This window comes from Amycolatopsis minnesotensis (genome assembly GCF_039529815.1).
Lineage (GTDB): Bacteria > Actinomycetota > Actinomycetes > Mycobacteriales > Pseudonocardiaceae > Amycolatopsis > Amycolatopsis minnesotensis.
This window is the reverse complement of sequence record NZ_BAAANN010000056.1, coordinates 1-40,531: the sequence shown is the minus strand read 5'-3', so window position 1 is coordinate 40,531 and position 40,531 is coordinate 1. Positions and strand designations below refer to the sequence as shown.

Genomic DNA, 40,531 nt, shown 5'->3' with positions numbered 1-40,531 from the left:
ACTCCGGACCCATCTTCGCCCGCGTCCGAATCCACGACGGCTTCTTCTCGATCGGCGTCTCACTGTTACGAACCTCGAGCCGCAACAACTTCCGACCCTCGGGAGCCGCTCTGTTCGATGCCGCCTCAGCGGGAGGGCGTGCTTCGGCGGTCATCGCTGGAGCCCCGGGTAGAGCGGGTGCTTCTTGGCGAGCAGTTCGACTCGGGCGGCCAGTGCTACCTTTGCCGCGTCGCTGAAGTCACTGGAATCGGGGCAAAGTGCTTTCGCGATGATGTCGGCGACCTCGGTGAAGTCCTCTTCGCCGAAGCCGCGGGTGGCCAGCGCGGGCGTGCCGATGCGCAGCCCGGAGGTGACCATCGGCGGCCGCGGGTCGAACGGCACCGCGTTGCGGTTGACCGTGATGCCGACCGAGTGCAGCCGGTCCTCCGCCTGCTGGCCGTCCAAAGTGGAGTTGACCAGATCGACGAGCACCAGGTGCACGTCGGTGCCGCCGGTGAGCACGCGAACGCCAGCGTCGGCGCAGTCCTGCTTGGACAGTCGCTCGGCGAGGATCTTGGACCCGGCGAGCACGCGCTGCTGGCGCTCGCGGAACTCCTCGCTCGCGGCGACCTTCAGCGCGACCGCCTTCGCCGCGATCACGTGCTCCAGCGGACCGCCCTGCTGGCCGGGGAAGACCGCGGAGTTGATCTTCTTGGCGAGTTCGGCGCGCGAGAGGATGATGCCGCCGCGCGGGCCGCCGAGGGTCTTGTGCGTGGTGGTGGTGACGATGTCGGCGTGCGGCACCGGGCTCGGGTGCAGCCCGGCCGCGACGAGCCCGGCGAAGTGCGCCATGTCCACCATCAGCTTCGCGTCGACGGAGTCGGCGATGCGGCGGAACTCGGCGAAGTCGAGCTGGCGCGGGTAGGCGGACCAGCCCGCGATGATCAGCTTCGGCTTGTGCTCGGTGGCGAGCCGCTCGATCTCGGCGAGGTCGACGATCCCGGTTTCCTTGTCGACGTGGTAGGCGACCACGTTGTACAGCTTGCCGGAGAAGTTGATCTTCATCCCGTGCGTGAGGTGGCCACCGTGCGCGAGGTCGAGGCCGAGGATGGTGTCGCCGGGCTTGAGCACGGCGACCATCGCGGCCGCGTTCGCCTGCGCGCCGGAATGCGGCTGCACGTTCGCGTGCTCGGCGCCGAACAGCGCCTTCGCACGGTCGATCGCGAGCTGCTCGATGACGTCGACGTGCTCGCAGCCGCCGTAGTAGCGGCGGCCGGGGTAGCCCTCCGCGTACTTGTTGGTCAGCACCGAGCCCTGCGCTTCGAGCACGCTGACCGGCGCGAAGTTCTCCGAGGCGATCATTTCCAAAGTGGACTGCTGGCGGTGCAGCTCCGCCGAGACCGCCTGCGCGACCTCGGGGTCCACAGCGGACAGTGTGGATTCGAACGAGCTCATGGCTCAGGCCTCCTGGGTGAGCGCGGTGTAGGCGGCGGCGTCCAGCAGCTCCGGCAGCTCGGTGGCCCGCACGGTGAACAGCCAGCCGCTGTCGTACGGGTCGTCGTTGATCACCTCGGGGTTCTCGGTCGCGGCCTCGTTCACCGAGACGACCTCACCGGTCACCGGGGCGAACAGTTCGCTGACCGATTTCGTCGACTCGATCTCGCCGCAGCTCTCGCCGGCGGTGATCGTGGCACCTGTCTCGGGAAGCTGCACGAACACGATGTCGCCGAGCGATTCGGCGGCGAAGGCGGTGATGCCGACCGTGACGGTGTCGTCCTCGGTCCTGCGGATCCACTCGTGCTCGGCGGTGTACTGCAGGTCCTGGGGGTAGCTCATGAACGTACCTCTCGGGGAAAGAGCGAGTGGGGTCAGGAACGCTTGTAGAACGGCAATGCGACGACTTCGACGGGTTCGACCTTGCCGCGGACGTCCACCGAAAGCGCGGTGCCGGGTTCGCTGTGCGCGCGGTCCACATAGGCCATCGCGATCGGGTAGCCCAGCGTCGGCGACAGCGCGCCGCTGGTGACTTCGCCGATGGCGGTGCCGTCGGCCGGGCCGGTCTCGGGCACCTCGGCGAGCAGCCGGTACCCGTGCCGGGGCGCACGGCGCCCGGTGCCGCGCAGGCCGACGAGCACGCGCGCGGGTTCGATGTCGGTGCGCCCGGACAACGCGACCCTGCCCACGAAGTCACCGGGCTTTTCGAACTTCACGACGCGGCCGAAACCGGCGTCGAACGGGGTGAGCGCGGTGGATAACTCGTTGCCGTACAACGGCATTCCGGCTTCGAGGCGCAGCGTGTCGCGGCAGGCGAGCCCGGCGGGGAGCAGCCCGTGCGGTTCACCGGCCTCGGTCAGCACCTGCCAGACCCCCGGCGCCTCGGCCGCTGGCACGTACAGCTCGAACCCGTCTTCGCCGGTGTACCCGGTGCGGGCGAGGAGGATCTCGACACCGGACACCGCGGACGGCACGCTCGCGTAGTACTTCAGCTCGTCGAGCTTCGCGCCGGTGACCTCGGCGACGATCTCGGCGGATTTCGGGCCCTGCACGGCGATCAGCGCGACCTCGTCCGACCGGTTCGTCACCGTGGCGTCGAACCCGGCGACGCGTTCGGAAAGTGCCGCGTCGACCACCGCGGCGTTGCCCGCGTTGGCCACCACGAGGAACTTCTCGTCCGCGAGCCGGTAGACCACGAGATCGTCCAGCACGCCGCCGTCGGCGTCGCAGATCATCGTGTAGCGCGCCCTGCCGACCTTGACGCCGGAGAGGTTGCCGACGAACGAGTAGTCGAGCATGGCCGCGGCCTGCGGCCCGGTCACTTCGATCTCGGCCATGTGGGACAGGTCGAACAGGCCGGCGGTCCCGCGCACCGCGCGGTGCTCGGCGAGCTCGCTGGAGTACCGCACCGGCATCTTCCAGCCCGCGAAGTCGGTGAACAGCGCGCCGAGTCCACTGTGGACGTCGTTGAGGGGGGACAGCTTCGTCATCGGGGTTTCCGCTCCGGTCAGTTCTCGTAGGCGTTCAGCGGCGGGCAGGAGCAGACCAGGTTCCGGTCACCGTGCGCGCCGTCGATCCGCCGGACCGGTGGCCAGTACTTCGCCTTCGGCGACACCCCGGCGGGGTAGACCGCGAGCGCCCGGTCGTAGGGCAGGTCCCAGTCGCCCGCGATGGCCTGCGCGGTGTGCGGGGCGTTGCGCAGCGGGCTCTTCGCCAGTTCCCACTCCCCCGCGGCGACGGCGTCGATCTCGTGCCGGATCGCGATCATCGCGTCGCAGAACCGGTCGATCTCGGTCACGTCCTCGCTCTCGGTCGGCTCGACCATCAGCGTGCCGGCCACCGGGAAGGACATCGTCGGGGCGTGGAACCCGTAGTCGATGAGGCGCTTGGCCACGTCGTCGACGGTGACGCCGGTTTCCTTGGTGAGCGCGCGCAGATCGAGGATGCACTCGTGCGCGACGAGCCCGCCGCGGCCGGTGTAGAGCACCGGGTAGTGCGGGCCGAGGCGCGAGGCGACGTAGTTCGCGGCGAGCACCGCGACCTTCGTGGCGTCGGTCAGGCCGCGCGCGCCCATCATCCGCACGTAGGCCCACGAGATCGGCAGGATCGACGCCGACCCGTACGGAGCACCGGAAATCGGCCCGACCCCGGTTTCCGGCCCGGCACTCCCGAGCATCGGGTGGTTCGGCAGGTACGGCGCGAGGTGCGCGCGCACCGCGACCGGGCCGACACCGGGACCGCCGCCACCGTGCGGGATGCAGAACGTCTTGTGCAGGTTCAGATGCGACACGTCGCCGCCGAACTCGCCCGGCTTCGCCAGGCCAAGCAACGCGTTCAGATTCGCACCGTCCACATAGACCTGTCCGCCGGCCTCGTGCACGATCCGCGAGATCTCGCTGATGTCGTTCTCGTAGACACCGTGCGTGGACGGGTAGGTGACCATGATCGCGGCGAGGGTGTCGCGGTGGGAGTCCACTTTGGCCTTGAGGTCGTCGAGGTCGACGTCCCCGGCACCGGTGCAGGCCACCACGACCACGCGCATCCCGGCCAGCACCGCGGACGCGGCGTTCGTCCCGTGCGCCGAGGACGGGATCAGGCACACGTCGCGTTCCGGCCGGCCGTTCGCCTTGTGGTAGGCGCTGATCGCGAGCAGCCCCGCGAACTCGCCCTGGCTGCCCGCGTTGGGCTGCAGCGACACCTTGTCGTAGCCGGTGACCTCGGCGAGCCAGCCGGAAAGCTGGTCGACGAGCTCGCGGTAGCCCGCCGCGTCCTCGGCAGGCGCGAACGGGTGAATCCCGGCGAACTCCGGCCAGCTGATCGGCTCCATCTCGGTGGTCGCGTTCAGCTTCATGGTGCACGAGCCGAGCGGGATCATGCCCCGGTCCAGCGCGTAGTCCTGATCGGACAGTCGCCGGAGGTAGCGCAGCATGGCGGTCTCGGACCGGTGGCGGTGGAAGACCTCGTGGGTCAGGTAGCCGCTTTCGCGCACGATGCTCTCCGGCAGTGCGCTGCCTTCCGCCTTCGCGTGTGCTTCCAGTTCGAACGCCACCAGCACGCGGTGCAGGGTGTCCACTGTGGTCACCTCGTCGCAGGCGACGCGCACGTGGTCGGCGTCGGCGAAGCCGAGGTTGACGCCGAGCCTGCGCGCGTCGGCGACGACCCGCTCCGCCCTGCCGGGCACCCGCGCGAGCACGGTGTCGAAGAACGACTCGTGCACGACCTCGATACCGCCTTCGCGCAGTGCGGCGGCGAGCCCGGTGGCGTGCTCGTGCACGCGGGTCGCGATCGCCTTCAGGCCGTCGGGACCGTGGTAGACGGCGTACATCGCGGCGAGCACCGCGGGCAGCACCTGCGCGGTGCAGATGTTCGAAGTCGCCTTCTCCCGGCGGATGTGCTGCTCGCGGGTCTGCAGCGCGAGGCGGTAGGCGGGCACGCCGTCGGCGTCGACCGAAACCCCGACGAGCCTGCCGGGAAGCGAGCGCTCCAGTCCGGATCGGACGGACAGGTACCCGGCGTGCGGGCCGCCGTAGCCGAGCGGCACGCCGAAGCGCTGCGTGACCCCGGCGGCGATGTCGGCGCCGAACTCGCCCGGCGCGGTGACCACGGTGAGCGCGAGCAGGTCCGCGGCGACCGCGTACAGCGCGCCCGCGGCCTTCGCCACCTCGGAAATCCCCTGGTAGAAGCCGTGCCCGCGCAGCACGCCGGAGGCACCGGGGTACTGCACGACGACGCCGAAGAACTCGTCCGGCAGGCCGGTCAGCAGATCCCTGACCTCGACCTCGATGCCGACGGCCTCGGCACGCGTGCGGACCACCGCGATGGTCTGCGGCAGGCACTCGGCGTCCAGCACGACCTTCGACGACTTCGCCTTCGACGCGCGGCGCATCAGCAGCACCGCCTCGGCGACCGCGGTCGGCTCGTCGAGCAGCGACGCGTTCGCGGTGGTCAGCCCGGTCAGGTCGGCGACCATGGTCTGGAAGTTCAGCAGCGCTTCGAGCCTGCCCTGCGAGATCTCCGGCTGGTACGGCGTGTACGCGGTGTACCAGGCCGGGCTCTCCAGCACGTTGCGGCGGATCACCGACGGGGTCACCGTGTCGGCGTACCCGAGACCGATCATCTGCGTCATCGGGCGGTTACGGGCGGCGAGCGCGCGCAGCTCGGCGATGGCTTCCAGCTCGGACGCGGCCGGGGGCAGATCGAGTTCGCCGTGCGCGCGGATGGCCGTCGGCACCGCCGCGTCGACCAGCGCGTCGAGGCTGCCGTACCCGACCTCGGCCAGCATCTTGGCCTGCTCGGCCTCGGCGGGACCGATGTGCCGGGAAGCAAAGGGAGTACTGCTCATGTTGGGAGCTCCTCGGTCGGTGCGCACACGGGGCGACCCGTCCGCGCTGGGAACTCCCCCTCTGTCATGGCACCTGAGAGTTTCACCCTCGCCGGAGCGGGGGCTTTCACCTTGGGTGAGACGCGCGTGCGCCTGCTTTCCAGAGTGGCCTGGCCTGAAGCGGTAGTTGTACCTGAGAGATTGGTGGGGAGTTTGCTCCTTCGGTGCCCCGTCCGCCAAGGCGGCGGGGGCTCTCCCGCTCCGGCTCGTTCAGCCCGATCTTCAGTTGTCCATCGTGAGTACCGTACGTGCTCGCCGCTGTCCTCGTCCAGCCGAGGCGGCTCACCTCACGCGCGGCCCCGTGCCAGGTCGATGAGCCTGTCCAGCACCCTGCCGCCGTCGGCGCGCATGGCGTTGTGCTCGTACTCGTTCGTCAGCCACGGGCGCAGGCCGCGGACGAGGGAAACGGTCTCCATCGAGTACTCGGCCTCTACGTAGGCGTCCTCGGCGAAGATCGCCGCGGCGGCGGGCACCTCGTTCTCGGCGAGCCGCTCGGCGTCGTACAGCTTCGGCCACTCGTGCTGGGCGAGCAGCTCCGCCGCCTCCCGCCAGGGTGCGAGCGCGCCGTACTCGGTGAACATCCACGGGTAGACGTGCTCGCCGGTGAACCCCTCCGGCGGCAGCTCGGGCAAGGTGCGCTCGGCCGACCAGCGCGTCGCCTGCCCGTCGGCGTAGCTCGACTCGTGGACGACCGCGTACAGCGGGTTGCGGCTGAACGGCTCGGCCGCTTCGACGTCGTGGAGGAACGCGCGCGACCCCTTCGGCAGCTCGACCAGGTAGTGCAGGCGTTCGGCGCCGTCGCTCATGCCGAGGCCGTGCCCGAGCTGGCGGAAGCGGCGCGAGGTCAGTCGATCGCCGCAGGGCAGGCGGACGTCCTCGTTCTCCAGCCACGAGTGGATCTCCAGCACGCGGTCGCGGTCCGCCGGGTAGCGCTCGTAGTAGCGGCGCGTGCGCTCGACGACGCGCTCGTAGGTCTTGCGGTAGATGTCGTCGATGTCACCGCCGACGGGCGGCACGCCCCCGGTGAAGAACGCTTCCCGCAGCCCTTCGGGAGCCAGCGAAAGGTAGCTCAGCACGCAGAACCCGCCGAACGACTGCCCGGTCACGCTCCACTTGTCGCCGCCGAGCGCCTCGCGGACCAGCTCGGCGTCCCGCACGATCGAGTCCGCGCGGAAGTGCTTGAGGTAGTCGGCCTGCTGCTCGGGCGTCTCCCCCACCGGGTCGCCCACCGGCGTCGACCGGCCGGTGCCGCGCTGGTCCAGCATGAGCACCCGGTACTCCTTCAGCGCGCGTTCGAGCCACGCCGGGCCGGACGGGTGCCGTGTCGGGCGCGGCGCCTCGTGACCTGGCCCGCCCTGGAGGTAGACCAGGTAGGGCTTGTCCGTGCCGGCGGTGTCGCCTGGGTCCGCGACCTCGCGCGCGAACACGGTGATCAGCTCACCGCCGGGATCGGCGTGGTCGAGCGGGACCGTGACCTCGTGCTCGGTCAGTGCGAGACCGTGCGTGCGTACCTGGGTGCTGACGATGTTCGTGGCGGGCATGGCTCGATCATGTCAGCGCCGGGCCGCCACGGGCACCCGACTTCCGTCGAGTCCTGGTTATCCGGATTTCATCGGCCGCCCCTACCGTTGCGCGCATGAAGCGAAGGACAGCCCGCAGGGCCCTGTGGATCTCCGGTGCCGCGCTGGCCGTCACCGTGGCCGTGGCCGGTAGCACGCTCGCCGCCGCGGAACCGGCCGAGGGCACGATCGTCAACGCCGATGCGGGCGACGCGCTCGCCGGGCGGTACATCGTCACGCTGAAAAACGGCGCCGACACTGACCGGGTCGCGGCCGCCTACGACGCGAACGTCGAAAAGCGTTACCAGGCAACGATTCACGGCTTCTCCGCGCGGATGGACCCGACACACGCGAAGCGCATGGCCGCCGATCCCGACGTGGCCTCGATCGAGGCCGTGCGCTCGATGCGGATCGACGATCCCGCGCCTTCCAGCACCCCCTCGTCGGTGCCGAGCTGGGGCCTGGACCGCATCAACCAGCGCGATCTCCCGCTCGACGGCGACGCCACGCGGGCGCCCGGCGCCGGCGCGGGCGTCACCGCGTACGTGCTGGACACCGGCGTCCGGCTGACCCACGACGAGTTCGAAGGCCGCGCGGTGTCGGGGTGGGACTTCGTCGACAACGACCCCGACGCGAGCGACGCCTGCGGGCACGGCACCCACGTCGCGGGCACCGTGGCGGGAAAGACCTTCGGCGTGGCACCGAAGGCGAACATCGTCGCGGTGCGCGTGCAGCCCTGCGGCACCACCGTGACCCCGAGCGACTCGGTGCTGGCCGGTGTGGACTGGGTAACGGCCAACGCGAAGCACCCCGCCGTGGTGAACATGAGCCTCGGCTACCCGGGCAGCTCCCCCGCGTTGGAGGACGCCATCCGCCGCTCGATCGCCTCCGGCATCACCTACTCGATCGCCGCGGGCAACTTCTTCGTGCCCGCGTGCTCGTTCACCCCGTCCAACGTCCGCGAGGCGATCGTGGTCGCCAACTCCAACCAGAAGGACGACCGCGCGGCGGAAAGCCAGTGGGGTGACTGCGTCGACCTGTTCGCACCGGGCACCGACATCGTGTCGTCCACCTTCGCCGACGACCACAGCAGCGGCGCGATGAGCGGCACGTCGATGTCGGCGCCGCACGTGGCCGGCGCCGCGGCGGTGTACCTGTCCCGCAACCCCGGCGCTTCACCGGAGGACGTGCGCCGCGCGCTGGTGGACACCGCGACGCGGGACAAGATCGGCTACGCGATGCCCGGCACCCCGAACCTGCTGCTCTACACCGGCCCCTGACGGCTGCTTTTGTCCCGAAGTCCCGGTAGAGGCCAAGGTGAGGCGCACCTTCGGGGAATCTGATGCCGAGAAGGTGCCCTTTCAGGGACGTGCGTGCCGCGGATGCGGCCTTCACGAACATGCCCGGCTCCAGGCCACCTGCCCTCAAAGCGCCCTTGAGGGAATCTGACGCCGCGAAGGGCACCTTCATGGCATCAGCATCACCACGCTCCGCACCACGAAGGGCGAGATCGCGGCGTCAGATTCCCCGAAGGCGACCTTCAGGGCCCCAGCCCGGCGGCTCCACGCTTCCGCCACCCAACCCGCCGAAATCAACGCGCGCATCATCACCCCCGGCCTTCGGGGCATGGGCATCAGGGCGCTTACAGCGGAGTGACGTAGGCGCTGGAAATGCCACCGTCCACGAGGAACTGGGACGCGGTGATGAACGAAGCGTCGTCGCTGGCCAGGAAAGCGACGGCGGCGGCGATCTCCTCCGGCTCGGCGAACCGCCCCACCGGGACGTGCACCAGCCGCCGAGCCGCGCGCTCCGGGTCCTTCGCGAACAGCTCCTTCAACAGCGGCGTGTTCACCGGGCCCGGACAGAGCGCGTTGATCCGGATGTTCTCGCGCGCGAACTCCACACCGAGTTCCCGCGTCATCGCCAGCACGCCGCCTTTCGAAGCGCTGTAAGAGATCTGCGAGGTCGCCGCGCCCATCACGGCCACGAACGACGCGGTGTTCACGATCGAACCCTTGCCCTGGCGCCGCATGTGCGGCAGCGCGTACTTGCAGCACAGGTACACCGAGGTCAGGTTCACCTGCTGCACCCGCTGCCACGCGTCGATCCCGGTCTCCAGGATCGAGCCGTCGTCGGCGGGCGAGATGCCCGCGTTGTTGAACGCGACATCGACGCTGCCGAAGGCGTCGACGGTGCGCTGGAACAACGCCTCGACCTCGGTCTCGTTCGTGACGTCCGTGTGCTCGTAGGCGCCGCCGACCTCGTCGGCCGCCGCCTTGCCCGCGGTGTCGTCGACGTCGGCGATGACGATCTTCGCGCCTTCCTCCGCGAGCCTGCGCGCCGTGGCGAGGCCGATGCCGCTGGCGCCGCCGGTGATCACCGCGACCCGGTTTTCGAAGCGCTGCATGCTATTCCTCCGTGCTGATGAAGACGTTCTTGGTTTCGGTGAAGGCGTCGACGGCGTCCGGGCCGAGTTCGCGGCCGAGCCCGGACTGCTTGAATCCGCCGAACGGGGTCCAGTAGCGGACCGAGGAGTGCGAGTTGACCGACAGGTTGCCCGCTTCGACGCCGCGGGACACGCGCAGCGCGCGCCCGACGTCGCGGGTCCAGATCGACCCGGAAAGCCCGTACTCGGTGTGGTTGGCCTTCGCGATCGCGTCGGCCTCGTCGTCGAAGGGGACGACCGCGACGACCGGGCCGAAGATCTCGTCGGCGGCCAGCGGGTCGGCGAGGTCCGGCGGGGTGACCACGGTCGGCGGGAACCAGAAGCCCGGCCCGTCCGGCGCGCTGCCCCGGAACGCGACCGGCGCGCCGTCCGGCAGGTAGGACGCGACCTTTTCCTTGTGCCGCGCGGAAATCAGCGGTCCCATCTCGGTGCCCTCCGCAGCGGGGTCGCCCACCACGACCCCGGCCACCGCGGGTTCGAGCAGCGCCATGAACCGCTCGTGCGCGCTGCGCTGCACCAGGATCAGCGAGCGGGCGCAGCAGTCCTGCCCCGCGTTGTCGAACACGCCGTAGGGCGCGGTCGCGGCGGCCTTCTCCAGATCGGAGTCGGCGAAGACGATGTTCGCGTTCTTGCCACCGAGTTCCAGCGTCACGCGCTTCACCTGGTCCGCGCAGCCTGCCATGATCCGCCTGCCGACCTCGGTGGACCCGGTGAACACCACCTTCCGCACGCGCGGGTGGGTCACGAACCGCTCCCCCACCACCGATCCCTTGCCCGGCAGCACCTGGAACACGTCTTCGGGGACACCGGCCTCCAGCGCCAGCTCGCCGAGCCGGATCGCGGTGAGCGGGGTCAGCTCGGCGGGCTTGAGCACCACCGTGTTGCCCGCCGCGAGCGCGGGCGCCAAGCCCCAGCCCGCGATCGGCATCGGGAAGTTCCACGGCACGATCACGCCGACCACGCCGAGCGGCTCCTGGAACGTGACGTTCAGCCCGCCCGGCACGGGGATCTGCTTGCCGTTGAGCCGTTCCGGCGCGGCCGAGTAGTAATTGAGCACATCACGGACGTTGCCCGCCTCCCAGCGCGCGTTGCCGATCGTGTGCCCGGAGTTGGCCACTTCGAGGCGCGCCAGGTTCTCCAGATCGGCGTCCACCGCGTCGGCGAACCGCCGCAGCAGGCGCGCCCTGTCCCCGGGTGCCATCGCGCGCCACGCGGGGAAGACCGCGTGCGCTCTCGCGATCGCCGCGTCGGTCTCCTCGGCGGAGGTCCCCTCGACCCCGGTCACCACCTCTTCGGTGGCCGGGTTGATGACGTCGACCATGCTCAAGCGCCTTTCTCTCGCCGCTCCTTCGCCGCGGCCACGAGCGCGGCGAAGAGGCGGACGTCGTCGATGTCCTGTTCCGGGTGCCACTGCACCCCGAGCGCGAAGCCGGGGCCGGGCAGTTCGACCGCCTCGACCGTGCCGTCCTCCGCCCAGCCCACCGCGCGCAGGCCGTCGCCGAGCGCGGCGACGGCCTGGTGGTGGTAGCAGCGCCCCTCGGTCTCCCCGCCGAGGATCGACGCCGCGAGGCTGCCCTCGGCGAGGGTGATCGTGGTGGTGCCGAACGTCGCGCGCGCGGGTTGGTGCGCGAGATCTCCCGTGGCGTCCGGCAAGTGCTGTGTCAGTGTCCCGCCGAGCGCGACGTTGAGCACCTCCATGCCGCGGCAGACGCCGAGCACCGGCAGGCCGGTGGCCAGCGCGCGGTCGAGCAGCCCGAACTCGAAGGCGTCCCGGTCCGGCCTGGTGTAGGTGGTCTCGTGCGGAACCTGGCCGTACCTCGCCGGTTCCACGTCCGCGCCGCCGACCAGCACCAGACCGTCCACAACGGACAGCAGCCGGTCGTGGGCGCCCGAAACCGGCGGCAGCAGCACGGGAATCCCGCCCGCGCGCACCACGCCGTCGAGGTAGACCCGGTGCAGCAGCGCGGCTTCGGTCTCCCACACCGCGAACGAGCTTGGTTCGAGGTAGGTGGTCAGGCCGATGACCGGTTCAGAGCCGTTCGAAGCCACGGATCCGCTCCCAATCGGTGACGGCGGCGTCGAAGGCGGCCAGCTCGACCCGCGCCGCGTTGAGGTAGTGGGCCACCACGTCCTCGCCGAAGGCGGCGCGCGCGAGTTCGCTTCCTTCGAGCAGCGCGGCGGCCTCGCGCAGGGTCGTCGGCACGGTCGGCTTGCCGGACTCGTAGGCGTTGCCGGTCAGCTCCGGCTCCAGCGGCAGCTCGTGCTCGATGCCGTGCAGCCCGGCGGCGATCAGCGCGGCGACCGCGAGGTAGGGGTTCACGTCGCCGCCGGGCACCCGGTTCTCCACCCGCAGCGACGGGCCGTGACCCACCACGCGCAGCGCGCACGTGCGGTTGTCGGTGCCCCAGGCGACCGCGGTCGGCGCGAAGCTGCCCGGCACGAAACGCTTGTAGGAGTTGATGTTCGGCGCCAGGAAGTAGGTGAACTCCCGCAGGCAGGCGAGCTGGCCCGCGATGAAGTGCTCCATCAGCTCCGAGAACCCGCCCGGCCGGTCACCCGCGAGCACGGCCTCGCCGTCGGCGGAGCGCAGGCTGACGTGGATGTGGCAGGAGTTGCCCTCGCGTTCGTCGTACTTCGCCATGAACGTGAGGCTCTTGCCGTCCTGCGCGGCGATCTCCTTCGCGCCGGTCTTGTAGATCCCGTGGTTGTCGCAGGTGGCCAGCGCGTCGGTGTAGCGGAACGCGATCTCCTGCTGCCCGAGGTTGCACTCGCCCTTCGCGGACTCGACGTACATCCCGGCGCCGGTCATCGCGTTGCGGATGCGGCGGAGCAGCGGCTCCACGCGCGCGGTGCCCAGCAGCGAGTAGTCCACGTTGTACTGGTTCGACCCGGTGAGGCCGTGGTAGCCGCGGCGCCACGCGTCCTCGTAGGTGTCGTCGAAGAGGATGAACTCCAGCTCGGTGCCGACGAACGCGGCGAGGCCCCGTTCGGCGAGCCGGTCGAGCTGGCGGCGCAGGATCTGTCTCGGCGACGCGCTCACCTCGCCGCCTTCGACCCATTCGACGTCGCACAGCACCAGCACGGTGCCCTCGTGCCACGGCACGTGCCGCAGGGTGGACAGGTCGGGCCGGAGCACGAAGTCCCCGTAACCGCGCTCCCACGACGACATCGCGAAACCGTCGACGGTGTTCATGTCGACGTCGACCGCGAGCAGGTAGTTGCACGCCTCGGTGGCGTGCGGCACGACCTCGTTGAGGAAGTACTCGGCCGCGCACCGCTTGCCCTGGAGCCTGCCCTGCATGTCCGTCATGGCGACGAGGACGGTGTCGACCGCGCCCGCCGCGACGAGTTCGCGCAGCCGGTCGAGGGTGAGCATGCCGGTGTTGCCTGCCATCGCGGAACCTTCCCTGGGCTTACCCGAAGTCTTAAGGATCAAAGCAGATCCATTGAAGGCGGGTCAACCGGAAGCCGAACCGGCGGGATCGGGCTATCGTCACCGGGGTGACCTCCGGCGACGCGGTCGACGTCTGGATGCAACAGCCCACCGAGCGCTTCCTCGCGCAGCCGTGGCTGGAAAGCCTGCTGCGCTGGACCTCGATGACCCGCGCGGTGCCGAGGGTAGAGGACACCCTCGCCGCGATGGACGAAGCGGGAGTCGGTGTCGGGCTGCTGTCGGCGTGGCACGGCCCCCAGGGCTCGCTGATCTCGAACGAGGAGGTCGCCGCGCTCGTCGAGCGGTACCCCGGCCGGTTCGCCGGGGTGGTCGCCGTCGATCTCGCCGACCCGGTGGCCGCGGTCAAGGAGATCCGCTGGTACGTCCGCGAGCTGGGGTTCGTCGCGGTCAGGGTGGTGCCGTGGCTGTGGAACCTGCCGCCGAACGACCGCCGCTACTACCCGCTCTACGTCGCGTGCGTCGAGGAGGACGTGCCGTTCTGCACCCAGATCGGGCACACCGGGCCGCTGTGCCCGTCCGAGCCCGGCCGCCCCATCCCCTACCTCGACGAGGTCCTGCTCGACTTCCCCGAACTGGTCGTGGTCGGCGGCCACGTCGGCTACCCGTGGATGGCGGAAGTCCTTTCGCTGGCGAGGAAGTACCCGAACTTCCACATCGACACCTCGGCGTACGCGGTGCACCGGCTGCCGCCCGAACTGGTCGAGTTCATGCGCGGCCGCGGGCGGTCCCGGGTGCTGTTCGGCAGCAACTACCCGATGGTGACGCCGGGCCGGTGCCTCGACCGCCTCCCCGAACTCGGGCTCGACGTCGAGGCGACCGAACTGTTCCTCGGCGGCAACGCACGGCGGGTCTTCGACCTCCGCGCCTGATCTTCCGGTGGGCGCGGCAACGCGCACGTTCACCGACGGGCTATTCCCTCCCCTGCCCGCACGTGCTTTTCTGGACGTTCCACGTGCGAGGGGAGCACGCGATGACCACACTGGGCTTCGGCCTGCTGATCGGTGCCCTGTGGGCGCTGGTCGTGTGCTGCCGCCGCCAGGTGACGCGCATGGCACCGGAACGGCCGCGGGACAACCCCGGGCTGCGCTATCACCTGTGCGCCTACGGCGTGCTCTACCTGATCCCGATCACCACCGCGGCTTCCCTCTACTGGCTGCTGTCGGTGTACCTCGAACTGTTCGGCGGCAGCGCGGACATCGGCTGGCTGACCGGCCTGCAGCACTTCTTCGAGGCCGTCTCGAAGTTCTTCTCGGACAACCTCAAGCTGAGCGAGTTCGCCGTGTTCGCCGTGCTCATCGGCGTGTACCTGCTGACCTGCCTGCTGCTGGCACGGCGGCGCGGCACGCCGTCGGCAGGGCGCGGGTGGCGGTTCCGGGTGTCCTCGGCGCTGGGCCGCGGCACCGAGTGGTACAGCCGGTACAGCGGTCCCGCCGCGGCCGGGCTGGCCACCCTCGCGGCGTTCACCCTGTTCGGCATGCAGGCGGGCGCCCCGACCACGAACCTGCACCTGCGGCTCAAGGTCGCCCAGGACGGGTACGCCGAGGTCACCAGGGCGGTGGAAGCGGACCTCTCGCACCGCGTCGCGACCAATCTCTACGGCAAGGTCTACGCCGCGTTCCCCAAGCCGTACCAGGACGCGCTGGACAAGCAGGGGAGCCTCGGCGGAACGGTCGACAGCGTCCGGGAACGGGCCGCCACCGCGAAATCCGTGCACGGCGTCAGCGAGCCGTCGGTCGAGAAGACGGTGGCGGAGGAGACCGCGAAAACCCAGCGCACCAGCAACCTCGCCACCGACCTGCGGGTCGGCACCACCGGGCGCGCGGACACGCCGGAAGCGACGCAGGAGCAGCTCGACGCCGCCAGGGAGGCGCTGTCCAGGCAGCAGCAGCCGGGGATCGATCTGGTCGCCGACAGCAGGAAGAAGGTCACGCTGCAGGTGGAAAAGGTGGCCGGGGAACGGATACTGGCCGTCACGAAACCGCTGACCGAGGCCGTCCCGATCATGGAACCGCTGCTGCAGGCGTTCGCCGAAGCGGCCGACAAGACCCTCCAGGACAAGGTGGCCAGGGCCTACGACCGCCTGCTCGCGATCGTGCTCAAGAACCCCGCCGACCTCGGCGCGGCCGCGGACCGGGAAGCCAGGTCGATCGTCGACGGGACCGATGTGGGCAAGCCCGTCGCCGATGCCACGCCGCACGCGACGCGAACGGCGGACGCGCTGGTGGCGACCTTGTCCACTTTGGACGCCAACCGCGCGCTCGTCGAGACGAGGGTCGCCGAGAAGGTGGCCGCGACCCCGCGGCCGGAAATGAAACTGCCGAGCCTGCGGGAACTGCCGCTCCGGTTGCCGAACCTCGGCCCCGAGACCTACCGGCTGCCGCCGGGCTCCCTGTACCGCTACGGCCTCGGCGGGTACCGCGGCTACACACCGCCGGACACCTACCGGATCCCGCCGCGGATCCTGGAACGACCGCGGTACGTGCCGAAGCCCCGCGTCGTCGTGCCGCGGATCTTCATCCCGCGGTGACCGCCCGTCAGCCCCGGACCTCGGCGATCGTCACCGGACGGCGTTCGCGACGGGACACCTCGCAGGCTTCGGCTACGTAGAACGCTTCCAGCGCGTCCTCGACACCGCACGGGCTCGGTTCGCGGCCCGCGACGACCGACACGAAGGTTTCCAGCTCGCGCACGTAAGCCGGGCGGAACCGTTCCATGAAGCCGGGATAGGCGGGTCCGGGCAACGGCGGCACGCCGGGCTCCACCGAGCGCAGCGGCAACCGGTCGTCGACGCCGACGGCCACGCTGTCGCGCATCCCGAGCACCTCCAGCCGGACGTCGTAGCCCGCGGCGTTGTACCGGGTGGACGAAACCAGCGCGAGCGTGCCGTCGTCGAGGGTGAGGACCGCGGCCCCGGTGTCGACGTCGCCGGCCTCGGCGAAGAACGCGGCGCCCCGGTTCGCGCCGGCCGCGTACACCTCGGCCACCTCGTGGCCGGTGACCCAGCGGATGGCGTCGAAGTCGTGCACACCGCAGTCGCGGAAGAGCCCGCCCGAGCGCGGGACGTACTCGGCAGGTGGCGGCGCGGGGTCCAAAGTGGTCGCGCGCAGGGTGTGCACCCAGCCCAGCTCACCGGACCGGACCGCGGCGCGCGCGGCCGCGTACCCCGCGTCGAACCGGCGCTGGAACCCGATCTGCACCGGCACTCCCGCCGCGCCGGTCCGCGCGAGCACGGCGAGCGTGCCGGGGATGTCCGCCGCCACCGGCTTTTCGCAGAACACCGGCAACCCGGCTTCGACGGCGCCGATGATCAGCTCGGGGTGCGCGTCCGTCGCGGCCGCGATCACCACACCGTCCAAATCGGACTCGAAGAGCGCGTCGATGGTGTCGGCGCTTTCGACCCCGAGCTTCGACGCGACAGTGTGCGCGCGGGCCGCGTCGGCGTCGGCGAGTACGAGCGATGACACTTCGCCTTGCTGCCGCAGTATTTCCGCGTGCGTGGTGCCGATCCGGCCGGTACCGGCCAGTCCCAGCCTCATGTCTCCTCCGCCTGTTCGGGATCGGGTGCGGCGGTGGTCGACCGGACCACCAGTGACGGGTGCAACTGGTGCCGCACCGGTTCGGCGCGCTCGCCGCGCACCCGCTCCAGCAGCGCTTCGACGGCCAGCCTGCCCATTTCGCTGCGCGGCTGGTCGACGGTGGTCAGGGAAACGTGGCGCAGCGCGGCGAGCGAGGTGTTGTCGTACCCGACGACGGACACGTCACCGGGGACCCGCAGACCGGCGTCCTCGAACGCGGAGATCGCGCCGACCGCGTTGAAGTCGTTGCCCGCCAGCACGGCGGTCGGCACCGGGCCGTTCGTGCCGAGCAGCTCCCGCACCGCCTTCTCCCCCGCGGTGTCGGTGTGCTCGCTGCGCACGACCAGCGGTTCGAGCCCGTGCCGCCGGATGCCCCGCAGGTACCCCCTGCGGCGCGCGGCCGCCGTCGCCGCGCCGCCGCCGTCGAGGTGCGCGATGCACCGGTGCCCGAGCGAGACGAGGTGGTCGACGGCCAGTGCCGCGCCTGCCTCGCCGTCGTCGTTCACGGTGTCCACTGTGGAGGCACGGGAAGTGCGGGAGACGAGCACCACCGGGCACTGCCTCGACGCCTCTTCGATCGCCGACGCGGGGATCACCGGTGACAGCAGGACCACCCCGGCCGGCCGGAAGGACAACAGGCTCCGCAGCGCACGGCGCTCCCGTGACGGGCTGCGGCCGCCGGTGTTGAGGACGAGGTCGAACCCGGCCGCCTGCGCCGCCGCGTCGAGCCCCTCGACCACTTCGGCGAAGAACGCGTTGCGCAGGTCGGACACCATCACGCCGAGTACCGTCGACGTGCGACTGGCGAGCGAGCGCGCCATCACGTGCGGCTCGTAGCCCAGTTCCGCCGCCGCCGCGCGCACCGCCGCCCGCCGGTGGTCGCTCACCTTCGGCGAGTTCCGCATCACCAGCGACACCAGCGCGCGGGAGACGCCCGCGCGAGCGGCCACGTCTTCCATGGTCGGACGCGCCAAGACTGCCTCCCCTGCCGTCGGCCGGCACCGAATCCGTCCTTGACTTGATGTGACGCAGGATACAAGATTAGAGCGCTCTAATCAATACGTGCACAGGTGCGCCGAACCATGCCGCCATCCCCGTCCACGCTGGAGATGTCACCGATGCCATCACGCCGTATCCGCGTCGCGGCCGCCCCGATCTCGTGGGGCGTCTGCGAAGTACCAGGCTGGGGCCGGGTGCTCGACGCGTCGACCGTGCTCGCCGAAATGGCCGAGCTGGGGATCACCGCGACCGAGCTGGGCCCGCCGGGCTACCTCCCCCGCGATCCGGCCGAGCTGCGGGAACTCCTCGGCCACCACGGACTTTCCCTGGTCGGGGGTTTTCTCGCGGTTCCACTGCACCAGGATCCGGATACCGCTGTCGCCGCCGCGGAAGACTCGGCGGCGCTCTTCGCCGCGTGCGGTGCCGACGTCCTCGTGCTCGCCGCCGCGACCGGATCGGCCGGTTACGACGAACGGCCACCGCTGACCGCCGCCCCATGGGAAACCCTCGTCGCCACCGCGGCGCGCGTGCGTGACGCCGCCGAAGGCCACGGCCTGCGCACGGTGCTGCACCCGCACGTCGGCACGCACGTCGAGACCGAAGCCGAGGTCGAACGGTTCCTCGCGGATTCGGAGCTGCCGCTGTGCCTCGACACCGGGCACCTGCTGATCGGCGGCACCGATCCGGTCGAACTGGCCAAGCGGCACCCCGCGCGCATCGGGCACCTGCACCTCAAGGACGTGCGCGGCGCGCTCGCCGACGACGTGCGCGCCGGGAAGCTGCCCTACGCCGAAGCGGTGCGGCAAGGGCTCTACCCGCCACTCGGGGAAGGCGACGTCGACGTGGCGGCGATGGTGCGGTTCGTGCACGAGGCCGGTTACGACGGCTGGTACGTCCTCGAACAGGACACCGCGCTCGGCGAGGACAGCCCGACCGGGCTGCCGAGGAGGGACACCGCGCGGAGCCTCGCGCACCTCGAAGGCATCGTCGACAGCTTGCCAAGCCACTGAAAGAACAGCGAGGAGAGACAGCGAGGAGAGACGATGACGTCTTGTCGCTTCAGCAGGGTCGCGGCGCTCGGCGCGCTCGCGGCGGTGGCGCTGACCGCCTGCACGGGGCCCGCGGCCGAGGAGAAGACCGCCGCGCCGACGGCGAACGCGCCGTTGTCCAGCGGCCCGCTCGAAATCGCGGTGATCTCGCACGGCACGCCGGGCGACGCATTCTGGAACGTGGTCAAGAACGGCGCCGAGGCGGCGGGCAAGGAACTCGGCGTGCGGGTCGAGTACAACGCCGACGGCGATCCCGGCAACCAGGCCAAGCTGATCGACAACGCGGTCGCGCAGCGGGTCGGCGGGCTGGTGGTGTCGATGGCGAACCCGGAGGCGCTGAAGCCCTCGGTCGAAGCCGCGGTGCACGCGGGCATCCCGGTGATCACCATCAACTCCGGCGAGGAGCACAGCGCCGAGTACGGCGCGCTCACGCACGTCGGGCAGAGCGAGACCATCGCGGGCGAGGACGCCGGGAAGCGGTTCAAGCAGCTCGGGAAGGCGAAGCTGCTGTGCGTGATCCACGAAGCGGGCAACGTCGGCCAGGCCCAGCGGTGTGACGGCGCGAAGGCCGGGTTCGGCGGCGCGGTGCAGAACCTGCAGGTCGACATCAGCAACCCGGCCGACGCCGAGTCGCGGATCAGGGGCGCGGTGCGGTCCAACCCGTCGATCGACGCGGTGCTGACACTGAACTCGCAGGTCGCCGCGCGGGCGGTGAGCGCTGCGAAGTCAGCGGGCTCGAAGGCCCAGATCGGCACGTTCGACCTGAACTCCGACGTGGTCGCCGCGATCCGCTCCGGTGACGTGGTGTTCGCGGTCGACCAGCAGCAGTACGAGCAGGGGTACCTGCCGGTGCTGTTCCTCAAGCTGTACCGCGGCAACGCGAACGTCGTCGGCGGCGGGAAACCGGTGCTCACCGGGCCCGACCTGGTCGACAGATCCACTGTGGACAAGATCGGCGAGTATGTGCGAAGGGGCACGCGATGATGACGGCCGACGAACGGGTGTCCAGCCCCCGGCTGCTCGACCGGCTCGTGCTACGTCCCGAGATCGGCGCGCTGATCGGCGCGGTCGTGGTGTTCGCGTTCTTCACCGTCGTCGCCGATCAGTTCCTCTCCGGCGAAGGCGTGGCGACCTGGCTCGACGACGCGTCCACGCTGGGCATCATGGCGGTCGCCGTGTCGCTGCTGATGATCGGCGGCGAGTTCGACCTGTCGGCTGGCGTGATGACCGCCTCCACCTCGCTGGTCACCGCGATACTGGCGACGCGGGCCGGGCTGAACGTGTGGCTCGCGCTGCTGGTGTCGCTGGTGTTCGCGCTCGCGGTCGGAGCCTTCAACGGCTGGCTGGTGATCCGCACCGGGTTGCCGAGCTTCATCGTCACGCTCGGCACGTTCCTCGCCCTGCAGGGCCTGAACCTCGGCGTCACGAAGCTCGTCACCGGCACGGTCGCGGTGTCCGGGATGCGCGGCACCGACGGGTACGCCTCCGCCGGGTTCGTCTTCGCCTCCACTGTGGACATCGGCGGCGTCGCGTTCCAGATCTCCATCCTGTGGTGGATCGGGGTGGCCGCGGCCGCGGCGTGGCTGCTGGTGCGCACGCGCTTCGGGAACTGGGTCTTCGCGGTCGGCGGCTCGGCGCAGAGCTCGCGCGCGGCCGGCGTGCCGGTGGCGCGGACGAAGATCCTGCTGTTCATGGGCACCGCACTGGCGGGCTGGCTGGTCGGCTCGATCAACATCCTGCGGTTCGCCACCGTGCAGGCGAACCAGGGCATCGGGCTGGAGTTCCAGTACATCATCGCCGCGGTGATCGGCGGGTGCCTGCTCACCGGCGGCTTCGGCTCCGCGGTCGGCGCCGCGATCGGCGCGCTGATCTTCGGCATGGCACGGCAGGGCATCGTGTTCGCGCGCTGGGACAACGACTGGTTCATGCTGTTCCTCGGCGTGATGCTGCTGGCCGCGGTGCTGGTCAACAACGCCTTCCGGCGACGGGCGGAAAGGGTGCGGCGATGAGCGCGCTGATCGAAGTAACTGACATCGGGAAGACCTACGGCAGCGTGCTCGCGCTTCGCGACGTGTCCACTGTGGTCAACGCGGGCGAGGTCACCTGCGTGCTCGGCGACAACGGCGCCGGGAAGTCCACCTTGATCAAGATCCTCGCCGGGGTGCACCAGCACGACCACGGCGAGTTCAAAGTGGACGGTGAGCCGGTCCGGTTCGCCTCTCCCCGCGAGGCGCTCGACCGGGGGATCGCCACGGTGTACCAGGACCTCGCCGTGGTGCCGCTGATGAGCGTGTGGCGCAACTTCTTCCTCGGCTCCGAGCCGACCAAGGGGATCGGGCCGTTCCGCATGCTCGACCGCGTGCAGGGCCGTGAGACCACCAAGACCGCGCTCGCCGGGATGGGGATCGACCTGCGCGACGTGGAGCAGCCCGTCGGCACGCTGTCCGGCGGTGAACGCCAGTGCGTGGCGATCGCGCGTGCCGTCCACTTCGGCGCGAAGGTGCTCATCCTCGACGAGCCGACCGCCGCGCTCGGCGTCAAGCAGGCGGGCGTGGTGCTGCGGTACGTGGCACAGGCGCGCGACCGCGGGCTCGGCGTCGTGCTGATCACGCACAACCCGCACCACGCCTACCCGGTGGCCGACCGGTTCCTGCTGCTCAAGCGCGGCAGGGCGTTGGGCTCCCACGAGAAGTCCGAAATAGACATCGCGGAGCTGACCAGGCAGATGGCGGGTGGCGCCGAACTGGAAGCGCTCGAACACGAGTTAAGGCAATCATGACGGGGCTCGAAGCGCTCACCGTCGGCAGGGTCGGCGTCGACCTCTACCCCGAGCAGAGCGGGGTCCCGCTCGCCGGGGTCAGCACCTTCGCCAAGTCGCTCGGCGGCACCGCGACCAACGTCGCGGTCGCCGCCGCCCGGCTCGGCCGCCGCACCGGCGTGCTCACGAAGGTCGGCCCCGACGGCTTCGGCGACTACGTGCGGCAGGCGCTGTCCGGGTTCGGGGTGTCACCCGAGCACGTCGGCACCGCGGCGGACCTGCGAACCCCGGTGGTGTTCTGCGCGCTCGACCCGCCGGCGGACCCGCCGCTGCTGTTCTACCGCTCCCCCATCGCCCCCGATCTCACGCTCACCGGCGAGGACGTGCCGTGGGACGTGGTGGACGCGGTGCCGCTGCTGTGGGTCACCGGCACCGGCGTCTCGGCGGAACCGGCGCGCGCGACCCAGCGCGAAATCCTGCTGCGGCGCGGGCGCCGCGCGCACACCGTGCTCGACCTCGACTACCGGCCGATGTTCTGGCCGGACGTGGCGGCGGCGCGCACCGAGATCGGCTGGATGCTCGACCACGTGACGGTGGCCGTCGGCAACCGCACCGAGGCCGAGGTGGCGGTCGGCACGAGCGATCCCGGCGAGGCCGCGCGCCGCATGCTCGGCCGCGGCGTCCGGCTCGCGATCATCAAGCAGGGCGCGGACGGCGTGCTCGTCGCGACCCCGGAACGGAGCTGGACGGTGAAACCGCGGCCGGTGGAAGTGGTGTGCGGGCTCGGCGCCGGTGACGGGTTCGGCGGCGCGCTGGTGCACGGCCTGCTGTCGGGCTGGGATCCGCCCCGCATCGCGCGCTACGCCAACGCCGCCGGTGCGCTCGTCGCGTCGAGGCTCGCCTGCGCCGACGCGATGCCGACGACCGAGGAGATCGAGGAGCTGCTGTGACCCTGTTGACCGACGAGCGCTGGCACGAACTGCTGGAGCGGCGCGTCGCCGATCCCGGTGCGGTCGAGCGCGCCTACCGCGATCGCAGGCGGCGGGCGGCGCTGCTGTCACCGGGCGGCACGCTGTTCCTGGTCGCGGCCGACCACCCGGCGCGGGGCTCGCTCGGGGTCGGCGGCGATCCGCTGGCCATGGTTGACCGGCGCGATCTGCTGGAACGGCTGCTCGTGGCGCTGGAGAACCCCGCCGTCGACGGGCTGCTCGGCACGCCGGACGTGATCGAGGAACTGCTCCTGCTCGGCGCGCTGCACGACAAGGTGGTCATCGGGTCGATGAACCGCGGCGGGCTCGCCGGCGCCGACTGGGAGATCGACGACCGGTTCACCGCCTACACCGCGCGTGCCCTCGCCGAGTCCCGGTTGGACGGCGGGAAGATGCTGCTGCGGCTGGTGAACAGCGATCCCGGCACCGTGCCGACGCTGGAAGCCTGCGCGAACGCGGTGTCCGAGCTGGCCGCGAACGGGCTGATGGCGATGGTCGAACCACTCCCCTACGACCGCGAAGGCGGGAAACTGGTGCTGCGCAAGGACACCGCTTCGCTGGCGCGTGCCGCGACGGTGGCGTCGGGACTGGGTGTGACCTCGGCGCACACGTGGCTCAAGCTGCCCGCGCCGGAGGACGCGGCGGTGCTCGACTCGACCACCTTGCCCGTGGTGGTGCTGGGCGGGGTGCCCTCGGCCGATCCCGCGGCCGATCTCGCGTCGTGGGGCCGCACCCTTCGCCACGACGCGGTGCGGGGGCTCGTGGTGGGCAGGGCGCTGCTCTACCCGCCGGACGGTGACGTCGGTGCCGCCGTCGCGGCGGCGGCGAAGGTGCTGGAGGCCGCGAAATGAGCCACCTGCACCGTCCACACCGGACCCTTTCGGACGGCATCGACCCGGTGCGCCTCTCCCCCGACTCGGCTGGCTGGACCCACACCGGGCTGCGCGTGCTGGCACTGGCACCGGGGACGACCCGGATCGTGCGCACCGGTGAGTTCGAGGCGTTCGTGCTGCCACTGCGCGGCGGCTGCGTCGTCGAGGCCGGTGGGCACCGGTTCGACCTCATCGGCCGCGACTCGGTGTTCACCAGGGTCACCGATTTCGCCTACGTGCCGAGGGACGCCGAAATGACACTGTCCACAACGGACGGTGCGGAGCTGGCGCTGCCGATGGCGCGCTGCGAGCGCAGGCTCGAACCGAAGTACGGGCCTGCCGAACAGGTGCCGGTGGAGGTGCGCGGCGCCGGCCAGGCGACCCGCCAGGTCACCAACTTCGGCGTGCCCGGCGTATGGGACCACGCCGACAAGCTCAACGCGTGCGAGCTGATCACCCCGGACGGGAACTGGTCGTCGTACCCGCCGCACAAGCACGACGAAGCGAGCGAGTGCGAGGTCGTGAACGAGGAGGTCTACTACTTCCGCATCGCGGGCCGCGACGGCGTCACCCCGTCGCGCGAGGGTTTCGGGCTGCACCGCACCTACACCGCGGACGGCCTGCTCGACGAGGACGTCGCCGTCCGCGACGGAGATGTGTTCGTCATCCCGCGCGGTTACCACGGTCCCTGCGTGGCCGCCCCCGGCTACCCGATGTACTACCTGAACGTGCTGGCCGGGCCGGCGCCGGAACGGTCGATGGCCTTCTGCGACGACCCCGCGCACTCCTGGGTCCGCGGCACCTGGGACGCGCTGGCCGCCGACGAGCGCTGCCCGGTCACCACCGCGGCGGGCAGGACGGAGGACGCGTGAAGCTCACCACGGCACAGGCGCTGGTGCGCTGGCTGATCGCCCAGCGCTCGGAAACCCTCGAAGGCGCCGAAGTTCCGTTGTTCCCGGCGGTGTTCGCGATCTTCGGGCACGGCAACGTGCTCGGGCTCGGCACCGCGCTCGCCGAGCACCGCGACGCGCTGCCGGTGTGGCGCGGGCACACCGAACAGGGCATGGCGCTCGCGGCGACGGGGTACGCGAAGGCGGCGCAGCGGCGTCAGGTCGGCGTCGTGACCTCGTCGATCGGGCCCGGCGCGCTCAACATGGTGACCGCGGCGGGGGTGGCGCACGCGAACCGGCTGCCGGTGCTGCTGCTGCCCGGTGACACCTTCACCGGCCGGGCACCGGACCCGGTGCTGCAGCAGGTGGAGCACTTCGGCGACGCGACCGCGACGGTCAACGACGCGTTCCGCCCGGTGAGCCGCTACTTCGACCGGATCACCAGGCCGGAGCAGCTCGTCGCCACGCTGCCCCAGGTCGCGCGGGTGCTCACCGACCCGGCGGACACTGGCCCGGTCACGCTCGCGCTGCCGCAGGACGTGCAGGCCGAAACCTTCGACTTCCCGGACGAGTTGTTCGTGCCGGTGGTGCACCGCGTGCCGCGGCCACGGGCGGACCTGCGCGCGCTCGCCGAAGCGGCGGCCGTGCTCCGCGCCGCGAAGCGCCCGCTGCTCGTGCTCGGCGGCGGGGTCCGCTACTCGGGCGCCGCGGGCAGGGCGCTGCGGTTCGCCGAGCAGCACGGGATCCCGGTCGTGGAAACCACCGCGGGGCGCACGCTCGTGCCGCACGGGCACCCGCTGTACGGCGGGCCGCTCGGCATCACCGGCTCGTCGTCGGCGAACGCACTCGCGGCCGAGGCGGACGTGGTGCTGGCCGTCGGGACGCGGCTGCAGGACTTCACCACCGCGTCCTGGACCGCGTTCTCCCCCGCCGCGAAACTGGTCACCCTCAACACGGCCAGGTTCGACGCGGTGAAGCACGGCGCGTTCGCCGTCGTCGCCGACGCGGACGCCGGGCTGGCCGATCTCGGCGATCTGCTCGGCGGGTACGGCACCGGCGACTGGGCCGAGCGAGCCGCGCGGGAACGCGCGAAATGGGACGCCCGCATCGACGGCCTGCGCGCGGTTTCCCCCGGACTACCGACCTACGCACAGGTGGTCGGCACGGTCAATGAACTGTCCACTTCGGACGACTACGTGCTCACCTCCTCCGGCGGGATGCCTGGCGAACTGGTGGGCGGATGGCGCGCCGCCGGAACGTCCACGATGGACGTCGAGTACGGTTTTTCCTGCATGGGCTACGAGATCGCGGGCGCGTGGGGCGCGGCGATGGCGCGCCAGACGGGGATCGTCACGACGCTGCTCGGCGACGGTTCGTACCTCATGCTCAACTCGGAGCTGTTCTCCGCCGCGTTCGCCGGGCACCCGTTCGTCGCCGTGGTGTGCGACAACGACGGGTACGCGGTGATCGCGCGCCTGCAGCAGGGCCAGGGCGGCGAGCCGTTCAACAACTTCTACGCCGATTGCCGCAGCGGGCACCCCGAACCGCCGAGGGTCGACTTCGCCGCGCACGCGGCCGCGCTCGGCTGCGCCGTGTTCTCCGCCGACGGTCCCGACAGCCTGCGCGCCGCGTACGCGAACGCACGTGACGCCGCCGTCGCGGAACGCAGGTCCGCGGTGGTCGTGGTGCGCACGAAACCGGACGCCTGGACCGAAGCGGGCGCGTGGTGGGAGGTCGGTGTGCCCGAGCACGCGGCGGGGCACGCCGATTACGCGGAACACAAGGAAAAACAGGTCCGCTACCTCCGTCCCGCTGCTACAAAGGAACAATGACCGGGGACGATTTCGGCTGGCTGTCCACGAGCGCGCTGGGCGACGCGGCCTGCGTGACCATGGTGAGGACGACCGACACCGGCGGCGTTCTGCGCGGGTTCGGCGGCCTCGCGGACGAGGCGCGAACGCTTTCACTCGACCAGCTCTGGGACGAGTTCGAGGACGCGGGCACGGTCGCGGTGTGCCGCCGGGGCGAGCACGTCGTCGCGATCGAAGTCAACGGGTTCCAGGGCTCGCGCCCCGAAGTGCTGCGCGAGGTTTCCGCGCTCGGGGAGACGGTGAGCGCGTTCTGGAACGTCGACGCGATGACCTTGTTCAGCTACGCCGTCGGCGGCCGGGTGAAGACCTCGTTCGAAGCGGGCATCGACTCGTGGCGGGACGGTGACGATCCCGGCTGCCTCGCCGACTCGATCGACGCGATCGACTGGGCGCCCGGCGACTGGAAGACCGGAATGCTCCGGCTCGCCGCCGAGGTGACCGGGCGGCCGTTCGCGGAAGACTGGCTGGACGGCGAGTTCCTGGTCGTCCCGATCGCGCCGCGCCCCGAGGACGTGCATCCGGTCACGCCTGGCTTCGAACGGCTGGAGTACGACCACCCCGTGCTCGGTAGCGCCCTGCACCGCGCCGAGGACGAGGCGCTGCTGGCGGTGGCAGGTGCCGCCGTCGACGAGATGGACGGGTACCTGTCCGGCGCCACCCGCGCCCAGCCCGTCGCGCTGGAGGCCGTGCGCGCGCTGCGCGCCGCGCCGAACCCGCTCACCGCCGCGTTCAAGACGATCGAAGCCGCCGAACTCGCCAAGCAGATCGAAGGTGCCGACCCGGCACCGATGCTCGCGAGTTTCCTCGATGTGCTGGGTAATCCACCGGCACCGTCCGGTTCGGACGGTGCCCGTGTTTCCGGCACGAGCCCGCTGGAACGGCACGCGTGGATCACCGGGCACTGGCTCGGGCTCGGCGCGTCGGTCACCTATGCGCGCGGCATGCCGTTCGACACCGTGGCGGCGGCCTTCGGCGGTGTGCCCCTCGGGCGCGGGCCGGTGTCGCTCACGGACACCGAGCAGGTCGCGCTGCGGGAGAACGGCGGCTGGGTGCTCGCGATCGGGTTCAACCGGTCCCCGTTCGCACACGAGGTCGTGGACGCGCTCCGTCCACACGGGGCGGTGCTCAACGTCGGCTGGGAAACCCGCGGCAACAAGCTGGTGCACTACGCCGAGCCCGGCCACGAGGTCGCCATGATCCGGCCGGGGCAGACCTCGGAGCCACTGCGCTCGTTCACCGACGCGCTCCCCGAGCCGTCGCCGGGAGGGGTCGCCGCGTGGCTGCTCGCACTCGGCGAAGTCGTCACCGGAATCGCGATGACCCCGGAAAGCCTCGACGCAGAGCACACCCTGCTTTCGACGGGCAGGAAAAAGTGAGCTAGGTCATAGGCCGCATTTTCGTCCCCCGGCCTCTAGCGTCGGATCGTCACTCGATCCGAAGAGTCCGAAATGGACTGAGGGGATGGTTTCTTCCGTTGACTGCCGTCGATAGTGTGCGCGCGCGCCGCCGCTGGTACGCGCTCGTGTTGTTGTGCTCCGCGCAGTTCGTCGTGGTGCTGGACGCCTCGGTGATCAACGTGGCGCTGCCCGCGATCGGGCAGGACCTCGACGCCGGGCAGCGGGCGCTGACCTGGGTGGTCAGCGCCTACGTGCTGGCCTTCGGCGGTTTCCTGCTACTGGGCGGCAGGCTGGCGGATCTGCTCGGCCGCCGGCGCATGTTCGTCGCCGGGCTGCTGCTGTTCGGGATCGCCTCACTGGCGGGCGGGTTCGCCGATTCGGTCGGTTTGCTGGTCACCGCCCGCGTGGTGCAAGGTGTCGGCGCGGCCGTGCTTTCGCCGTCCGCGATGTCGATCATCGCGGTGACCTTCTCCGACGGCGCGGAGCGGAACAAGGCGTTCGCCGCGTGGGGAGCGGTCGGGGGCGCCGGGGGCGCGGCGGGCGTCATCCTCAGCGGGGTGCTGACGCAGTACGCGGGCTGGGAATGGGTGCTGTGGATCAACGTCCCGGTCGTCCTCGCGTGCGTGCTGCTCGTGCGCCCGCTGCTCGCCGGAACTGGTGCGCCCTCGGGTGATCGGGTGTTCGACCTCGCCGGGGCGGCCACCGTCACCGCCGCGCTCACCCTGCTCGTCTACACACTGGTGGAGGCGCCGCGGGCCGGTGCGGCGCAGCTTTTCGGCTCGCTGCTCGGCGTCCTCGTGCTGCTGGCCGCGTTCGTCGCGATCGAACGGCGATCGCGCGCGCCACTGGTCGACCTGAGGATCTTCCGGCTGCGCACGCTCACCGGCGCCAACGTCGCCGGGATCCTCACCGGCGGCGTGGTGGTACCGATGTTCTTCTTCCTCTCGCTGCTCCTGCAGAACGTGCTGCGCTACGACGCGATCACCACCGGCCTGTCACTGGTGCCGATGTGCCTGGTGAGCTTCGGCATCGCGCTCGGGATCGCTTCGACGCTCGTGACGAAGCTCGGCTACAAACCGGTGCTGACCGGCGGCCTCGTCCTGTTCGCCGCGGGCCTCGCCTGGCTGTCGCTGGCGTCCCCCGACGGCGGGTTCGCCTTTTCGGTACTGGCGCCGGAACTGGTCGCGGGCGCCGGTCTCGGCCTGGTGTTCGCCCCGCTGTTCGTCGCCGCGTCGACCGGCGTCGGCTGGCAGCAGGCCGGGCTCGCCAGCGGGCTGATCAACACCAGCCAGCAACTCGGCGGCGCACTCGGGTTGGCAGTGCTGTCCGCCGTCGCCTCCGCGCGCATCGGCGACGACACCGGGCCGGACGCGCTCACCCGCGGCTACGGCGCCGCTTTCCTCGGCTGCGCTGTGATCGCCGCACTCGGCGTGCTGGCGACCTTGCTGCTGATCAGCTCGCGCGCCAGCAGGAACCACGCCGAACTGAGCCGCCCAGCGGAACCCGTCGCCTGACTGGCACGGGTGGGATGCCCCGAAGGCGACCTTCGGGGCATCCAGGTCCCCCGGTGGCACCTTCAGGGCATCGGCGTCGCCATGCCGGACGCCGCGAGGGGCGAGATTGGGGCGTCAGATTCCCCGAAGGCGCCCTTCAGGGAGTCTGCGGCTAGCCTCCGGCGGGCCCGTCCCGGCGACTCAGCACCAGAATCGACGCGCACACACATTCACGGTGACCATCAGGGACTCCGACGCCACTTTCTCCGCCTTCACGCCATGCGGCGTGGTGCTGCGCATGCCGTGCAGGGCACCTTCAGGGCATGCGGGCGGCGGTGCGAGAACGGGCGGGGGCTAGGAGTCGGCGGATTTCCTGGACGGCGGAGCGGCCCGCTCGGTTCGCGCCGATGGTGCTCGCCGACGGGCCGTAGCCGAGCAGGTGCAGGCGGGGTTCGGCGACTACCCGGGTGCCGTCCATGCGGATTCCGCCGCCGGGTTCGCGGAGGTGCAGCGGCGCCAGGTGATCGAGGGCAGCGCGGAAACCGGTCGCCCACAGGATCACGTCGGCGGGGCGTTCGGTGCCGTCGGGCCAGTGGACGCCGGTGCGCGTGATGCGGTCGAACATGGGCAGGCGGTCGAGGATTCCGGCCCGCTCAGCTTCGACGACCTCCGGGGTGCGCGCGAGGTCGGTCACGCTCACCACGCTCGCGGGCGGTTGCCCGGCTCGCACGGCCGCGTCGACCTTCGCCACGGCGGCGCGGCCCCAGTCCTCGGTGAACGGCTCCTCGCGGAACACTGGCGGGCGGCGGGTGACCCACGTCGTGTCGCGCGCGACCGCCGCGATTTCGATGAGCTGCTGGATCGCCGAGGTCCCGCCGCCGACGACCACCACGCGCTTGTCGCGGAAATCAGCGGCACCGGTGTAGTCCGCGGTGTGCAGTTGGCGCCCTTCGAAGCTCTCCTGTCCGGGATAGCGCGGCCAGAACGGGCGGTCCCAGGTCCCGGTCGCGTTCAGCACCGCCCGCACGGACCAGGTCTCCGCGGCGCTTTCCACCAGCAGGCGGTCACCCGAGGCAGGGCGCACCGCCAGCACGTCGACGGGCCGCCGCACGGGCAGGTCGTAAGCGCGTTCGAAGCGGCCGAAGTACTCGGAGACCACCTCCGAGGCCGGTCGCGTCGTGTCCGGGGTGCCCAGCGCCATCCCCGGCAGGTCGTGCAGCCCGTGCACCTTGCCCAGCACCAGCGACGGCCAGCGGTACTGCCACGCCCCGCCCGCGCGCTTCCCGTGGTCGAGCACGGCGAAATCCAGCCCCGCCCGGCGCAGGAAGTAGGCCGCGGACAGCCCGGCCTGCCCGGCACCGATCACCGCCACGTCGGTTTCGTGGTCCGCTCCAGTCACATCGGGGGGAACGCCGGGCCGCACCGGGAACTTCCCCGATGCGCCCAGCGCCACACCTCTACCGGCGCGGTACCGCTAACGACGCAGCGCGCGAACGATCGCGACGAGCCCGAGCACCGCGGCGATCACGGCGAACACCGGCGCGAGCCGTTTCGCCACCGAGATCCCCGCGTAGTCGACGAGGTCGATCGGCTCGGCCTCGGGAAGCGACGCCTGCTTCACGCTCTCCAGCTTCGGCCGCGCGCCGTCCCGCTCCGGGTCCGGCTCTGGAGGAGACGAAGACGAAGAACCGAGCTTCGTCGACAGGCAGGTCGCGAACTGGTCCAGGATCTTGCCGCCGACCTCCGAGATGAGCCCGCGCCCGAACTGCGCCGGCTTCCCGGTGATGTTCAGGTCCGTGGCGACGGTGCCCTTCGTCCCCGCACCCTCCGCGGTGAGCTGGACGGTGACCGTGGCGGCCGCGGTACCGGCGCCGCGGGAGTCCTTCCCCGACGCCTTGATCACGACCTTGCGCGCCTGCTCGTCCTTCTCCAGGAACTCACCGGATCCCTTGTACAGCAAGGAGATGGGACCGAGCTTGACCTTCACCGTGCCGCGGAAGACGTCTCCGTCGACCTCGGTGAGGGTGGCGCCTGGCATGCAGGGCGCCACCCGTTCCGGTTCGACGACGGCACGCCATACCTCCTCGACGGTCGCCGGGACGGTGAATTCGTGGTCCAGTCGCACGGACTTTCCTTCCTCCGGTCAGCCGACGGCCGCGGAAACCGCGCGCCCGGTGAGCACGCGGGCCAGCTCCTGGCGGTATTCGACGTCCGCGTTGCCGTCCGCGGGCGGATTCGTGCCCTCGGCGGCGTGCTGCGCGGCGGCGCGAACCGCTTCCGCGGAGGCATCGCCACCGACGAGCGCCTGCTCGACCGCCGTCGCCCGGACCGGGGTCGAGCCCATGTTCGTGAGCGCGACACGGGCTTCGGCGATCGAGCTGCCGTCGGTGCGGACGGCCACCGCGACCGCCACCGTCGACCACGCCTGCGCGACCCGGTTGAACTTCTCGTAGTGCGCGTGCCAGCCGGTGTACTTCGGCACCCGCACCGCCACCAGTATCTCGTCCGGCGCGAGCGCGGTGGTGAAGAGGTCCTGGAAGAACTCCGCCGCCGGAACCGTCCTGCGCCCGCCCGGCGAGGCGATGACCATTTCGGCGTCCAGCGCGAGCGCCGGGGCCGGCAGGTCACCGGCCGGATCGGCGTGCGCGATCGAGCCGCCGAACGTGCCGCGATGGCGCACCTGCGGGTCGGCCACCGTATCGGTGGCCTTGGCCAGCAGTTCGGCGTGCTCGCGGACGAGCGCGTCGCGCTGCACCTCGTAGTGCGTGGTCATCGCGCCGATGACGAGCGCGTCGCCGTCCTCGGTCACACCGCGTAGCTCGGCGATCTTGCCGAGGTCCACCAGCGTGGTCGGCGCGGCGAGGCGCATCCGCAGCACCGGCAGCAGGCTCTGCCCACCTGCCAGTACTTTGGCGTCCTCACCGGCATCGACGAGTGCGCGCACCGCTTCGTCCACTGTGGACGGCGCGGTGTAGTCGAAGGCAGAGGGGATCACTGGGCACCTCCGGAAGCGTCGATCGAACCGAGCCCGCCGCCGGACTCCGAGCCGACGCCGCCCGCGCCGGTCTTGCCGCGGTGGATCGCCGACCACACCCGCATCGGCGAGAGCGGCATTTCGATCTCGTTCACCCCGCGGTGGCGCACCGCGTCGATCACCGCGTTGACCACGGCCGGGGTGGACGCGATCGTGCCCGCCTCGCCGACGCCCTTGACGCCCAACGGGTTCGTGGTCGATCGCGTCTCGGTGCGGTCGGTGACGAACGAAGGCAGATCGGCCGCGGACGGCAGCAGGTAGTCCGCGAACGTGCCGGTGGTGAGCGTGCCGCTCTCGTCGTGCACGGCCTCTTCGAACAGCGCCTGCGCGATGCCCTGCGCGAGCCCGCCGTGCACCTGGCCCTCCACGATCAACGGGTTGACCACCGCGCCGACATCGTCGACGCAGACGTACTTCCGGATCGACACGCGGCCCGTTTCGGTGTCCACCTCCATCGCGCACAGGTGCGTGCCGTGCGGGAACGAGAAGTTCTCCGGGTCGAAGGTGGCATCGGAGTCCAGCGACGGTTCCATGCCGTCGGGAAGGTCGTGCGCCGCGAAGACCGCGAACGCGATGTCGCCGAGCGCGGTCGAGGACTCGGTGCCCTTGACGGTGAACTTGCCGCTCGCGAACTCCAGGTCGTCCTCGGCGCATTCCATCATGTGCGCGGCGACCTTGCGCGCCTTCGCGACGACCTTCTCGGCGGCCTTGACGACCGCGATCCCGCCGACCGCGAGGGATCGCGAGCCGTAGGTGTCCATGCCCTTGTGCGAGGACTGGGTGTCCCCGTGCAGGACTTCGACGTCCTCGAACGGGACACCGAGCTGATCGGCGACGATCTGGCTCCACGCCGTCTCGTGGCCCTGGCCGTGCGCCGAAGCGCCGGTGATGACCTCTACCTTGCCGGTGGGCAGCACCCGGATCGCCGCGTGCTCCCAGCCGCCCGCGGCGTAGTCGAGCGAGCCGAGCACGCGCGACGGCGCGAGCCCGCACATTTCGGTGAACGTGGAGATCCCGATGCCGAGCTGCACCGGGTCACCCGAGTCCCGGCGCTGCTTCTGCTCGCGACGCAGGCCGTCATAGTCGAACAGCTCCTTCGCCTTCTCGGTCGCCGCCTCGTAGTTGCCGGAGTCGTAGGTCAGCGTCGACACCGTGGTGTACGGGAACTCCTCGTGCTTGATCCAGTTCTTTTCGCGCAGCTCCAACGGGTCCAGGCCCAGTTCGGCGGCGAGCTCGTCCATGATCCGTTCGATCGCGAACGTCGCCTCCGGCCTGCCCGCGCCGCGGTAGGCGTCGGTGAGGGTGGTGTTGGTGAACACGTTCGTGCAGGCGAACCGGTAGGCCGGGATCTTGTAGATGGCGTTGAACATGAACGCGCCGAGGATCGGCACGCCTGGCCCGACGAGCCCGAGGTAGGCGCCCATGTCGGCGAGCAGGTCGACCTTCAGCCCGGTGACCGTGCCGTCGCGGTTCGCGGAGATCGTGATGTCCTGGATCTGGTCGCGGCCGTGGTGCGCGGTGAGCATGCACTCGGAACGGGATTCCGTCCACTTCACCGGCTTTCCGAGCTTCTGCGCGACGATCAGGCACATCGTCTCCTCCGGCAGCACGGCGATCTTGCCGCCGAACCCGCCGCCGACGTCCGGCGCGATCACGCGGAGCTTGTGCTCGGGGATGCCGAGCGTCAGCGCCGACATCGTCTTGAGGATGTGCGGCACCTGCGTCGCCGACCACATGGTGAGCTGCGCGCTCGTCGGGTCGACCACGCAGGACCGTGGCTCCATGAACGCGGGCACCAGCCGCTGCTGCCGGAACCGGCGCGTCAGCGTGATCTCCGACTTCGCGATGGCTTCGCCGACATCGCCACCCGATCCCGCTTCCCCGGAGTCGAAGATCCACACGGCGTTCTGGTTGGTGCCGAGCTCTTCGTGCACGAGCGGCGCGCCCTCGGCGAGCGCGTTCTCCATGCCCAGCACCACGGGGAGGTCCTCGTAGTCGACGTCGATCGCTTCGAGCGCGTCGTGCGCTTCCGCGGCGCTGCGCGCGGCGACGACGGCCACGCCTTCACCCGCGAAGTTCACCTGGTCCGCGGCGAGCACCGGGCGGCGCGGGCTGTTCATGTCCGGCGTGATCGGCCACGCGCACGGCATCGCGATCGTGCTGTCCGGATCGAGGTCCTTCGCGGTGTAGACGGCCACGACGCCGGGCGCCTTCTTCGCCTCGCTCACGTCGATCGAGACGATCTTGGCGTGCGCGAAGGGACTGCGCAGCACGGCGAGGTGCAGCATGCCGGGCAGCGCCAGGTTGTCCGTCCAGCGGGTGCGCCCGGTGATCAGGCGCGCGTCCTCCTTGCGCAGCCGCGCCTTTCCTACCTCGGGTTCAACGGTCGAGGTCATCACTCACCACCCCCGCCGACCTGCCGCGCCACTGTCGCGGTGTCTTCGGTGAGCCGTTCGGCTTCGGGGCCGGCGCCCGGTCGCATCTGGTGCGCCGCGTCGCGGACCGCGCGGACGATGTTCTGGTAGCCCGTGCACCGGCACAGGTTTCCTTCCAGCCCTTCGCGGACCGCTTGCTCGTCCGGGTCGGGGTTGTCGGCGAGCAGGTCGATCGACTGCATGATCATGCCGGGCGTGCAGAACCCGCACTGCAGCGCGTGGTTGTCGTGGAAGGCCCGCTGGACGGGGTGCAGCTCGCTTTCGCGCGCGAGCCCTTCGATCGTGGTGACCTCGCAGCCGTCGGCCTGCACGGCCAGCACGGAGCAGGACTTCACGCTGTGCCCGTCGAGGTGGACGGTACAGGCACCGCAGTTGCTGGTGTCGCACCCGATCACGGTGCCGACCTTGCCCAGCTTTTCGCGGAGGTGGTGGACGAGCAGCGTGCGGGGCTCGACATCGTCGGTGTAGGCGGTTCCGTCCACGGTGACGGAGATGCGCATCAGGCCTCCAAGTGGATGCCCGCGTGGCGGGGCGGTTCGGGGCGAACGGAATCCGAACCCGGATCGACCGTGATCGGACTCACACGCGAGCCTGCCCCTTCGGTCCGGTGCCGACAAGTCCTGGCACGGGCCCCGCGCGCGGTGATCCGCGGATGCGCGGCGAATGCGGTGCTGCCGCCGAATCTGCGGCAGGCCGGTCTCGAATGGACTAGCCGCTCACCCGAAGCGCTGATTCAGCAGCTCGGTCTCCTTGGCCCGCGCCTCGGCGTCACGGGAGAAGTGCCGGACCACCTTGTAGATCTCCATGGCCCGGTCAAGGCCGATCCCGTTCTCGTCCATCGCCGTGAGCGTCGCCGACATCGAGGTGGTCACCGCGATGGCCAGGTCGAAGGTGTCGCGGGCCCGCTGGCGCTCCATCCGGGCCTTGTCCATCAGCATGGCCACGACCTCGTCGCGGGTGCGCAGCTCGGCCATTTCCGCGATGTCGCGGAGCAGCCCGGCCTCGGCCTGGCACTGGATCCGGTGGTGTGTCCGCATCCGCTGTTTCAGGTCCTCGAATTCACCCATGCGGAACACCCCTTCGACGCGGTCACCCTCGCCGGATGATCACCGGGAGTGTCGATCCGGTCATCCTATGCGGCCGGCTCAGCCGTGGATGCGGCCGCTCAGCTCGGCGAGCCGCTGCCCCCGGCCACCCCAGCGCAGCGCGATGATCTCGGCCGCGATGGACACCGCGGTCTCCTCCGGCGTCCTCGCCCCGAGGTCGAGCCCGATCGGGGACGACAGCCGTTCCAGGTCCGCTTCGGACAGTCCCGCGTCCCGCAGCCGCGAGAACCGGTCGTCGTGGGTCTTGCGCGAGCCCATCGCGCCGACGTAGCCGACGTCGAGCCGCAGCGCCACCTCGAGCAGCGGCACGTCGAACTTCGGGTCGTGGGTGAGCACGGCGATCGCGGTGCGCCGGTTGACGCGGCCAGCCTCCGCCTCCGCCGTCAGGTACCGGTGCGGCCAGTCGACGACGACCTCGTGCGCGTCGGGAAAACGGCTGCTGGTGGCGAAAACCGGCCGCGCGTCGCACACGGTGACCTGGTAGCCGAGGTAGGCGCCCATCCTCGCCATCGCGGCCGCGAAGTCGATGGCCCCGAACACGAGCAGCCGCGGCGGCGGCTCGAACGAGTTCACGAACACCGTCATGCCCTCGCCGCGGCGCTGACCGTCCGGGCCGTAGTGCAGCACCCCGGTCCGGCCGGTGGCGAGGAGCCCGCGCGCGTCGTCGGCGACCGCGTCGTTCATCCGCGACGAGCCGAGCGTGCCGTCGACGTGTTCGGGGCGCACGATCAGATGCCGTCCCACGGTGCCCGCGCCGGGGTGTTCGATCACCGTCACCACGGCCACCGGCTCTCCGGCGCGCACGTACCCGACGACGTCGCCGAGCTCCGGCATGGTCTCGCGGTTCACCCGCTCGACGTAGATGTCGATGATGCCGCCGCAGGTCAGGCCCACCGCGAAGGCGTCGTCGTCGCTGACGCCGTAGCGCTGCAGGACCGGCGTCCCGTCCGCGACCACCTGCTGGGCCAGTTCGTACACCGCGCCTTCGACGCAGCCGCCCGAAACACTGCCGACGACCTCGCCGCCGGCACCGACCAGCATCGCCGCGCCGGGATCCCTCGGCGCGGAGGAAAAGGTCGCGACCACGGTGCCGAGCCCGACGGTCTCGCCGTCTTGCCAGCGCCGGTGCAGTTCGTCCAGTACGTCACGCATCGCGGATCTCCACCAGCAGTCGTTCCAGTGCGGCGAGGCTGTGCCCGGCCAGCAGGCGGTCAAGGTGCGGCATCGCGGCGGCGATACCGGATTGCACAGGAGCGTAACCCGCGCGACCGGCGTGCGGGTTCACCCAGAGCACCGCGTACGCCAGTCGACGTAACCTCGCGAGCTGGTCCCCCAGCAGCGCGGGATCGCCGCGTTCCCAGCCGTCTGAGCACACCACGACCACCGCGCGACGCGCGACACCGCGCTGGCCCCAGCGGTCGAGGAACGCGCGCAGGGTCTCGCCGAGCCTGGTCCCGCCCGCGAAATCCGGCACCGCGCCACCCGCGGCGAGCATCGCGCGCTCGGGGTCGCGCTGGCGCAGCTGCCGCGACACCCTCGTCAGCCGGGTACCGAGCGTGAACACCTCGACGGCGGACGGCGCCCGCCGCACGACGACGTGCGCGAACCTCAGCAACGCGTCCGCGTACGGGCTCATCGAACCCGAAACATCGAGCAGCAGCACCACTTTCCGGGGCCGCCTGGTGCGGGCGCGGTAGGCCAGCCGCACCGGTTCACCACCGACGGCGAGCATGCCGCGCAGGGTCCGGCCGGGGTCGAGCGCGCCACGGCGTGCGGGACGGCGTCGTGCCGACGACCGCTCGGGCAGGACCGGTTTGAGCACCGACAGGAGTTCACGCAGGTGTGCCCGCTCCGCCGCCGACAGCTCGGCGAGGTCGCGGCGGCGCAGGACCTCGGTGTCGGTCGCGGCCACGCTCAGCTCGGGACCCGCCTCGGATTCCGCGCCGCCGGGCCGTTCCCCCGACATCGACGCGATCCGCGCCTGCTTCGGCTTCGGCACCGGCCGCGCGGCGCGCACGTCGGGCGGCGCGGCCGCGAACCACTGCGCGAACGCGTCGTCGTAGCGCGGCAGGTCGTCGGGATCGGCGCACAGGGTCAGCCGTCCCGCCCAGTAGAGCTGGACGGTCTCGCCGACGTCGACCTGCTCGACGGCGGAGAGGTAGGCCTGGACGCGCTGCGGGCCGCACGGAACGCCGGCTTCGCGCAGCGCCGCCGCGAATCCGGCGAACCCCGGTAGTACCTCGGCGTCCATGCCCCCATTGTGCTCGCTCTTCAGCCGGGCGCGCCCGCCCAGCGGTGCAGCGCTTCGGCTAGCCCGTCGAGCGAGCCGCCGTCGCGCGCCCACGCCACGTGCCCGTCCGGCCGCATCAGCAGGCCGGACGGTTCGGCGTCGCTCGCGGCTTTCGCGGTCACCAGCTCGATCCGCGCTCCCCACGGCGCGACCAGTTCCCGCAGCTCCGCGGAATCGGCGAGGTCGAGCAGCACGAACGCCCCCTTCGCGCAGTGCTCGCCGAGGCGCGTGCCGTCCGCGAAGGCGAGATCCGGGGTGCCGAGCCCGATCCAGTCGTGCCCCCGATCGCCCATGTCGTAGCGGTGCAGCACGCCGGAAAGCTTCTTCGCCAAGTACGTCGAACCGTCCGGTGTGGACAGCAGGTCGCCGACGACACCGCGCAGCAGCCCGGTTCTGACGTCCGTGCGCATCAGCGCGACCTGCGCCCGCGTCCACTCCAGCACCCATTCGCCGATCGGGTGCCGCTCGGCGGTGTAGGTGTCGAGCAGCCCGTCCGGAGCCCCGCCGAGCACGGTCGCGGCGAGCTTCCAGCCGAGGTTCATCGCGTCGCCGACGCCGAGGTTGAGCCCCTGCCCGCCGAACGGCGAATGCACGTGCGCCGCGTCGCCTGCCAAGAGGACGCGTCCGCGGCGGTATTCGGGCACCTGCCGCGCATTGTCGGTGTAGCGCGTCGCCGAGTGCACGGCGGTGATCGTGACGTCCACCCCGGAAACGCGGCGAAGGCTCGCCTGCAGCTCCGCCGCGGTGATCGGGGCGTCGCGGTCGGCGGGCGGCCCGTCCAGCTCGACGGTCAGGATCCGGCCCGGCAGCGGCCCGTTCACGTAGAGGCCGCGCTCCGTGCGGTTCCAGCCGGGCCCCAGTGCCTCGCCGCCGGTCAGGTCGACCAGCGCCTGCCGCCCGGTGATGAGCGGATCGGTGCCGGGGAAGTCGAAGCCGGCGGTCTTGCGCACCAGGCTCCGTCCCCCGTCGCAGCCCACGAGCCAGCCCGCGCGGACCGACCCGTCGCCGAAGCGCACGGTCACGCCGTCCCCGTCCCCGTCTTCGTCTTCGCCGAAACCGGTCAGCTCGACCCCGCGCCGGATCTCGACGCCCAGCTCCCTCGCCCGTGCGTCGAGTATCGACTCGACGGCCTGCTGCGGCACCAGCATCACCTCGCCTGCCGGCCCCACGTCGCGGAACGCGGGATCGTCGAACCGGACGTGCTCGCCACCGACCATGATCCCGGCGAAGTGCCCGGCCAGCTTGGGCATCTTCGGCGGAAGGCCCGAGGCGCTTTCGGGCACCTTCGAGCGGATGAACTCCTTCATCCGCTCGTAGCCCCGCCGCTGCTCCTCGTGCATCGCGGGCAGCAGCCCCCGCCGGTAGAAGGCTTCGGCGGTGGGCACGTTGATCGAACCCGCCTTGAGCGTCGGATCCAGCTCGGTCAGCCGTTCGAGCACGAGCACCCGCACCCCGGCCAGCCGCAGTTCGCACGCGAGCGTCAGGCCGGTCGGACCGGCGCCCGCGATCACCACGTCGTATTCGGTTCCCCTGGAGGTCATGCGCCCAGCGTACGGAGAACTTGTACTTTGTCAATGTTTACGATGATGGTAAGATTCGCATGTGGACGAAGGACGGCGCGAGCGCAAGAAACGGGAATCCCGGCGGCACATCGCCGATGTCGCAACCGGGCTGTTCGTCCGGCACGGGTTCGAACAGGTGACCATCGCGGAGGTCGCCGAGGCGGCCGAGGTGTCGAAGAAGACGGTGTCGAACTACTTCGCCCGCAAGGAAGATCTCTTCTTCGACCGGCAGGAGGACATCCTGCGCGCCATCTCCGACGCACTGCGGGCCCGCCCGGACGGCGAGCCGGTGAGCGCGGCACTGCGGCGCTACCAGCACCGGCTGCTGGCGGAGCGGCACCCGACCTCCGGCGTGTTCGCCGGGATCGACGGCTTCCTGTGGGTCATCCGGCAGAGCCCGGCACTGACCGCGCGGGCACTCGAACTCGACCACGAGATCGAAGACCTGATCAGGGAGGTACTACTCGAAGAAGGCGCGGACCGGGCACACGCCAGGATCGTCGCCGGACTGCTCAGCTCGGCACTGACGTCGATCAGCAAGCACTCGCAGCAGCGCATTCTCGACGGCGACGATCTCCAGGACGTCCAGCGCGCGCACCCCGCCGTCATCGATGCCGCGTTCGATCTCGTCGAAGGCGGTATCGCGCGCTGACCGTTGTTTCTTGTCTCGCAGCGATTTCTCCGTGGTCCACTTTGGACTTTCGCTGAAGATTCGCCCGGATGGTAACTCGCAAACGAGGTCAGCAGCCGGGAGCGCCGGGTGCGAGCCTGTCGCTGGTGGACGATCCGGACCAGGTCGTCGATCATGTTCCGTCGTCGTGTGGCGAGTGCGGTACCGGACTGCGTCGATGTGACGAGGTTGGTGTGACACGTCGGCAGGTGGTGGATCTGCCCGAGG

General features: G+C 70.8%; 34 protein-coding genes and 1 riboswitch. Of the genes, 14 read left to right on the top strand and 20 right to left on the bottom strand.

What is annotated here, in order from left to right; all coding sequences use genetic code 11:
* Positions 1 to 150 precede the first annotated feature (150 nt).
* From glyA to ABD256_RS40580, 5 genes are all read right to left on the bottom strand, one after another.
* Positions 151 to 1,434, bottom strand: coding sequence for a serine hydroxymethyltransferase (gene glyA, locus ABD256_RS40600; protein ID WP_344431118.1), 1,284 nt, complete (start codon positions 1,432 to 1,434; stop codon positions 151 to 153).
* A gap of 3 nt (positions 1,435 to 1,437) precedes the next feature.
* Positions 1,438 to 1,815 carry a glycine cleavage system protein GcvH gene (gcvH, locus tag ABD256_RS40595; RefSeq protein ID WP_344431117.1) on the bottom strand — a complete coding sequence of 126 codons (378 nt, stop codon included), beginning with the start codon at positions 1,813 to 1,815 and terminating at the stop codon, positions 1,438 to 1,440.
* 32 nt (positions 1,816 to 1,847) lie between these two features.
* The gene (gene gcvT, locus ABD256_RS40590) at positions 1,848 to 2,963 is read right to left on the bottom strand and encodes a glycine cleavage system aminomethyltransferase GcvT (RefSeq protein ID WP_344431115.1); all 1,116 of its coding nucleotides are present in this window, start codon (positions 2,961 to 2,963) and stop codon (positions 1,848 to 1,850) included.
* Positions 2,964 to 2,980: 17 nt separating this feature from the next.
* Complete coding sequence (gene gcvP, locus ABD256_RS40585; protein ID WP_344431114.1) at positions 2,981 to 5,815, bottom strand: aminomethyl-transferring glycine dehydrogenase; 2,835 nt, start codon at positions 5,813 to 5,815, stop codon at positions 2,981 to 2,983.
* Positions 5,816 to 5,965: 150 nt separating this feature from the next.
* Positions 5,966 to 6,063: riboswitch (glycine riboswitch) on the bottom strand.
* A gap of 78 nt (positions 6,064 to 6,141) precedes the next feature.
* The gene (locus ABD256_RS40580) at positions 6,142 to 7,395 is read right to left on the bottom strand and encodes an alpha/beta fold hydrolase (RefSeq protein ID WP_344431112.1); all 1,254 of its coding nucleotides are present in this window, start codon (positions 7,393 to 7,395) and stop codon (positions 6,142 to 6,144) included.
* Between the two features lie 95 nt (positions 7,396 to 7,490).
* Between ABD256_RS40580 and ABD256_RS40575 the strand changes: the two genes are divergently transcribed.
* The gene (locus ABD256_RS40575; protein ID WP_344431110.1) at positions 7,491 to 8,693 is read left to right on the top strand and encodes a S8 family peptidase; all 1,203 of its coding nucleotides are present in this window, start codon (positions 7,491 to 7,493) and stop codon (positions 8,691 to 8,693) included.
* Between the two features lie 362 nt (positions 8,694 to 9,055).
* On the opposite strand, the gene ABD256_RS40570 is transcribed toward ABD256_RS40575, so the two are convergent.
* From ABD256_RS40570 to ABD256_RS40555, 4 genes are read right to left on the bottom strand one after another with little or no spacing between them, the layout of a single operon-like run.
* Positions 9,056 to 9,820 carry a 3-oxoacyl-ACP reductase gene (locus tag ABD256_RS40570; RefSeq protein ID WP_344431108.1) on the bottom strand — a complete coding sequence of 255 codons (765 nt, stop codon included), beginning with the start codon at positions 9,818 to 9,820 and terminating at the stop codon, positions 9,056 to 9,058.
* A gap of 1 nt (position 9,821) precedes the next feature.
* Positions 9,822 to 11,180: an aldehyde dehydrogenase family protein gene (locus ABD256_RS40565; RefSeq protein ID WP_425546604.1), complete on the bottom strand. Its 1,359-nt coding sequence runs from the start codon at positions 11,178 to 11,180 to the stop codon at positions 9,822 to 9,824.
* A 2-nt stretch (positions 11,181 to 11,182) separates the two neighbouring features.
* Positions 11,183 to 11,908 carry a gamma-glutamyl-gamma-aminobutyrate hydrolase family protein gene (locus ABD256_RS40560; RefSeq protein WP_344431104.1) on the bottom strand — a complete coding sequence of 242 codons (726 nt, stop codon included), beginning with the start codon at positions 11,906 to 11,908 and terminating at the stop codon, positions 11,183 to 11,185.
* Positions 11,889 to 13,253 (bottom strand): glutamine synthetase family protein, encoded by a 1,365-nt coding sequence (locus tag ABD256_RS40555; RefSeq protein WP_344431102.1) that lies wholly within the window; start codon positions 13,251 to 13,253, stop codon positions 11,889 to 11,891. Before ABD256_RS40555 ends, ABD256_RS40560 begins: the two co-directional genes overlap by 20 nt.
* 107 nt (positions 13,254 to 13,360) lie before the next feature.
* On the opposite strand from ABD256_RS40555, the gene ABD256_RS40550 reads away from it, so the two are divergent.
* Together ABD256_RS40550 and ABD256_RS40545 are read left to right on the top strand one after the other, a co-directional pair.
* Positions 13,361 to 14,182 (top strand): amidohydrolase family protein, encoded by an 822-nt coding sequence (locus tag ABD256_RS40550; RefSeq protein WP_344431100.1) that lies wholly within the window; start codon positions 13,361 to 13,363, stop codon positions 14,180 to 14,182.
* A 101-nt stretch (positions 14,183 to 14,283) separates the two neighbouring features.
* Entirely contained in the window at positions 14,284 to 15,840 is a 1,557-nt protein-coding gene (locus tag ABD256_RS40545; protein ID WP_344431098.1) for a hypothetical protein, read from the top strand.
* Positions 15,841 to 15,847: 7 nt separating this feature from the next.
* On the opposite strand, the gene ABD256_RS40540 is transcribed toward ABD256_RS40545, so the two are convergent.
* Positions 15,848 to 16,849 (bottom strand): Gfo/Idh/MocA family protein, encoded by a 1,002-nt coding sequence (locus ABD256_RS40540; RefSeq protein WP_344431096.1) that lies wholly within the window; start codon positions 16,847 to 16,849, stop codon positions 15,848 to 15,850.
* Positions 16,846 to 17,862, bottom strand: a complete 1,017-nt coding sequence (locus ABD256_RS40535) for a LacI family DNA-binding transcriptional regulator (RefSeq protein ID WP_344431094.1) — start codon at positions 17,860 to 17,862, stop codon at positions 16,846 to 16,848. Before ABD256_RS40535 ends, ABD256_RS40540 begins: the two co-directional genes overlap by 4 nt.
* A 144-nt stretch (positions 17,863 to 18,006) precedes the next feature.
* Between ABD256_RS40535 and ABD256_RS40530 the strand changes: the two genes are divergently transcribed.
* The 10 genes from ABD256_RS40530 to ABD256_RS40485 all read left to right on the top strand — a co-directional run bounded on the left by ABD256_RS40530 (position 18,007) and on the right by ABD256_RS40485 (position 29,227).
* Positions 18,007 to 18,897: a sugar phosphate isomerase/epimerase family protein gene (locus ABD256_RS40530; protein WP_344431092.1), complete on the top strand. Its 891-nt coding sequence runs from the start codon at positions 18,007 to 18,009 to the stop codon at positions 18,895 to 18,897.
* A 33-nt stretch (positions 18,898 to 18,930) separates the two neighbouring features.
* Complete coding sequence (locus tag ABD256_RS40525) at positions 18,931 to 19,920, top strand: sugar ABC transporter substrate-binding protein (RefSeq protein WP_344431090.1); 990 nt, start codon at positions 18,931 to 18,933, stop codon at positions 19,918 to 19,920.
* A complete protein-coding gene (locus tag ABD256_RS40520) occupies positions 19,917 to 20,945 on the top strand; it encodes an ABC transporter permease (protein WP_344431089.1) in 1,029 nt (342 codons plus the stop codon). Before ABD256_RS40525 ends, ABD256_RS40520 begins: the two co-directional genes overlap by 4 nt.
* Positions 20,942 to 21,715, top strand: a complete 774-nt coding sequence (locus ABD256_RS40515; protein ID WP_344431087.1) for an ATP-binding cassette domain-containing protein — start codon at positions 20,942 to 20,944, stop codon at positions 21,713 to 21,715. Before ABD256_RS40520 ends, ABD256_RS40515 begins: the two co-directional genes overlap by 4 nt.
* Complete coding sequence (iolC, locus tag ABD256_RS40510; protein WP_344431085.1) at positions 21,712 to 22,644, top strand: 5-dehydro-2-deoxygluconokinase; 933 nt, start codon at positions 21,712 to 21,714, stop codon at positions 22,642 to 22,644. Before ABD256_RS40515 ends, iolC begins: the two co-directional genes overlap by 4 nt.
* A 2-nt stretch (positions 22,645 to 22,646) precedes the next feature.
* Positions 22,647 to 23,534 (top strand): Cgl0159 family (beta/alpha)8-fold protein, encoded by an 888-nt coding sequence (locus tag ABD256_RS40505; protein ID WP_425546605.1) that lies wholly within the window; start codon positions 22,647 to 22,649, stop codon positions 23,532 to 23,534.
* A complete protein-coding gene (gene iolB / locus ABD256_RS40500; RefSeq protein ID WP_344431081.1) occupies positions 23,531 to 24,427 on the top strand; it encodes a 5-deoxy-glucuronate isomerase in 897 nt (298 codons plus the stop codon). The genes ABD256_RS40505 and iolB overlap by 4 nt, the downstream gene beginning before the upstream one ends.
* Positions 24,424 to 26,277, top strand: coding sequence for a 3D-(3,5/4)-trihydroxycyclohexane-1,2-dione acylhydrolase (decyclizing) (gene iolD / locus ABD256_RS40495; protein ID WP_344431079.1), 1,854 nt, complete (start codon positions 24,424 to 24,426; stop codon positions 26,275 to 26,277). The genes iolB and iolD overlap by 4 nt, the downstream gene beginning before the upstream one ends.
* Positions 26,274 to 27,692 (top strand): DUF6461 domain-containing protein, encoded by a 1,419-nt coding sequence (locus ABD256_RS40490; protein ID WP_344431077.1) that lies wholly within the window; start codon positions 26,274 to 26,276, stop codon positions 27,690 to 27,692. Before iolD ends, ABD256_RS40490 begins: the two co-directional genes overlap by 4 nt.
* Positions 27,693 to 27,790: 98 nt before the next feature.
* Positions 27,791 to 29,227 carry an MFS transporter gene (locus ABD256_RS40485; RefSeq protein ID WP_344431075.1) on the top strand — a complete coding sequence of 479 codons (1,437 nt, stop codon included), beginning with the start codon at positions 27,791 to 27,793 and terminating at the stop codon, positions 29,225 to 29,227.
* 295 nt (positions 29,228 to 29,522) lie between these two features.
* Here ABD256_RS40485 and ABD256_RS40480 read toward each other — a convergent pair whose 3' ends face one another.
* From ABD256_RS40480 to ABD256_RS40440, 9 genes are all read right to left on the bottom strand, one after another.
* On the bottom strand, positions 29,523 to 30,605 hold the full coding sequence (locus ABD256_RS40480; RefSeq protein WP_344431073.1) for an FAD-dependent oxidoreductase: 1,083 nt from the start codon (positions 30,603 to 30,605) through the stop codon (positions 29,523 to 29,525).
* Between the two features lie 75 nt (positions 30,606 to 30,680).
* Positions 30,681 to 31,331 carry an SRPBCC family protein gene (locus tag ABD256_RS40475; protein WP_344431071.1) on the bottom strand — a complete coding sequence of 217 codons (651 nt, stop codon included), beginning with the start codon at positions 31,329 to 31,331 and terminating at the stop codon, positions 30,681 to 30,683.
* Positions 31,332 to 31,349: 18 nt separating this feature from the next.
* Entirely contained in the window at positions 31,350 to 32,201 is an 852-nt protein-coding gene (locus ABD256_RS40470) for an FAD binding domain-containing protein (protein ID WP_344431069.1), read from the bottom strand.
* Positions 32,198 to 34,636, bottom strand: coding sequence for a xanthine dehydrogenase family protein molybdopterin-binding subunit (locus ABD256_RS40465; protein ID WP_344431067.1), 2,439 nt, complete (start codon positions 34,634 to 34,636; stop codon positions 32,198 to 32,200). Before ABD256_RS40465 ends, ABD256_RS40470 begins: the two co-directional genes overlap by 4 nt.
* Positions 34,636 to 35,175, bottom strand: coding sequence for a (2Fe-2S)-binding protein (locus ABD256_RS40460; protein WP_344431066.1), 540 nt, complete (start codon positions 35,173 to 35,175; stop codon positions 34,636 to 34,638). The genes ABD256_RS40465 and ABD256_RS40460 overlap by 1 nt, the downstream gene beginning before the upstream one ends.
* Positions 35,176 to 35,391: 216 nt before the next feature.
* Positions 35,392 to 35,742, bottom strand: a complete 351-nt coding sequence (locus ABD256_RS40455; protein WP_344431064.1) for a hypothetical protein — start codon at positions 35,740 to 35,742, stop codon at positions 35,392 to 35,394.
* 78 nt (positions 35,743 to 35,820) lie between these two features.
* Positions 35,821 to 36,933, bottom strand: a complete 1,113-nt coding sequence (locus ABD256_RS40450) for an XdhC family protein (RefSeq protein ID WP_344431062.1) — start codon at positions 36,931 to 36,933, stop codon at positions 35,821 to 35,823.
* Positions 36,926 to 38,032, bottom strand: a complete 1,107-nt coding sequence (locus ABD256_RS40445) for a vWA domain-containing protein (protein WP_344431060.1) — start codon at positions 38,030 to 38,032, stop codon at positions 36,926 to 36,928. Before ABD256_RS40445 ends, ABD256_RS40450 begins: the two co-directional genes overlap by 8 nt.
* Positions 38,033 to 38,052: 20 nt before the next feature.
* On the bottom strand, positions 38,053 to 39,612 hold the full coding sequence (locus ABD256_RS40440) for an FAD-dependent monooxygenase (protein ID WP_344431059.1): 1,560 nt from the start codon (positions 39,610 to 39,612) through the stop codon (positions 38,053 to 38,055).
* A 61-nt stretch (positions 39,613 to 39,673) separates the two neighbouring features.
* Between ABD256_RS40440 and ABD256_RS40435 the strand changes: the two genes are divergently transcribed.
* Positions 39,674 to 40,285: a TetR/AcrR family transcriptional regulator gene (locus tag ABD256_RS40435; RefSeq protein WP_344431057.1), complete on the top strand. Its 612-nt coding sequence runs from the start codon at positions 39,674 to 39,676 to the stop codon at positions 40,283 to 40,285.
* The last annotated feature ends 246 nt before the right edge of the window (positions 40,286 to 40,531 follow it).

Excerpts from the sequence above, each read along its gene's own strand:
- glyA (WP_344431118.1), bottom strand. The coding sequence starts at position 1,434 with ATGAGCTCGTTCGAATCCACACTGTCCGCTGTGGACCCCGAGGTCGCG.
- gcvH (WP_344431117.1), bottom strand. The coding sequence starts at position 1,815 with ATGAGCTACCCCCAGGACCTGCAGTACACCGCCGAGCACGAGTGGATC.
- gcvT (WP_344431115.1), bottom strand. The coding sequence starts at position 2,963 with ATGACGAAGCTGTCCCCCCTCAACGACGTCCACAGTGGACTCGGCGCG.
- gcvP (WP_344431114.1), bottom strand. The coding sequence starts at position 5,815 with ATGAGCAGTACTCCCTTTGCTTCCCGGCACATCGGTCCCGCCGAGGCC.
- ABD256_RS40580 (WP_344431112.1), bottom strand. The coding sequence starts at position 7,395 with ATGCCCGCCACGAACATCGTCAGCACCCAGGTACGCACGCACGGTCTC.
- ABD256_RS40575 (WP_344431110.1), top strand. The coding sequence starts at position 7,491 with ATGAAGCGAAGGACAGCCCGCAGGGCCCTGTGGATCTCCGGTGCCGCG.
- ABD256_RS40570 (WP_344431108.1), bottom strand. The coding sequence starts at position 9,820 with ATGCAGCGCTTCGAAAACCGGGTCGCGGTGATCACCGGCGGCGCCAGC.
- ABD256_RS40565 (WP_425546604.1), bottom strand. The coding sequence starts at position 11,180 with ATGGTCGACGTCATCAACCCGGCCACCGAAGAGGTGGTGACCGGGGTC.
- ABD256_RS40555 (WP_344431102.1), bottom strand. The coding sequence starts at position 13,253 with ATGGCAGGCAACACCGGCATGCTCACCCTCGACCGGCTGCGCGAACTC.
- ABD256_RS40545 (WP_344431098.1), top strand. The coding sequence starts at position 14,284 with ATGACCACACTGGGCTTCGGCCTGCTGATCGGTGCCCTGTGGGCGCTG.
- ABD256_RS40540 (WP_344431096.1), bottom strand. The coding sequence starts at position 16,849 with ATGAGGCTGGGACTGGCCGGTACCGGCCGGATCGGCACCACGCACGCG.
- ABD256_RS40530 (WP_344431092.1), top strand. The coding sequence starts at position 18,007 with ATGCCATCACGCCGTATCCGCGTCGCGGCCGCCCCGATCTCGTGGGGC.
- ABD256_RS40525 (WP_344431090.1), top strand. The coding sequence starts at position 18,931 with ATGACGTCTTGTCGCTTCAGCAGGGTCGCGGCGCTCGGCGCGCTCGCG.
- ABD256_RS40520 (WP_344431089.1), top strand. The coding sequence starts at position 19,917 with ATGATGACGGCCGACGAACGGGTGTCCAGCCCCCGGCTGCTCGACCGG.
- ABD256_RS40515 (WP_344431087.1), top strand. The coding sequence starts at position 20,942 with ATGAGCGCGCTGATCGAAGTAACTGACATCGGGAAGACCTACGGCAGC.
- iolC (WP_344431085.1), top strand. The coding sequence starts at position 21,712 with ATGACGGGGCTCGAAGCGCTCACCGTCGGCAGGGTCGGCGTCGACCTC.
- iolB (WP_344431081.1), top strand. The coding sequence starts at position 23,531 with ATGAGCCACCTGCACCGTCCACACCGGACCCTTTCGGACGGCATCGAC.
- ABD256_RS40490 (WP_344431077.1), top strand. The coding sequence starts at position 26,274 with ATGACCGGGGACGATTTCGGCTGGCTGTCCACGAGCGCGCTGGGCGAC.
- ABD256_RS40465 (WP_344431067.1), bottom strand. The coding sequence starts at position 34,636 with ATGACCTCGACCGTTGAACCCGAGGTAGGAAAGGCGCGGCTGCGCAAG.
- ABD256_RS40460 (WP_344431066.1), bottom strand. The coding sequence starts at position 35,175 with ATGCGCATCTCCGTCACCGTGGACGGAACCGCCTACACCGACGATGTC.
- ABD256_RS40455 (WP_344431064.1), bottom strand. The coding sequence starts at position 35,742 with ATGGGTGAATTCGAGGACCTGAAACAGCGGATGCGGACACACCACCGG.
- ABD256_RS40450 (WP_344431062.1), bottom strand. The coding sequence starts at position 36,933 with ATGCGTGACGTACTGGACGAACTGCACCGGCGCTGGCAAGACGGCGAG.
- ABD256_RS40445 (WP_344431060.1), bottom strand. The coding sequence starts at position 38,032 with ATGGACGCCGAGGTACTACCGGGGTTCGCCGGATTCGCGGCGGCGCTG.
- ABD256_RS40440 (WP_344431059.1), bottom strand. The coding sequence starts at position 39,612 with ATGACCTCCAGGGGAACCGAATACGACGTGGTGATCGCGGGCGCCGGT.